Origin of the sequence: Streptosporangium heterodermiicola, assembly GCF_051390675.1 — a bacterium.
Lineage (GTDB): Bacteria > Actinomycetota > Actinomycetes > Streptosporangiales > Streptosporangiaceae > Streptosporangium.
Genome location: NZ_JBPJSR010000004.1, coordinates 171,073 through 226,823, shown reverse-complemented (window position 1 = coordinate 226,823; position 55,751 = coordinate 171,073). Strand labels below are relative to the sequence as shown.

The window sequence follows — 55,751 nt, the reverse complement described above, 5'->3', positions numbered from 1 at the left end:
TTGCTGCTCCCCTGAGGTCCCTGGAGATCCTCGGGGTTCCCTGAGTGAAGGTCCGTCGTGGCGCCCGGCCCGGTCACGCCCGCCGAGGTGACCGTACGCCGGGCGCAGGTGTCCTTCCCGTTCTGAAAAGGCGGGGATCGCGTGCCGGCGGGACAACTCCCGTTCGGCTGAAATCAACGAAGGGAGGTGATATAAGTGCTGATAAATTATTTATATACAGTAAATCTGACATACGGGACATTTGTGGTGGTATGAGAGTCTTTATATGGTCCGTGGCGGCCGTTGGCACCCTGATCGCCGTCATCGGCTGGCTGGGTGCCATCGATGTCCGGGACACCTTCTCCGCCTCGGCCGTGAGCTCCGCCACAGGTCCCACCGCGAGCGCGGACAGGCAGGCGATCGAAAGCCTCCTGGAGGCGAGGAAGGGCGTGAGCGGCGCTTCCGCGCTGGTGGACAAATGGCTGAACGCCACCCCCGCCGCCCCGGCCAAGCGGGTGGTCAGGACCTCCGTGACGAGGGCCGGCGGCAAGTCCTATCTCAGGGTGCAGGTGACGAGCGGATACGGAACCGCCAAGCGGTTCTCCGTGAAACAACGTGTCTGCGTGAGGAAGAAGTGCCGGACGGTGACGACCGCCCTGTCGGTGAACGCCGGGCGGACGGCCTGGCACGAAACGTATCTCGGTACCGGCACCTACAAGAAAAGCGGTAGTTCCTCCGTTGCCATGACGAAGCCGCCGGTGCGGACGACCCCCGCGCCCCGGGTGACCGTCACCGCGACGGTCACCGCCCCGGCCGTGAGCACCACGGTCACGATCACCGAGACCGTGACCACCACCGTGACCGCGACGGCGACCGCGACCGTGACGGCCACCGTGACCGCGACGGTCACCGCCACCCCCACGCCGACTCCCACGCCCACACCGACCCTTTCGGTGGCCCCCTCGGTGACCCCCTCCGTCACCGTGACCGGCCCGCTCTGCGACGCGCCTCCCAACGTCTACGGGTTCACGTTCTGCTCCACGGCGAGCAAGGTGTACGCGCCCGCGGACGGCGCCTGCCAGCTTTTCGCGTGCATCGAGAACTTCCCCAACGGGAGGGGCCACCTGGTCATGTGCATGGACGGCAAGGTGAGCCTGTCGGGTGGGATCCAGGGAGCCTGCTCCTTCCACGGCGGGGTGCTCAGGGACGTGAACCGGAACACCGCGTAGCCGGCCGGGATGACCGCGGGCTCGTGGGCGTGACGTTCGGACGCGGGGCGCGACATGGCCGAAACGGAACATCCGGGCCGGGTCGCAACGGTCCTTGACGCGGCGAGCCCGCGCAGCACCGGCTCGGGCCACGCGCGGCTCGGGCCAGCGCCCGCCCGGCCGACGCGGCTCCGCGACGGCGAGCGGTACGTCAGCCGCCGGGGTCCCGCGGCCTTTCGCCCTGCCGGGGTCAGCCGCGAGCCTTTCCCGTGCCCGCGGAAGGCGCGGCCACCCTCACCGTGGCCGCGCCTCCCGCCGGTACGTGGATGTGTGTATGTGTATGCGTGGACAAGCGCTCCCCGCGCCGGTGTGCCCGTCGGGTTCAGCCGTCCTTGTTCCGTCTGGCGGGGGTTCGTTGATCGGCCTCGTCGGCCAGCTGGTCCTCGACGATGGCGCACCAGCGGTGCCATCGCGCCAGATCCAGATGTTCGTCCACGTCGCCCACACCCGCCTCGGCCATGAGCTGGTGGCTGCTCGCCGCCGCCTCGTGGGCGTTGACCAGCGCGTGGTGGCCGTGATTGGCGAGTGATTCGCTGACCGCCAGATTCACGGCTATCTCTCCCATTGTCTTAGGCCGGCCCGGAAGCTCGTCGCCGAACCCCTTCCCGGTGAAGTCGCGGCTCTCCGAATCGTCGCTCATAGCTGCTGAGTGCCCCGCAGGTCCTAGATCTATCTGTGACTTCCGATCCGATGTGGACGATTTCCCGACGTGAGAGCCACGAGCCGGATCCGGGACGCGTTCCATGCCCGCGTTCCACGTCCTCGTTCCATGCCCAGGGCGCGATTCGCTTACGGGCGTGTTGCGGTTGGCCGGAGAGTGTCATCTCACCAAGATCTTTAAAATAACCTCGGTGCAACCGGCGTAAGGATTGTGGAGGATGACGACGCGGCTTGATCTCTCGGTCCGCAGGCACGAAGGCGCCTCGGTGATCGCGATCGCCGGTGAGCTGGACAAGCTGTCCAGCCCTCGGCTGCGTGACGTCATGGTCACGCAGCTGGACGACGGGTCGTGTCACCTGGTCCTCGATGTCACCCGCCTGAGATTCTGCGATTCCACCGGCCTGTGGACCATGCTGGAGTTCCAGCGGCTCACGGGCGCGGCGGGGGGTTGCCTGCGGCTGGCCGGTGTCCACGGGGTCCTGAAACGGATCCTGACGATCACCGGCCTCGCGGGCGCGTTCTCCCTCGACCCCGACGTCCCCGCGTCGTTGCGGGCCGTCTCCTCCTTCGCCCCGGCCACGAAGCCTCCGGCGGTGTCCCCGTCGGCCCCTTCCCCTCCCGACGCGAAGCCCCCTCCCGACGCGAAGCCCGCTCCGGACGCGGAGCCGCCCTCCGGTACGGGGTGAGGCCCCCGTACCGTCCGCCGTCGTGTCCGGCCCCCTCCGCTCCAAGCTCCGTACGCGTGAGACGGTTCGCGGGCTTTTCCGCCCGCTGGGGCAGACTTGTCCTCCGGTGCCATCGCCCCTCGGGGCGGTGGCACGGCCGCGCGGGCGATACCGGCGTGCGGCGCGGTGTCGAGAGGAGGGTGGGAAGCCAGTGTCGGATGAGGTACCCGGGGTGGATGTCCCGGACGGGCGGGGGCGTACGGGACTGGACAGGGCGGGGCTGGATCTGACCGGCAACCCCCGGGTCCGGGTGCGGGAGGTGCGGCTGCTCTCGTCCAGCTGGTACGTGCTGCGCAAGACGACGTTCGACTACCGGCGCAGGGACGGCGGCTGGAGCACCGAGCAGCGGGAGACCTACGACCGAGGCAACGGCGCGACGGTGCTGCTCTACGACGCCGAGCGGGCGACCGTGCTGCTGACCAGGCAGTTCCGCTACCCGGTCTACGTGAACGGCCACCCCGACGGGCTCCTGCTGGAGACGGCGGCGGGCCTGCTCGACGACGACGACCCGGAGACCGCGATCCGCAGGGAGGCCGCGGAGGAGACCGGCTACGACATCGGGGAGGTGGAGCACGTCTTCGACGTCTACATGAGCCCCGGCTCGGTGACCGAGCGCGTCCACTTCTTCGCCGCCCCGTACAGCGCGGACCGGCGGACCTCCGAGGGCGGGGGGCTGGCCGACGACGGCGAGGACATCGAGGTGGTGGAGACGCCCTTCGCGAAGGCCCTGGACATGATCGCCTCGGGTGAGATCGCCGACGCGAAGACCATCATGCTGCTGCAGTGGGCGGCGCTGTCCGGCCCGTTCTCCGGCCGGGGCAGGTGAGCGGTCCGGTCTCTCCCCTGCCTGATCCGGTCACCGGTGCCTTTCACGGGCCGGTCGCCGGGCATTACCCTGCACGGATGACGGAAGTGGAGTTGCGCGGATGGCTGCCGGACGACATGCCGGTCGTGCTCGACGCGTTCGGCTCCCCGGACATGGCGGAGCAGGCGGCCCGGCCCATCGACACCGCCCAGGCGGCGCTGGAGTGGATGGGGGTCTGGGGGTTCCGCGACGACGCGCGGGCGTTCGCCGTGGTGTCCAACGGCGAGGTCGTGGGAAACGTCGCGGTGAGCAACATCGACGCGCACGGCACCGGCTGGGTCTCCTACTGGACGCTCCCGCGCGCCAGGGGGCGGGGCGTGGCCGTGGCCGCCGTCAGGAAGATGACCGCGTGGGCGTTCGGGGAGCGAGAGCTGTTCCGCCTGGAGCTGGCACACCGGGTCGGCAACGAGGCCTCCTGCGCGGTGGCCACCAGGGCCGGATTCCTGCCCGAGGGGATCGAGCGGGCCAAGCTGAGCTACGAGGGCGTCCGCTACGACGTGGAGCGGCACGCCCGCCTGGCCACCGACTGAGCGGTACGTGCCCGGGAGCCGCCCGGTCTCTCGGCGGCGTTCGTCGACGCTCCCGGGCAAACCGTTCGCGGGTGCTCTCCGAGGAACCGTCCGCCGGTACCTCCGTGGCACCCGCTCGTCGGTGCTCCCGGAGGGACGCCCGGAACCGGCGAACGGTCAGAGGGTTCTGAGGCCGGCGAGCAGGTCGCGGAGCAGGTTCTCGCGGGGGACCGCGGACGGGGGCGTGGGGTCCCGTACGGTGATCAGGCCGCTGTCGCGCAGGTCGCCGAGGAGCACCCGGAGCACCCCGACGGCCAGGGCGGTCCGCGCGGCCAGCTCGACGACCGGGATCGGCGCGCGGCAGGCGGCCAGGATCGACAGGTGCTCGGGCTGCAGTTCCCGGTGCGGGGCCCCGATCGCCACCACCACGGCCATCAGGTCGAAGTGGGCTCCGGCGGGCTTGGTCCGGCCACGGGTCATCGTGTAGGGGCGGACGACCGGACCGGCCTCCTGATCGAACTGATCGAACCGGTCGGATTGATCGGACCGGTTGGACTGGCCGGACTGGCCGAACCGGTCAGATTGGTCGAACCGGTTGGACCGGTCGGATTGGCCGAACCGGCCGGGAGAGCGCTTCGCTGTCACGGTCCACCCTCCTGTCCGGTGCGCCGCCGCCGTCCGTCGCGGAGCGTCCCGGACACGACGCTCTGAACGGAGCCCTCATCCGTCCCGCCCCCGTGGGCCCCCCGGGTTCCCGCGCCCGGGACCCCGGCTGTGGTCCGCTCGGAGGGTACGGTCTGGCGCACCCGTTTGGGCAGGCCATCGGCTTGGGGTAACCGCTGGACCTCGACCGAGTAGGTGAACCGCGGATCGACCGGTTCGACCACCAGCTCGCTCGGGAGCATCACGATCGCCGTGGTGCCGCCGAAGGGGGAGGGCCGCAGGGAGACGCGGATGCCGTGCCGGACGGCGAGCTGCGCGACGACGAACAGGCCGAGCCGGTCGCTGTCGGCCAGGTCGAACTCGGGCGGGTCGGCCAGCAGCGCGTTGAGCCGGGCCGTCTCCTCGGCGGAGACGCCGAGCCCCCTGTCCTCGACCTCGATGGCGTAGCCCCTGGCGACCATGTCGCCGTGGACGCGTACGGAGGTGTGCGGGGGAGAGAACATCGCGGCGTTCTCGACCAGCTCGGCGACCAGGTGGATCACGTCGGTGGCGACCGCGCCGATCACGGACGGGCCGTGCGGGACGCCGATCGTCACGCGCGGGTAGTCCTCGATCTCCTCGACCGCGGCGCGGACCACGTCGTAGATCGTGACCGGGTTGCGCCACCCCCGCCCTGGCGCGGCGCCGGACAGGATGAGCAGGCCCTCGGAGTGGCGGCGCATCCGGGTGGTCAGGTGGTCCAGGCCGAAGAGGTCCTCAAGGGTCGCCGGGTCGCTGGCCCGCCGCTGCATGGTCTCCAGCATGGCCAGCTGCCGGTGCAACAGGGACTGGCTGCGCCTGGCCAGGTTCACGAAGACCTTGTTGACGCCCTTGCGCATCTGGGCCTGGCCGACGGCCGCCTCGACCGCGGTCCGCTGCACGGAGGAGAACGCCTCGGCGACCCCGGCGACCTCGGTGGTGTCGCCGACCTTGATCTCGGGGGCCTCGGAGCAGACGTCCTCGCCCCGGCGGAGCCGCCGGACCACGTCCGGCAGCCGCTTGTCGGCGAGGTCGAGGGCCGCCTGCTGGAGGCCGACGAGCTCGCCGCCGAGCCTCCGGCCGAACCGTACCGAGACGAAGACGGAGAGCCCGACCGCGAGCAGGCCGAGCCCCGCGGCGAGGCCGATCCTGACCATGATGTCCCTGGCGAGGGGCGTGGACCGCTCGCCGATGCGCCTGCTGGCATCCCCGGCGAGCTTGTCGAAGTCGTCGGAGAGCCGCGTGGCGATCCCGGCCCAGGAGAGTTCGGGCATGGCCGAGGCCGAGATGGCGTCCTCGATCCTCTCGAACGAGGCGTAGTCGGAGGAGTCGCGCAGGGGCCTGTAGAGGGACTGGAACTCGGCGTCGAACTGGTCGAAGCCCAGGGAGTAGAGGAGCCTGCGGCCGGTGACCAGCTGGCCGAACCTCGTGCGCTCCGCGGGGCTCATCGCCCCCTCGACGACGGCTCCGGATATCAGCGCGGCCTGCTGGCTGAGCATCTCGCGGCTCCGCCCGACCATGACGATGGCCCGCGTCTGGTCGCTCAGCTCGACGTCGGCGGATATCCGGATCTTCTCGTAGGCGTCGAAGGCGGCCGCGATGATCGCGCTGTAGGCGTCGAGGGTCCGCAGCCTGGTCTCGGTACGGGTGTCGACTCCGCTGCGGATCTCGGTGAGCCGGTCCAGCGAGGCGAGAAGCCTGCTCAGGCGTCCCCAGGTGGCGGGGTCGATGTCGGAGCGGATCGCGGTGGTCAGCCGTTCCAGCTCGGCCCGGGCGGCGTTCGTCCGCAGGCGCTGGGTGTCCAGCTCCGTACGCGAGACGCCGACGTCTCCCAGGACGGACAGCGACAGCATCCGCTCGTGCTGGAGCGCCGTGGTCACCTTCCTGGCGGGCACGACCACCTGTTCGTAACCGCCCCGGATCCTGAGTAACTGCTGCCCATCCTGGACCGTGATGCTGGCCGCAAATACCCAAATCACTACAAGGGATATAATAGGTACCAGGAGTAAGGCAAAAATCTTTACCCTGATTGAGTATTTTCGGCTGGCCATAATACCTCGCACACCTTGAGATGCGTGGTTAACAATGGCCAAACATAGCAATGTGGGTCACTTGGGACTAGACGTGCACGTGAGCCACATCGAGATGATTTATCGCGATGTGTCGGTCTGGAACCATGGGCCCCTCGCGTACGTCTCTCTTAGACAGGAGGGGGGTCGACGATGCAGAAGATCGCGGACCTGATCGGAACCGAGGCCGAGCGCGCCGACCAGGCGGCGCTGGCCCGGGGCGGCGAGCTGGCGAGGGCGGGGGCGGTGCAGCTGGTCCGTTTCAGCCCGCCGCGGGTGACCGCCGAGGTCGACGACGGCGCCGCGTGCGTCGAGTTCCGGATCGTCGACGAGACCCTCCTCTGGCACTGCAGCTGCCCCGAGGGCAGGAACGGCGCCTTCTGCGCCCACTGCGTGGCGACGGCTCAGTCGGTCAGGATCAGGACGGACAGGAAGGACGCTCCCGAGGCGCCGTCGGCGACCGCCTCGGTGAGAACGGTCCGGATGGCGTCGTAGGCCGGGCGGTCCGCGGCCCGGAGCGTCGACGGCTCCGACCAGATCACCAGGTGTTCGCCCGGCGGCAGCCACGACAGGTCGGTGAGCACGTCGTAGAGCGCGTCGAGGTTGTGCCCGAAACGGTCGGGCAGGTCGAGGGCCTCGGCGATCGCGTCCATCGCCTCGGCCGAAGTGGTGATCTTCACACCGTCCAGCCGATGCGGCGTGGCGGACCCGAGCATGGACTCGACCTCGCGGGCCGCCCCCTCGCGGAGCGTTCCCTTGGAGACCGTGGTCATCCTCGCCCCCGGCCGGTGACGGGCACGCCGCTGCCGCCCGCGTGGCCGCTCTCGCGGGCGACACCTTGAATCACCATCAAATGCCCCCTGAGCTGCTGGTTCGTGCTGCCTCCCGGACATCTCACCCCGCCGAACTACCCGCACGCGAACCCGCGAAAACGGATGCCGGGCGTGTCTTCTCGACTCCGATGTCCTCATCGGGTCCCCCCGCTCCCCGCCGCCGGGGCGCCTCCCGCTCCACCCGGTGGACGCCTCGGGCGCGGGTTCCGAGCCGAAATGCAATTGTCTAGTTGTCATACAATCTGCCTACAATCGATCCATGAAAATCGCCGTGATCGGAGCAGCCGTGCTCTGGGGGACCGCGGGAACCGCGGGCCTGCTCGTCACCGGGGTCGATCCCGTCTCCCTGGCCGCCGCCCGACTGGTGATCGGCGGCCTGGTCCTCGCGGCCGTCACCGCTCCCGCGACGCGGCTCCTGCTCTCCCCCGGGGGCACCCCCGCGAGCTTCCCCGGGGGCTCCCCCACAGGCTCTCTCGCAGGTTCTCCCGGGGGCTTTCCCGACGGTCCTCCCGCAGGCTCTCTCGGCGGTCCTCCCGAAGGCTCCACCGAAGGCTCCCCCGGGGGCTCTCTCGCGGGTTCTCCCGGCCGGGACCGGAGGCGCGGTCTCGGGACACGGCCGGGCCCGCTCGTGGCGGCTGCGGTGGCCGTGGCCGCGTACCAGCTGTGCTACTTCGCCGCGGTCGGCAGGACCGGGGTGGCCGTCGGCACGGTGGTCGCCATCGGCAGCGGTCCCGTCTTCACCGGGCTGCTGTCCTGGCTGCTCGACCGCGCGTGGCCCGGCCGCCGCTGGGCGGGGGCGACCGCGGTGGCGATCGCCGGCTGCGCGGTGCTCACCGGCGGGGGCGGCGAGGCGCGGGCCGACGGTGTCCTGCTCGCGCTGCTCGGCGGCCTGCTGTACGCGTTCTACGCGGTCACCGCGGCACGGGCGATCGGCGCGGGGGCACCCTCCGACGCGGTGATGGGGCTGATGTTCGGCGGTGCCGCCGTCGTCATGGCGCCCGTCCTGCTGTGGACGGGCACCGGCTGGCTGGCCGAGCCGCGCGGCCTGCTCACCGCCCTCTACCTGGGCTGCGCGACCACCGCGCTGGCCTACTTCCTGTACGGCAGGGGGCTGCGCACGACCCCGGTCGCGACCGCCGCGACCCTCGCCCTGGCCGAGCCCGCGGTGGCGGCCCTGCTCGGCGTCGTCGTGCTCGGCGAGCGGCTCGCGCCCGCCTCGGTCGCCGGGCTCGTCCTGCTCGGCGCCAGCCTCGTCGCGGTCTCCCCGCCCGAGCGCGCCCACCCGGGAAGTCCGGGAAGCCGGGACCGGGGGGCAATAGGGTCGTCGGCGTGACCCTCCCGCTCCATCCCGTCTCCGCCGTCGGCGCGCTCGCCGACGCCCTGCGCCGGCGGGTGCTGTCCGGCGAGATCCCGCCGGGCACCACGCTGCCGGAGCAGGAGCTCTCGGCCCTGTACGGGGTGGCCCGCCCGACCGTCCGCGAGGCGCTCGCCGTGCTCGTGCACGAGGGGCTGCTCAGGCGCGAGCGGCACCGCAGCGCCCAGGTGGCCGAGGTGACCGCGGCCGACCTGGACGACCTGATGTTCGTCCGGCGCCCGCTGGAGGAGCTGACGGCCACCTCGCTGGCCGGGCGGCGGGTCGGGGAGGCCGACGCGGCGCTGGCGCGGATGGCCGCGCTGCCCGCCGACGCCCCCTGGTCGGAGACGGTGGCCGAGCACATGGCCCTGCACCAGGCGCTGGTCGTCGCGGTGGGCAGCCCCCGCCTGGAGCGGCTCTACGGCATGCTGGCCGCCGAGACCAGGCTCGGCCTGGTCAGGTTGCGCGCCGTCTACTCCGACCGGCACGTGCTGGTCGCCGAGCACCGGGACCTGCTCGACGCGATCGGCCGGGGGCCCGGGGAGGCCGCGAGGGAGGCGGTCGCCGCGCACCTCGACCACCGCTGGGGCGATCATTAGGGACTCGACTTGCATGGCTCTATTGCACGCGGAGCCCTGCAGTCGTCACAATCGCGCCCATGCACGGCAACTCAGTGCCGGACTCCTACGTGTATGTCACCGAAGAAGGCGTGACCCGTCACTACGCGGACGGCAGCGTTGACGCCCTCGCGTGGGAGGACGTCGTCGAGGTGCGGGTAGTGGGCGACACGGACTCGGACATCCTGTACATCCTTCTCGATCGACAGGGGCAGGGGTGCGTGGTGCCCAATTCGGCGACCGACGCGACCTTCCTCACCCGTCTCCGGTATCTCCCGGATTTCGATCTCGACCGGCTCGGTGCGGCGGTGGAGTCCGCGCACGACGATTACGTCGTCGTATGGCGCAGCCCCGAACCGCCTTCGGCGCTGCCGGATTTTGAATACGACTAATTTCCCATTATCGCGCAAATGAGACGGCCAAACTTACACGTTTGGACCGTTCCGTCAAGGTGCCATCTCTGCCTAATTCGGCCAATAGTGGACAGTTGGCGGTATTCCCCTGCTCAATGGTGATCACTAGGATTTCCATGGGTATCCACGCTCCTGATGCATAAGGGAATTCTGTCAACCATTGAATGAGATGTGCGACGCTTTATCCAGTCGCGTCCGGGCATCTTGGGTGGGACGGGGGAGTATGAGAGTGGAAACTGAGGAGCTCGTCGTCGGGCTTCTCAAAGGTCCTGCACGCACTGCTCCAAGCATTTTGACGCGCTCTTATGTCCGTATTCTGCTCGCCGGAGACGTCGCGTGTTCGGTGGTCGCCTGCGAGACCGTTCTGGGGGTCCGGCTCTGGTTCGGTGCCTTTATCCCCGTGACGGAGGCCCTGCTCGGGCTGAGTCTCGCCCTGATCTGGCCGCTCGCCCTGGCGTCCGGAGGCGCCTATCGCAAGCGCACTCACGGCGAGGGAACGGACGAATTCCGAGCGGTTTTCAATGGCGCCGCCGGTCTGACAGCGGCTGTCGCGATCGGTGCGTACATCACGCAAACTCCGATCGCCCGCAGTTTCGTCATGGCGATGTTCCCGCTCGCTTTCGCCCTCACCCTCTTCTTCCGCTACCGGATGCGCAAGCGGCTGCACCGCAGGCGCGCGCGCGGTGACTACATGCGCCACATGGTCGCCGTCGGCCACCGGGAGTCGGTGCTCGACCTGGTGATGCAGCTGCGCAGGCAGCCGCACCACGGCATGACCGTCGTCGCCGCGTGCCTGCCCGCGGGCCCCGACCTGGTGGAGGTCGACGGGGTCCCGGTCCTCGGCAACTTCTCCGACGTCCCCACGGTGGTGGCCGAGGTAAACGCCGACGCCGTCGCCGTTCTGGCCTGCCCGGAGCTGGACGGCGCGGCGCTGCGCAGGCTCGCCTGGGGCCTGGAGGACGCCCGCACCGACCTGTTCGTGGCACCCGCCCTCATGGACGTTGCCGGTCCGCGCATCAGCATCAGCCCGGTCGCCGGCATGCCGCTCCTGCACGTCGAGCACCCCGACTTCCGCGGCGCGCGGCGGCTGGCGAAGAGCCTGTTCGACCGGACGGGGGCGGGCCTCGCCCTCCTGGCGCTGGGCGCGCCCATGCTGGCGATCGCCGCGTTGATCCGCGCGACGAGCCCGGGACCCGCCCTCTTCCACCAGGTCAGGGTAGGTAAGGGGGGCGTGGAGTTCCATGTCGTGAAATTTCGCACGATGGTGGTCGACGCGGAGCAGCTCAAGATCGACCTGGAGCGGGAGAACGAGTTCGACGGCGTCCTCTTCAAAATTAGGAACGATCCAAGGATCACCCGCGTGGGCGCCTTCCTGCGCCGATACTCCCTTGACGAGCTGCCCCAGCTGCTCAACGTGCTGCGCGGCGAGATGTCCCTCGTCGGCCCGCGCCCGCCCCTGCCAGACGAGGTCAGGCAGTACGGCGCGGACGTGCGCCGCCGCCTGGTCGTGAGACCCGGCATGACCGGCCTGTGGCAGGTCAGCGGGCGCTCGGACCTGACCTGGGAGGAGTCGGTCCGCCTGGACCTCCGGTACGTCGAGAACTGGTCGCTCTTCCTGGACCTGCAGATCCTCTGGAAGACCTGGAGCGCCGTGACCGGCGGAGAAGGGGCCTACTAGTGAAAGCGCTCGTGCTCGCCGGAGGGTCGGGCACCCGGCTGCGGCCGATCACCCACACCTCCGCCAAGCAACTCGTACCCGTCGCCAACAAGCCCGTCCTCTTCTACGGCCTGGAGGCCATCGCCGCCGCGGGCGTCCGCGAGATCGGGATCGTCGTGGGCGACACGCACGCCGAGATCGAGGCGGCCGTCGGCGACGGGCGCGCGTTCGGCCTGGAGGTCACCTACATCCGCCAGCGGGCGCCGCTGGGCCTGGCCCACGCGGTGCTCGTCGCCCACGACTACCTCGGCGACGACGACTTCGTCATGTATCTCGGAGACAACTTCATCGTCGGCGGCATCGACGACGTCGTCGAGCGCTTCACCCGCGAGCGGCCCGCCGCCCACATCATGCTCACCAAGGTCGGGGACCCCCGGCAGTTCGGGGTCGCCGAACTCGACGCCACCGGCCGGGTGGTCGGGCTGGAGGAGAAGCCGCCCGTCCCCAAGAGCGACCTCGCCCTCGTCGGCGTCTACCTGTTCACCGCCGCGATCCACGAGGCGGTGGCCGAGCTCAAGCCCTCGTGGCGCGGAGAGCTGGAGATCACCGACGCCGTCCACTGGCTGATCGCCGACGGGCGGAGGGTCGAGTCCTCCGTCATCTCCGGCTACTGGAAGGACACCGGCAACGTCACCGACATGCTGGAGGTCAACCGGCTGGTGCTGGAGTCCCTGGAACCCAGGGTGGACGGCCTGGTCGACGACGCCAGCCAGCTGATCGGCCGGGTGGTCGTCGAGCCGGGCGCCGAGATCGAGCGTTCCCGCGTCGTCGGGCCCGCGATCATCGGCCCCGGGGCCCGGATCCGCGACAGCTACATCGGACCCTTCACCTCGATCGCGGCGGGCTGCGCGGTCAGCGGCAGCGAGATCGAGTACTCGATCGTCCTGCCCAGATCCTCGATCGCCGGAGTCTCGCGGATCGAGGCGTCCCTCATCGGCCACGACGTCGAGGTCACCCCCGCCCCCACCACCCCCCGAGCCCACCGTCTCGTACTGGGCGATCACAGCAAGGTCCAGATAAGTTCATGACAGCAGCCGACAGGGGGGCGACTCCTGCCCCAGCGAAGGTCCTGGTCACCGGGGGTGCCGGATTCATCGGTTCTCACTTCGCCCGCGTGCTCGCCGCGAGCGGGGCCACCGTGACGGTCCTCGACAAGCTCACCTACGCGGGAAACCCGGCCAACCTGGAGGGGACGCCCCACGACTTCGTGCACGGCGACGTCTGCGACAGCGAGCTCCTGGCCGCGCTGGTCCCCGGGCACGACCTCGTCGTCAACTTCGCCGCCGAGTCCCACGTCGACCGGTCGATCGACGGGGCCGCCGACTTCGTACGGACCAACGTCCTCGGCACGCAGGCGCTGATGCAGGCCTGCCTGGACGCGGGCACCCCGCGGGTGGTGCAGGTCTCGACCGACGAGGTGTACGGATCGATCGAGATGGGGTCCTGGGACGAGAGCGCGCCGCTCAGCCCGCGCTCGCCCTACTCCGCGGCCAAGGCGAGCGGTGACATGGTCGCCCAGGCGTACGCGGTCACCCACGGCCTGCCGGTCTCCATCACCCGCTGCGGCAACAACTACGGCCCCCGCCAGCACCCGGAGAAGCTGATCCCGCGCTTCGTCACCCACCTCCTGCGGGGCCGCAGGGTCCCCCTCTACGGCGACGGCGGCAACGTCCGCGACTGGGTCCACGTCGACGACCACTGCGCGGGCATCCGTCTCGTCGCCGAGCGCGGAGAGCGCGGCGAGGTCTACCACATCGGCGGCACGGCGGAGCTGAGCAACCTCGATCTCACCGCCCGGCTCCTTGAGACCTGCGGCGCCGGGTGGGACATGGTCGAGCGCGTCCCCGACCGCAAGGGGCACGACCGCCGTTACTCCCTGGACGACTCCCGGCTCCGCGCGCTCGGCTACCGGCCGTCCGTGTCGTTCGAGCGGGGCCTGACGGAGACGGTCCGCTGGTACGAGGACAACCCCGGCTGGTGGGAGGCCGCGGTGGAGGGGGCGGGCGACGGGTCGCCGCCGGGCTCGCCGGGCTCGGACGGGGTGGCGGGTGCGGTGAACGCGGCCGGTTCGGCGGGTGCGGCCGGTGCGGCGGGCGGGCGGCGGGGAGGGAGGATCGGATGACCCGCTGGATGATCGTCGGTGCCTCCGGCATGCTCGGGAGCGAGCTGACGGCCCGTCTGCGCGCCGAGGGGAAGCCCGTCCTCGCGATCGGCAGGCGGGAGCTGGACCTTCGCGACACCTCCGCCGTGCACAACCTGGTCGCGGACCGCGGGCCCGACGTCGTGGTGAACTGCGCCGCGTGGAACGCCGTCGACGAGGCGGAGACCCGGGAGGACGAGGCGCTCGCGGTCAACGGCACCGGGGTGCGCGCGCTCGCCGAGGCGTGCGGGCGGGCCGGCGCGCGGATGATCCAGCTCTCCAGCGACTACGTCTTCGACGGCACCGCGCTGGACCCCTATCCCGAGGACGCGCGGCCCTGCCCGGTCAACGCGTACGGCAGGACCAAGCTCGCCGGTGAGCGTGCCGTGCTTGAGGCGCTGCCGCGCGGCGGCTACGTGGTGCGCACCGCCTGGCTGTACGCCGCGAACGGCCACAACTTCGTCCGCACGATGGCCCGCCTGGAGAGGGAGGGGGCGTCGCCCGACGTCGTCGGCGACCAGTTCGGCCAGCCCACCTGGGCCGGGGACCTGGCGGCGAGGATCGTCGACCTGGCCGGGAGCGGGGCGCCGCCCGGCGTCTACCACGCGACCAACGCGGGCCACACGAGCTGGTGCGACCTGGCCAGGGAGGTCTTCACGCTGCTCGGCGCCGATCCCGCCCGGGTGACCGAGGTCTCCTCCAAGGACTTCCCGCGTCCCGCGCCCCGGCCCGCGTACAGCGTGCTCGGGCACGACGGCTGGCGCGCGGCCGGGCTGCCGCCGATGCGGCACTGGCGAGAGGCGCTGAGGGAGTCCCGTGTGCTCGCGGCGTGCTGACGGGGACGGGCCGGGTCCCCGTGAGGAGCCGGGTTCGGGGACGGGCCAGGGGAGGTGCCGGGGGGCGGACCCGGGGAGAGGCCGGGCGGCGCGTGGCCCGCTGCCGGCGGCGCGGGGTGCGGAGGGGGCACACCACACCGCCGGCGGCGGGCCCGGCGGGAGCGGGTGGCCGGGGGCGAGAGCGACCCACGGGTGCCGGTGGCCGGATACGAGAGCGGCCCACGGGTGCCGGTGGCCGGGCACGAGAGCGGCCACCGGGTGCCGGTGGCCGGGCACGAGAACGACCCACAGGAGCTGGGGGCCGGGCATGAGAGCGACCCACGGGCATCGGTGGCCGGGCACGAGAGCGATCAAGTCGGAGAACCGTCGGACCGCGTCACGCGGCGAGGGAGCGCATTCATGACAACCTGCAGGCTGTGCGGCTCGACGAGCCTCGCCAGCGTCGTCGACCTCGGGGCGACCCCACCCTGCGAGCGGTTCCTCACCGAGGGGCAGCTGGAGGAGCCCGAGGTCACCTACCCGCTGCACCTGCGGGTCTGCACCGGCTGCTGGCTGGCGCAGATCCCGCCGATGATCACGCCGGAGGAGACCTTCACCGAGTACGCCTACTTCTCCTCCTACTCCACCTCGTGGGTGGAGCACGCGCGGGAGTTCGTGGACGGGGCGGCCGACCGGCTCGGGCTGGGGGCCGGGTCGTTCGTGGTCGAGGTGGCGAGCAACGACGGGTACCTGCTGCGGCACGTCGTCGAGCGGGGCATCCGGTGCCTGGGCATCGAGCCGTCGGAGAACGTCGGCAGGGCGGCCAGGGACGCCGGGGTGACGACCTTCACGGCGTTCCTCGACCCGGAGACCGGCGTCTCGGTGCGCGCGGAGCACGGGCCCGCCGACCTGGTGGTGGCCAACAACGTCTACGCCCACATCCCGGACGTCGTCGGGTTCACCCGGGGGCTGCGCGCCCTGGTGGCCGACGACGGCTGGGTCTCCATCGAGGTCCAGCACCTGCTCACCCTGATGGAGCGTAACCAGTACGACACGATCTACCACGAGCACTTCCAGTACTACACGGTCGCCTCCGCCCAGCGCGCCCTCGCCACCGGCGGGCTCGCCCTCGTGGACGTCGAGTCGCTGCCCACGCACGGGGGTTCGATCCGCCTGTGGGCCAGGCCGCTGGAGGCCGTGACCGGGCGGGCCGAGCCGGGCGAGCGGGTGGCCGCGCTGCTCGCCGCGGAGAAGGCCGCCGGCCTGCACGAGCTGTCCGGGTACGCCGAGTTCGGCGAGCGGGTGGCGCGGGTGCGGCGCGACCTGCTGGGCTTCCTGCTCGACGCGGCCCGCGAGGGCAGGACCGTCGCGGGCTACGGGGCGCCGGGCAAGGGAAACACCCTGCTCAACCACTGCGGCATCCGGCCCGACCTGCTCCCCTTCACGGTCGACCGCAACCCGTACAAGCACGGCAGGTTCACCCCGGGCACGCGGGTGCCGATCCTGCCGCCCGAGCGGCTCGCCGAGGAGCGGCCCGACTACGTGCTGGTCCTGCCGTGGAACCTCCGCGAGGAGCTCGTCGGCCAGCTGTCCTTCGTGCACGCCTGGGGAGGCCGGCTGGTCTTCCCCATCCCCAACCTGGAGATCGTCGAGGTGAACCCGTGAAGGTCGTCCTCTTCTGCGGCGGATACGGCACCAGGATGCGCACCGGCACCCCCGGCGACGCGCCCAAGCCCATGCAGCTCGTGGGACCCCGGCCGCTCATCTGGCATGTGATGCGCTACTACGCGCACTTCGGGCACACGGAGTTCATCCTCTGCCTGGGGTACGGCGCGCACCACATCAAGGACTTCTTCCTGAACTACCAGGAGACGACGTCCAACGACTTCGTGCTGCGCGGGGGCAGGATCGAGCTGCTGTCCACCGACATCTCCGACTGGTCGATCTCGTTCGTGCAGACCGGGATCGCGTCGCCGATCGGCGAGCGGTTGCGCCGGGTCCGCGACCACCTGGACGGCGAGGAGATGTTCCTGGCCAACTACGCCGACGTGCTCACCGACGCGCCGCTGCCGGAGATCGTCGACCGCTTCACCCGGTCGGGCGCGGGCGCGTCGATGATGGTGGTGCCGCCCTCCGACACCTTCCACTGCATCGAGCTGGGGGAGCGCGGCACGGTCGGCGGGATCACCCCGGTCAGCGAGATGCCGCTCTGGGTCAACGGCGGGTACTTCGTGCTCCGCCAGGAGATCTTCGAACACATCCCGGAGGGCGGCGACCTGGTCGCGGACGGCTGCGGCGAGCTGGCCAAGCGCGGCAGGCTGCTCGCGTACCCGCACCGCGGCTACTGGCGGCCGACCGACACGGTCAAGGAGCGGATGGCCCTGGACGAGGCCTACTCGCGCGGCGACCGCCCCTGGGCGCTGTGGGAGCACGAGCGGGCGCCGGTGCCCGTACGCGGACCCGTGACGGTCCCGGAGCGCGAGGCGGCGGCGGCCGGGTACGGGTCCGCGGCGGCGGTGGGGCAGGCGCCCGGGTACGGGTCCGCGGCGGTGTCCGGCGGAGGGCACGCGGCGGTGACGGTCACGTGATCCGGTTCCGGCCGGCCGGGACGGGCCGGATCGCGCTGCTCGCCGCGCACTGCGACGACCTCGCCATCGGGGCGGGCGGCAGCCTGCTCACCCTCTGCTCCGCGCGCCCCGGCGTCCGGGTGGACGCCCTGGTGCTCTCCGGCGGCGGGACCGAGCGGGAGGACGAGGAGCGCGCCGCGCTGGCCGCCTTCTGCCCCGGTGCCGACCTGCGGCTCACCGTGCTCAAGCTGCCCGACGGGCGGCTGCCCGCGCGCTGGGAGGAGGCGAAGGAGGCGGTGGAGGAGCTGCGGGCGCGCACCGACCCCGACCTGCTGTTCGCGCCGAACCCCGCCGACGCCCACCAGGACCACCGGGGCCTGGCCAGGCTGGTGCCCACGGCCTTCCGCGACCACCAGGTGCTCGGCTACGAGATCGTCAAGTGGGACGGCGACCTCGGGCGGCCCACGGCCTACCAGCCGCTCGCGCCCGAGGTGGCCGAGGCGAAGGTGGGCCTGCTGCACCGCCACTACCCCTCCCAGCGTCACCGCTCCTGGTACGACCGCGAGGCGTTCCTGGGGCTGGCCCGCATCCGCGGGATCGAGTGCCACGCCCGCTACGCCGAGGCGTTCCACGTCAACAAGCTGACCTTCGACCTGGCTGGAGGCTGAACCGGATGCGCGTGCTGCTGACCGGGCACCAGGGCTACCTGGGGAGTGTGATGGCCCCGGTGCTCGCCGCCGAGGGCCACGAGGTGACCGGGCTCGACTCCGGGCTCTTCGCCGGACGCGTGCTGGGCCCCGTGCCCGACGACCCGCCCGGATACGCCGTCGACCTGCGGGACGTCACCCCCGGGCTCCTGGCGGGGGTGGACGCGGTGGTGCACCTCGCCGCGCTGTCCAACGACCCGCTGGGCGCGCTGGCGCCCGAGCTGACGTACGACATCAACCACCGCGCCGCGGTGCGGCTGGCCCGGCTGGCCCGCGAGGCGGGCGTGCGCCGGTTCCTGTACGCGTCCACCTGCTCGGTCTACGGCGCCTCAGGCTCCGAACTGGTCGACGAGGACGCGCCGCTGCGCCCGGTCACCCCGTACGCCGACTCCAAGGTCCGTGTGGAGAACGACCTGCTCAAGCTGGCCGACGGCGACTTCAGCCCGGTGTTCCTGCGCAACGCCACCGCGTTCGGGTTCTCGCCCAGGTTGCGCGCGGACATCGTGCTGAACAACCTCGTCGGGCACGCGCTCCTGTCCGGGGAGGTCAGGGTGCTGTCCGACGGTACCCCGTGGCGCCCGCTGGTGCACGCCGCCGACATCGCGAACGCCTTCGCCATGGCGCTGACCGCCCCGTGCGAAGCGATACACGCCAGGGCCTTCAACGTCGGCACCGAGGAGAACAACGTGACGGTGGCGGAGATCGCCGCCGAGGTCGCCGAGGCGGTGCCAGGCTCCCGGGTCGTGATCACCGGGGAGACCGGGGCCGACCCGCGCTCCTACCGGGTCGACTTCTCCCGGATCCGGGACGCGCTCCCCGGCTACCGGCCGATGTGGACGGTGAAGGCGGGCGCGGTCGAGCTGGCCGAGGCGTACGGGCGGCTCGGCCTGACCGAGGACGGTTTCCGGCGCGACTTCACCAGGCTGGCGTGGCTGTCGGCCCGCCGCGAGGCCGGAACCGTCGACGGGTCGCTGCGGCCACGCGGGGCGGTGAACGGTGACGGGTGACACCGGCGGCACAGATGACATCGGCGGTACAGATGACACCGGCGGCCGGGCTCCGGAGGCGGTGAGCGAGGTGCCGGAGGAGGGGGGCGGCGGCGAGGGGCGCGAGATGCATGCCCTGGTGGAGCGGCTCTACCCGCTCTGCAGGAGCATCACCGGCGACGGCGTGCGCCGCACCCTGGAGATCATCGGGGAGTCCCTCGGCCTGCAGGTCCGCGAGGTGCCGACGGGCACCCAGGTCCTCGACTGGACGGTGCCCAGGGAGTGGAACATCCGCGACGCCTACGTCAAGGACGCCTCGGGGAACAGGGTCGTCGACTTCGGCGCCTCGAACCTGCACGTGGTCGGCTACAGCGTCCCGGTGTCGGCCACCATGACCCTGGACGAGCTGCGCGGGCACCTGCACACGCTCCCCGAGCAGCCCGATCTGGTCCCGTACCGCACGAGCTACTACGCGGAGACGTGGGGCTTCTGCCTCGCCCACGACACCCTGGAGGGGCTCCCCGACGGGCCGTACGAGGTCATGATCGACTCCACGCTCGCCGACGGGCACCTGACCTACGGCGAGCACGTGGTGCCCGGCAGGGTCGCCGAGGAGGTGCTCGTCTCCTGCCACGTGTGCCACCCCTCGCTGGCGAACGACAACCTGGCGGGGATCGCGGTGGCGGTCCGGCTCGCCCGGCGGCTGGCCGGGGCCGACCCGTGGTACACCTACCGCTTCCTGTTCGCGCCGGGCACCATCGGCGCGATCGCCTGGCTGGCGCGCAACCGGGAGCGCGCCGGGCGGATCAGGCACGGCCTGGTGCTGGCCTGCGCGGGGGACCGGGGCCCGCTGACGTACAAGCGCAGCAGGCGGGGCGACGCCGGGATCGACAGGGCCGTGCGGCACGTCCTGCGGAGTTCGGGGCGCCCCCACACGGTCGTGGACTTCTCCCCTTACGGCTACGACGAGCGGCAGTTCTGCTCGCCCGGCTTCGACCTGCCCGTCGGCTCGCTCACCAGGACCCCGTACGCGGGCTACCCGGAGTACCACACCTCCGCCGACGACCCGGCCTTCGTCTCCCCCGAGGCGATGGCCGACACCCTGGAGACCTGCTGGGAGGTCACCCGGGTGCTGGAGGACGACCGCGCGTACCTCAACCTCAGCCCGTACGGGGAACCGCAGCTGGGCAGGCGGGGCCTGTACGGGTCGCTGGGCGGGCGCAGCGACACCAAGGAGGCCCAGATGGCGATGTTGTGGGTGCTGAACCTCTCCGACGGGAGGCACAGCCTCCTGGACATCGCGGAACGGTCCGATCTTCCCTTCGGTGCCGTGGCGGAGGCGGCACGGGCCCTTCGTGGTTCGGGACTTCTCAAGGAGTGTTCGCTGTGACGCGGTTCCAGGTCGTGACGGGCTCCCGGGCGGGCTCCGGGGTGGGCGGGGCGCTCGGCCTCCGGGTCGGCGAGACGGTGGAGGTGCTGAGCGAGGCCGAGATCATGGCCACGCTGGACGGGAAGGGGGAGCTGGACGAGCTGCCCTTCATGCCGGAGATGCTCGCCTTCTGCGGGCGGCGGCTCACGGTGCACAAGGTGGCGCACAAGCTCTGCGACACGATCAGCAGCAGCGGCATGCGGCGGATGGAGCGCGCCGTCCACCTGACCGGGGCCCGCTGCGACGGGCAGGCGCACGGCGGCTGCCAGACGGCCTGCCAGTTCTACTGGAAGGAGTCCTGGCTCAAGCGGGTGGATCCGGACTCCCCCGCTCCTCCCGTCACGGCCGTCGGTCTCGCGGCGGGCAGGCCGCTGCTGCCGATCCTCCAGGCCGCCACCAGGAAGGAGCCGGGACCCGACGGGGAGGAGCGCTTCTCCTGCCAGGCGACCGAGCTGCTGCGCGCCGCGCCCACCTGCCTGCCGTTCAAGGACGTCGGGCAGTACGTCGCCGACGTGCGCACCGGGAACGTGGGCGTGACCTGGATGCTGCGCTCGTTCCTCGTCGGGCTGTTCAACCGCTTCCAGCAGGTCAGCAAGCGCGTCCTGCCCAGGCGGCTGTGGATCAGGGGCGGGATGCGCTGGGGGTTCGTCAGGGGCGGAGCCGGGCCGACCACCCCGACGCGGACCCTGGACCTGCAGCCCGGAGAGCTCGTCAGGGTCAGGTCCAAGGAGGAGATCCTCAAGACGCTCAACGACGGCCTGCTCAACCGCGGCATGGGGTTCGAGGAGGAGATGTCGCGCTACTGCGGCCACGTCGCCCGGGTGAGCGCCCGCGTCGAGAGGTGCCTGGACGAGAAGACCGGCCGGATGCTGACGATGAAGAACCCCTGCATCATCCTGGAGGGCGTCATCTGCGCGGGCGCGTACAACGTCAGCTGCCCGCGTGAGTTCGTGCCGTTCTGGCGGGAGATCTGGCTCGAACGCGTCGAGGAGCCCAGGTGAACGGGTCGTCCCCCGAGACAGACGGCGAGACCGGTTCGAGTGATTCGGCCGGTTCGGACGGTTCGGCCGGTTCACCCGGGTCGGCCGGTGAGCAGGTCGGGACGATCGGCAGGAAGGCCGGTCGCGGGCTGCGCTGGAGTCTCCTGGGCAACCTGGGGACGAAGGCGACCACCTTCGTCATGGGACTGGTGCTCGCCCGGCTGCTCGTGCCGGAGGACTTCGGTCTCTACGCCATCGCGCTCGCCGCGACCACCTTCGTCATGCACGTCAACGACGTCGGCATCATCGCCGCCACCGTGCAGTGGCGGGGCCGGGTCGAGGAGATGGCGCCGACGGCGACGGTGATGGCCGTCGCGTTCAGCACCGGGATGTACGGGATCTTCTGGGTGGTGGCCCCGTACTTCGCGGAGCTGGCCGGCAGCGCGGAGGCCACCCCGGTGGTCCGGCTGCTCACCGCGATCATCCTCATCGACGGCGTCACCGCCGTGCGGGCCGGCTCGCTGATGCGCGGGTTCGGGCACGACAGGCTGACCAAGGCCAACATCGCGGGCTCGCTGGTCAACGCCGGGGTGGCCGTCACCCTCGCCGCGAACGGCGCCGGCGCCTACAGCTTCGCCGTCGGCCAGGTGGCGGCCAACACGGTCACCGGCGCGCTGGTGCTCGCCTGGGCCGGGCTGCCGTTCCGCCTCGGCTTCGACCGGGAGGTGGCGGCCAGGCTCCTGCGGTTCGGGGCGCCGCTCGCCCTGGGGCTCGGCATCGAGGCGGTGCTGATGAACGCCGACTACGTCATCGTCGGCGCCGTGCTCGGCCCCGTCGCCCTCGGGTTCTACCTGCTGGCGTTCAACGTCTCCAGCTGGGTGCCCAGCGTGATCGGCACAGCCCTGCGGTACGTCACCGTGCCCAGCTTCTCGCGGCTCGCCGAGCAGCGGCCGGAGTCGCTGTCGCTGGGGGTGCAGCGCTCGGTGCCGTTGCTGGTCGCGTTCGTCCTGCCGGTCGCCGTGGTGACGGCCACGCTGGCCCCGGCGATCGTGGCGTTCCTCTACGGCGAGAAGTGGGCCCCGGCCGCCGGGGTCCTGGCGCTGCTAGCGGTCCTGATGGTCGTTCGGATGCTCACCTCCCTCGCCTTCGACATCCTCACCTCGGCGGGCGCCACCAGGGCCACCGTGTGGATGAACCTCGGCTGGGCCGTGGCGCTGGTGCCCGCGCTGTGGGCGGGCACGCACTGGTACGGCATCCGTGGCGCGGCGATCGGGCACGCGCTCGCCGGTGTCCTGGTCGCCCTGCCGATGGCGGCCCTGGCGCTGAGCCGCGCGGGGGTGCGCCTGGCACCCGTCCTGCCCGCCCTCGTACGCCCGCTGCTGGGCGCCGTGGTCGCGGCGGCCGTCACGATGACGCTCGCCGGTCTGCTGGGGGGGTTGTCGGGCGGACACCCGGGCGGGACGACCGCGGGCTCCGCGCTCGTCCAGCTCTGCGTGGCCGGTGGCGGGGGACTGCTCGCGTACCTCCTGATCGCCGTGCCCGCGGCGCGGCTCAAACAGCTCGGCGCGCGGGCGGTCCCCGCCCGCGCCCGCTGACCGTCCACGGCCCTGCGAGAACCACACGATCCACGAGAGGAGAGACCGGATGGAGAACGCCGACACGCTGGTGTCCATCGTGCTTCCCGTACGCAACGGGGCCGGGCGGATCGAGGGCGCGATCCGTTCGGTGCTCGGCCAGGACCACGAGCGCCTCCAGCTGGTGATCTCCGACAACGCGTCCACGGACGGCACCGAGGAGATCTGCCGCGACCTGGCCGCGGCCGACCGCCGGATCGTCTACCGCAGGCACCCCGAGAACGTGGGCCTGTTCGACAACTTCGTCCGTACGACCGAGCTGGTCGCGGGCACGTTCTTCCGCTGGGTCGGCGACGACGACCGGCTGGAGCCCGCGTGCGTCTCCCGGTCCCTCCAGGCGTTCGCGGAGGACGAGCGGCTCGTCCTGGTCACCACGCAGGTCGCCTACACCGGGCCCGACGGCACCGTCACCACCGCCCCCCTCGACGGCTCGGGGCTGGCCTCGGACGACCCGGTCGAGCGGTTCGCCGAGATGCTGCGGCTGCTCAACGAGAGCCACCTGCTCATCGACCCGCTGTACGGCACGCTGCGGCGCAACCCCCTGGCGGGAATCCCCCGGCGCAACATGCTGCGCGAGGACGAGGTGTTCGCGGCGAAGCTCGCGCTGGCCGGACCGTGGGGGCACGTCCCCGAGGTCCTCGCCCACCGCAACTGGAAGCACGACACCCTGTCCGCGATCGCCCGCCGCCTCGACGTGCCGCCCTGGCGGGCCCGCTGCTCCAGCGTCCTGCAGTGCGGGGAGCTGTTCCGCTGGCTGCGGGAGGCCGACCTCACCCCCGACCAGCGCCGCCGCGCCCGCGCGGCCGTCCTCGGCATGTACGCGCGCCGCCAGCGGCTCACCGCGGCCCGCCGGGGCCGCAGGCTCGCCCTGATCGCCTCGGGGCTCGTCCCCGGCGGGCGGTGAGAGATGCCCCTTCACGAGGCAGGCGCCGAGCCTGCCGGTCCCGTCCGTCCCGGTGATCCCAGATCAGCGATCCCAGACCAGTGATTCCAGAAAGGAGAACCCCGTGACCACCGTCTTCTCCAACAGCGTGGTGGACGACGACACGCGCAGGGAGCAGCTCTACCAAGGGCAGGTCTTCGTCTACTCGGCGACGCCCGCCTCCGCCCGGCTGGCCGCCTTCGCCAGGGAGCTGATCGCCGAGGCGTTCGGCGAGCGCGACCCGGAGACCGCCCAGTTCGACATGCCGGTCGAGGAGTTCGCCGAACTGCTCGCCGGGCTCAAGCCCCGGTTCATCCATCACCCCCGGTGCAAGGAACTGCTGCCCGCGGTGCTTGAGGAACTGGGGTGCGACCTGGACCTCACCTACTTCGACGTGCCCAGGCTGCGCACCTCCACCTCCCACGACTACCTCACCTCCGGCATCTCCTACGCCTTCCACCCGCACCGCGACTGCTGGTACTCGGCCCCGTTCAACCAGCTCAACTGGTGGATCCCCGTCTACGAGGTGGTCCCGGAGAACGTGATGGCCTTCCACCCCCAGTACTTCGGCAGCCCGGTGCGCAACGGCAGCGCCCGCTACGACTACGCGGAGTGGAACAGGACCAGCCGGCTCACCGCCGCCCAGCACGTGCGCGGCGACACCAGGGACCAGCCCCGTCCAGAGGAGGCCGTCGTGCTCGACCCGCAGGTGCGGGTGGTGCCTGAGCCGGGGGGCGTCATGGTGTTCTCCGGCGCCCAGCTGCACTCCACGGTGCCCAACACCTCGGGCAGGACCCGCTTCAGCATCGACTTCCGCACGGTGCACATCGACGACGTACGCACCCGCCGGGGCGCCCGCAACGTGGACGCGGAGTGCACCGGTACCACCCTGCGTGACTTCGTCCGCTCCTCCGACCTCGACCCGATGCCGGAGGAGCTGGCGCTGGAGTACGAGGAGGAGGCCCTGACCAGGGTCGGGTGAGCGGCCGGACCCCCGGCCGCCGCCACACCGCGGCGACGCCATGTGACGTCCATGGCGACGCCCGTCGTGACAACAAGGAGTTCGTGTGCTGCCACCAACACGCATCGTGTCCCGGGCGTCTGGCGCGCTCGGGGGAGCGGGGACGACGTAGTGGAGTTCTGGAAGACCATCCTCGACCTCGCCAGAAGGAAGCGGGTCGGGTTTCCGCTGGCCGGCCTGGCGCTCCTCGCCGCCGTGGTCGTCTTCTCCATGGTGCCCCCGCGCTACGTGTCGAGCGCCTCCATGGTGCTGACCACGCCTCCCGCGGGAGGGACGACGGACCCGGCCAAGCCGCCGGGGCGGAGCAACCCGCTGCTGCAGTTCAGCGACGGCCTCAGGACCACGGCGGGCATTCTCATCCTGTCCATGAACACCGAGGCGGTCGCGACGGAACTGGGCATCGTGAAGGACGGTCCCGTCACGGTCACGATCAACGACGGGCGCACCAACCCCAACATGCTGGGCATCCTCATGAACGGCCCGTTCGTGTACCTGGAGGTGGAGAGCGACTCCGCCGAGGTCACCCGTACCGTCATGGCCAGGACCCAGTTCCGTCTCAGGACCGAGCTGGTCCGCAGGCAGGAGGTGCTCGGCGCCCCCCGTTCCACCTTCATCGGTTTCGTCGAGGTGGTGCCCGCCGCCTACCCCGCGATGGACCGGAGCGGTACGTGGCAGGCCGCGGGCGGGGCGGCGTTCGCCGTCATCCTGCTCGGCCTCGGCACGGTGTACGCCGTGGAGCGCCGGAGGGTGTTCCGGCGGAGGAGGTCCGGTGACGGGCCGCCCGACGAGCCCCGGCCGGTCACGGACGCCACCCCGGCCCCGGCGGGCCGGTCCGGCGAGCCGCGTCCCGGTGACCTCTCCGGTGACCTCCCGGAAAAGGGCCCGGAGCATGAGGGCGACAGGGACGGCAAGGGCGGCGGGATCGGCGGGATCGGCGGGGACGGCAGGAGGCGCGGAGACCGCGACGGCAGGAGTGCCTCCGAGCCGCCGGTCACCGTGTATCCGGCGGAGGCGATGTTCCCTGCGTCCCCGGCGTCCCCGGCGCCCTCGGCGACACCCGGACGAGGACGACAGGTAGACGGAGACACGTAGCCGACGGCAAGCAGGCGACGGCAAGCAGGCGACGGCGACGGGCAGCGGCCGCGACAGGAACGCGACAGGAAGACGAGAGGAAACGCGTGGACTTCTGGGGGACCGTACTCATCGTGTTACGGCGCTGGTACATCGCCCTGCCGGCGTTCCTGCTGTCCATCGGCGCCGCGCTGGCCGTCTACTCGTCGATCCCCACCCTCTACGTCTCGAACGCGGTGCTCGTACTCACCATCCCGCCCACCGGCGGAAGCCTGCCGAGCAACCCCGAGCGCCCCAACGGGCTGACCAACCCCCTGCTGAACTTCGACTGGGGCCTCAGCATGTCCGCCTCGATCCTCATCCAGGTGATCAGCGCGCCGGAGACGGCGGAGGCGCTCGGCGTGCAACCGGAGGGCGACACCACCTTCACGGCCACCAACGGCAGCACCAATCCGGAGGCGCTGGACGGCGGGCCTTTCGTGTACATCGAGGGCACGAGCATGTCGCCGGAGGGGGCGCGGGACATCGTGACGCGGGTCAGGGACCGCGCGAGGATCGAGCTGGCCGGTCGCCAGCGGCAGCTCGACGCGCCCCCGGCGACCTACATCACGATGAACGAGATGGTGCCGCCGACGGAGCCGCAACCCCAGACTGGGGGGAAGACGCGCGGGGCCGCCGCCGCGCTGCTCCTCGGGGTGCTCGCGAGCCTCGCCGCGGTGTTCTCCCTGGAGAGCTTCCTGGACGCGCGGAGGCGGAGACGCAGGGTGCCCGTGGCGGCGTCCGGGGTGCCCGCCGCACCCTCCCTCCTGAGGCGGTGAGGTTCCCGTGGCCCGCACGCTCTCGGCCCCGGCCCCGACCAGAGCCCCGGCTCCCGTGTCCGTCGCCTCCCTGGACCGCCCCGGCCTGCGCAGTGCCGACGGGGCCACCCTCGCCGCCGCGTTCGCGGTGGTCCTGATGCTGTCCCCGGCACGACTGGTCTTCCGCGGCCTGCCCTTCTCGCTCACGCCCGCCGACGCGGTCGGCCTCTTCGCCGCGCTGTGGTGGTTCTGCGCGCAGCTCACCACCACGCTCGGCGCCGCCAAGGGCTCCAACCCCGTACGCACCGCGCTGTTCGTGTACACCGCGGCGATGCTGGCCACCTACGGGTACGCAAGCGCCGCCTACCTCCCGCCCGACGAGCTCGACATGGCCGATCACAGCATCGTCCTCGTCGTGGCGCTGGTGGGCATCGGTCTCGGGGCGTGCGACGGCATCCGGGGGCGGGAGCGGCTGGACTTCGTCCTGAGGTGTCTCGTGATCTCCGGCGCGGCCGTCGGGGTGATCGCGGCACTCCAGTTCGTGCTCGAATTCGACCTGACGAAGTATCTGGCCTTCCCCGGTTTCCGGTTCACCTCGGAGCTGCCGGCGATCCTCGAACGCAACACCCTGCGCCGGGTCGCGGCCACCACGGGACACCCCATCGAGCTCGGCGTCGTCTGCGCGATGATCATCCCTCTCGCGCTGCACTACGCGTTCGGCGCCCGCGACCGGGGTGAGCCCTCCCTGCGGTGGTGGGCCTGCTGCGCGCTGATCGGTACCGGCCTGATGTTCTCCGTGTCGCGGTCGGCGGTCCTCGGGCTCGGCGTCGTCAGCGTGGTGCTCGTCGCCGGGTGGCCCGCGCGCAGGAGGATGTGGGCGGCGATCGGCGGCGTGGGCTTCCTGGCGGGGATGAAGGTGGCCGTACCCGGCCTGATGAGCGTCTTCCTGGGGCTGTTCACCAGCCTGTCCAGCGATTCGAGCATCCAGTACCGGACCCATGACTACGCGGTGGCGGCCACCGAGATCGGGAACCACTTCTGGGTCGGCAGGGGACTGGGCACCTGGTACGCGCCCAAGCATCTGATCTTCGACAACCAGTACATCCTGTCGCTGGTGGAGACAGGGGTCATCGGCATGGCCACCTTCTCCGGGATCTTCCTGACCGGCATCTGGGCGGCGTTGCGCGTCCGCCGCCTCAGCTCCGACCCCGCCGTACGGGACCTGGGGCTGACCCTGGCCGCGTGCCTGGTCGTCCCCCTGGTCGGGGCGGCCACGTTCGACCTGCGCTCGTTCGCGACCGTGACGGGCCTGTCATTCCTGATCATCGGAGCCGCCGGCTCGCTGCTGCGAGCCACCCGGCCGCCGAGGGCTCAGGCCGCCCGGCCGCCGGAGAGGCCCGACGGGGAGTCCGGCGAGGCCGGTGAGTCCCGGGAGCCCAAGCAGGCCCGGGAGTCCGGGGAGGTCCGGGAGTCCGGAGAGGAGACTGATGAGAAGGCCGCCGAGACCGCTGAGACCGCCGAGACCGCCGGGAAGGTCACCCGGCCAGCCGGGCGCGCAGATCCGCCCAGGAGCCCGCGGCCAGGTCCCGCTCGCTGATCGCGGTGACCGGCAGCGGCCACCGGATGCCGAGATCGGGGTCGTCGTAGCGGACGGCGAGGTCCTCGGCGGGATCGTGCTCCCGGTCGATCCGGTAGCAGACGTCGGCCTGGTCGGTCAGTGCCTGATAGCCGTGCAACAAACCAGGAGGAACGTAGAGGTGGACGAACGTCTCATCGTCGAGAATCACCGACATCTGGCGGCCGAAGGTCGGCGAGCCCGGCCGGGCGTCGACGAGCACGTCGTGCACGGCCCCGCGGGCGCACCGGACGAGCTTGGCCTCCCCCCGGCCGCCCCGGCCGTGCAGGGCCCTGATCGTCCCCAGCCGGGACCGCGACTGGCTGTCCTGGACGAACGCCTCGGGCCGCAGCCCGTGGGCGGCGGCGAGCGCCGCGTCGAAGGTGCGGGTGAACAGCCCACGGTCGTCCCTGTACTGGGTGGGGACGAAGAGCAGGACATCGTCGATCTCGGCGCGTTCGACTCTCATGAGCCCATCTTTCCGACTCCCGCCCCTCCCGGCCACGAAGAAGCGGGAAACGGTACCGATCGGCGTACGGAGCTTCCGGGCCGTGCGGAAGCGGGAAACGGTACCGGCCCGCGTACCCCGGAGAACGTCCTTCTCGTGGGCCGGCCGCCCCTGCCGGTGGCGCCTTCGGCGACACCCGAGAGGTTCGGGGCGGGGTTCGCGCGTGTCCGGGTCGGGGCCGTCGAGGTCATGGCGGTCAGCGAGGCGGAGCTTCTCGACCACGTGACGGCCGGGTGGCGCCGGGGGCGCGGCGGCGCGATCGTCACCGCGAACGTCGACATCGTCCGCGCCGCCACGCGTGACCCCGCACTGGCGGACCTCGTCACCCGCTCCGAGATCGTGGTCGCCGACGGCATGCCGGTGGTCTGGGCGTCGAGGCTCGCCGGGTCGGCGGTTCCCCGCGGGATCAGCAGGATCACCGGTGCCTCGCTCGTACACTCCCTGACCACACGGGCCGCACGCGAGAACCGCTCGGTCTACCTGCTCGGCGGGGAGCCCGGCGTCCCTGAGGACGCGGCGCGGGTGCTCACCGGAGGCCGCCCGGGACTGCGCGTGGCGGGAACCTGCTCGCCCCCCTTCGGGTTCGAGAGCACACCGGAAGGGATGCGCGAGGTGGTCGAGGGGGTGGTCGCAGCCGCCCCCGACCTCGTCCTCGTCGGGCTGGGCTTCCCCAAGCAGGAAAGGGTCATCGAGGCCCTGCGGGCGGAGCTGCCCGACGCCTGGTACCTCGGCTGCGGAGCCGGGATTCCCATGGCGGCCGGACGGTTCAGCCGCGCCCCGGGGCCGGTCCAGCGGGTGGGAGCGGAGTGGCTGTACCGGCTCGCCCTGGAACCGCGCCGCCTGGCCCGCCGCTACCTGCGCGACGACGCCCCGTTCGCGATCGCCCTCCTCGCGGGCGCCCTGCGCACCCGCCTGACACCAAGGCGTCGCACATGACCCCCGACATCAAGGCGCCGCACATGACCCCCGACACCGAGGCGTCGCACATTACCCCCGACCCCGCGTCCGAGACATCTCACGCCGTGTCCGGAATCGAAGCGATGAGCGCCGATTCCCCGCCCTCCCCGCCCTCCCCGTCCCCCGGGCCCTCAGGCGCGACCACCATCCCCCCACGGTCCTCTCTCACGAGAAACGGCTCCGACATGGCTGTTCCAGACCGGCTCCCGCTGGCCGTAGTGATCGTCACGTATTCGAGCGGCAAGGTCGTCGAGGGCTGCCTGCGCTCGCTCGACGCGGCCCTGGCCGATGCCGGTCCGGCACGCGTCGTGGTGGTGGACAACGCCTCGGCCGACGACACCGTCGAGCGGGTGCGCGCGGTCGCGCCCGAGGCCGAGGTGATCCAGACCGGGCGCAACGCCGGTTTCGCCGCCGGAGTGAACGCGGGCATCGCCGCCGCGGACGGCTGCGACGTACTGGTGCTGAACCCCGACATCAGGCTCGCCCCCGGCTCGGTGCTCCTGCTCCGGCAGGCGCTCGCCCTGCCGGGGACCGGGATCGCCGCCCCCCGCCTCACCGGTGAGACGGGAACGCTCCACCTTTCCATGCGCAGGCGCCCCACCGTGCCGAGGGCACTCGGGGAGGCGCTGCTGGGCGGGAACCGGGCCGGGCGGATCCCGGCGCTCGGCGAGCTGGTCGTGGATCCGGCCGCGTACGACAGCCCGCAGGTGGTCGACTGGGTGGCCGGTGCGGCCTGGATGATCTCCCGCGCGTGCCTGGACGCCCTGGACCCGCTCGACGAGCGCTACTTCCTGTACTCGGAGGAGACCGAGTACATGCTCAGGGCGGGGGAGGCGGGGTTCGCCGTCCGGTACGAGCCCCGTGCCGTGGCCGTTCACCTCGGTGGCGAGCAGTCCACGTCGAGCAGGCTGTGGGCGCTGTCGTCGGCGAATCGGGTCCGGATGCACCGGGAGCGGTACGGCCGCCCGCGCGGGCAGCTGATGCGACTGGCCGTCGGGCTCAACGAGCTGGTCCGCGCGGTCGCCAGGGGCGGGGAGGGCGGGACACGGCACCGGGCCGCCCTGCGCCAGCTGGTCCCCCTGCGCGAATGGCCCCTCCTGCCCGAAGACTCCACGCCCCGGCCCCCGACGGCCTCTCCCGCTCGTACGGACGGAGCCCTCCGGACGGCGGAGAACCCCGTTCACACGACACCCTCCCCCGGCTACGTCTGCTTCTCGGCGCAGGACTGGTGGTACCACAACCGGGCGCACTCGGACTTCCAGCTCATGCGCTCGGTCGCCGCGCACCGGAAGGTCCTCGTGGTCAACAGCATCGGGATGCGCATGCCGATGCCGGGCAGGTCCACGCAGGTGCTGCGGCGCGTCGGGCGCAAGCTGCGCAGCGTCGCGATGCTCGTCAGGAGGCCGCTGCGGGAGCTGCCCGGCTTCTACGTGATGTCCCCGCTGCCGCTGCCCTTCTACGGGTCGCCGCTGGCCAGGCGGGTGAACGCGCTGCTGGTCAGGGCACAGGTGCTGGCCGTCTCGCGGGCACTGGGACTGCGCCACCCCGTGATCATGGTGACCATCCCCACGGCCTGGGACGTGGTACGGCCGATGCGCAGGCGCGCACTGGTGTTCAACCGCTCCGACCGGCACTCGTCGTTCCCCGAGTCCGACCGGCCGACCATCGAGGCGCTGGAACGCGGCCTGCTGGAGCGCTCTGACCACGTGGTCTACGTCAGCAACGCGCTGATGGGCGAGGAGAGCGGCGTGACCGGGGATCGCGCGCACTTCCTCGACCACGGCGTGGACACCGACCACTTCAGGCGGCGCCCGGAGAGCGAGCAGCCCGCCGACCTCCGCGCGATCCCCGGGCCGAGGGTGGGTTTCTTCGGCGCGCTGGACGGCTATCTCGTCGACTTCGACCTGCTGGAGCGGATCGCCGTCGAGATCCCCGGCGTCTCGCTGGTCCTGATCGGCGACGCGACCGTCCCGATGGACCGGCTCACCCGCCATCCGAACGTGCACTGGCTCGGATTCAGGCCGTACGAGCGGATCCCCGCGTACGGATCGGGATTCGACGTCGCGATCATGCCGTGGCTGGACAACCCGTGGATCAGGCATTCGAACCCGATCAAGCTCAAGGAATACCTCGCGCTGGGCCTTCCGGTGGTGAGCACCGATTTCCAGGAACTCGCGAACTATGCCGATCGCGTGCGGATCGCCGCGGACGCCGACCTCTTCCTCGACGCTGTTCGTGCGACGTTGCGCGACGGAGGCCTGCAGCCCGCGGACACCATACGAGGATCCGTACTCGGTGCCTCCTGGTCGTCGCGCGCCGCGCAGCTGATGGCGCTCGCCGAGTTGTCACCGGGTCCGCGATGAGGAGGACGAGACCATGAGCTCCGAGGACCACGAGCAGCCGACGGACCACGCGCAGACGGTGGACCCTGGACGGACGACGGACCCTGGACGGACGACGGAACGCCGGGCCAGGCGGTCGTTGCCGATGCTCGTCGGGGCGGGGGCAGTCTCGGTGTCGGTGGCGGTGCTCGGCCTCTCCTGGATCGACGTACCCGGTAACCAGGACCGAGGCCCGCTCGCCGGAGCGTCGGCCGGTGTGTGGTCGGCCGCGGGTCCGCCCGCGACGGCCGCACGGGTGCCGTGGGAGGGCGGCCCCGCCTACTACGGGCGGTTCGCCGCACCGGCGGCGGCGGGCTGGACGAACCCGTGGTTCTTCCCGGTGGGCGTCTGGTTCGAGTCCGTGATCACCCAGGACGACGCGAACAAGGACCGGGCCGCCGGGCTCAACACCTACGTGGAGCTGACCGAGACCAGCGACATGACGCTGGTGCGGAAGAACGGCATGTCGGCGCTGACGAGCGCCCCGCTGCCCGGCTACGGCAAGGAGACGGTGGGCTGGCTGCTCAACGACGAGGTCGACATGTGGGCGAAAGCTGGAGACGCGGAGTGGACCGGCAACCACCCCGGCGAGGGCCCCCTGTGCGTCCCCGAGGACAAGGGGTGCGGTTTCACCGTGTTGCGCACCCGCAAGGAGAAGGTCCCCAAGGGCGACGGCAGGATGCACTACGCCAACTACGGCAAGGGCGTGATGATGTGGGAGCGGGACACGGACGCCGCCACGTTCGTCAACCGCTTCACCGACGTCGTCTCGTCCGACCTCTACTGGTACACCAGCGCGAGCGTCTGCCTGGACGGGCAGAACTTCCTGTCCCTGCCGACCTCCCGCTGCCGCAGGGCCGCCAACTACGGCGCCGTCCTCGACCGCCAGCGCGAGCTGGACGCGCTGGACGGACGCCGCCAGCCGATCTACGCCTTCGTCGAGGTCGGCTGGCCCGCCGAGAACGACACCCGGGCCATCCAGCCGCGGCAGGTGGCGGGCGCGGTCATGAGCTCGCTGATCCACGAGGCCCGGGGCATCATCTACTTCAACCACAACTTCGGCGGGCCGTGCCACTCCCAGCACGTCCTGCGCGAGGAGTGCGGGAAGAAGGTCAGGCCCGCGGTGACCGAGATCAACCGGCGCATCGCGCAGCTGGCCCCGGTGCTGAACACCCAGTCGTACGCGCACCGCTTCGGCACCGGCCTCGACACCATGCTGAAGCACCACCAGGGCTCGTACTACGTCTTCGCGATGCCCAGCGCGAACACGGCCACCGGCATTCGCACGTTCACCCTGCCGCGCGGGATGCGCGCCACACGCGCCGAGGTCCTCTTCGAGAACCGGACACTCCCCGTCGACGCCACAGGCAGGTTCACCGACTCCTTCGCCGCCGAGTACTCCCACCACATCTACCGGATCACGCCTTAGGGAAGATGCCAGCGGGCCCAGACGGTCTTGCCGAGACGGTCGGGAAGGGGCGTGACGCCGTGGTCGTGGGCAAGAGCTTTGACAATGGCCAGGCCACGACCATGGATCGCCTCGGCGTCGAGAGCGAGGAGACGAGGCTGCCCGCTTCCCCGGCCGGTGACCTGGACCTGAAATTCATCCTCGCTCGCCCGCAGGGAGAGCCTCACCACAGGCTCACCGTGGACGATCGCGTTGGCGAGCAACCCGCCGACCACCAGGACGGCGTCATCGACGAGGTGCCGTAGCTCCCAGGCGACAAGCGTCTCGCCCACCATGGCGCGAGCCTTGCCGGCGATCGGCAGATCATGCGGCAGATCCCAGTGGACGGTCCAAAGGTCGTCCGGAGCCGGTGGGGTGTCCGGGATGTCGAGCATGGTCTCTCCTCGGGGTGGCGGTGTGCCGTGCTCGGCCACGTGCATCAGGTCGCGTAGCTCGTCGGCGGTGTCGGCCCGCACGATCAGGGGCTCGGCGGCGGTCCAGGCGGCAGCGGCATGGAAGCGCCGGGTGCCGTCCCGTACCAGACGGTCCAGGCGGGCTCGATCCGGTCGAGCCCCTCGGCGGCGGCTCGTTCGGCCAGGTCCCAGAGCCGTGAGCCGACCTGCGCGGTGGCCGCTCCCCGCCGATGCCGCCCGCCCCGCCGGGGCCGGGACGCGCGTTCGTTCATGCCGTCGCCCCCTGCCGGTACGGGGTGTGCCTGCCGAAGGGAGTACGGGTGCTCGGCGGTCGTCCACGCCGGTACGGCACAGCGGCCGTGGTCACGGCCTGCTCCGGCCGCCGATGCCGTCCCGGGGAAACCTCCGGAGACCGTACGGGGAAGGCGACGGAGGCCGTGGGGCCGGGGATCGGGCGGATGGGCGTTACGACGGCTGGGCGTCCGGAGAGGTTGAGGCGGCGGGTGCTCATCCGGGCGTGAACCTGGGCGGGAGTGGGCTGCTCCCAATGATGGTGCGCGCGGTGCGGGAGGCTGGCGGCCTCGTGCGCGTATGGGGGATGGCCGCACCACCGGCAGCCGAGCGGCGTCGGCGGCCGGTTCGCGTGCCAACGCACCCGGATCGGCCTGGGGTTTCCTCTAGAATCGCGCATCAGATCGGACCTCCAGAGTCCGGTCGAGGGGCTTGTCATGGCGTTCCGTGCCGTGGCAGGCCCCGTTTGGTTTGGCGGGTTCGCCTTGCGAGGAGGGACCTCGCGGGACTTACTCAGCGGTGACAGGTGCGTGTCCGGCAGAAGCATGAAGTACGACCGGGAGTGCGTTTTTCGCTGAATCGATGGACATTTCCCCTTCTCTTATCCAGACGTATATGTTGATTTTTTAGGCGACCTTAGAGGGATGCCTACCTAGCGCAGGAAAGGGCTGCTCCGGCGGTGTCCTACGCTCCCGAACCTCTTCGCAGGGTGCTCTCGGATGGCTACTTTAGGTACCGAAAGTCGAGGCACATCAGTGTGACAGTTTGTGAAAACCTGTGTCCCCTGTGCCGCGATGTGGAATGCCCCGCTGGACGGAGCCAAAATGTCCACGAGCCCCAAGCCCAACTCGAAAAACGAAAAATGGGCCCTCTTCGGCGCGGAACTCCGCAAGCATCGAAAAAAGGAAAAAATGATCCAGGACGACCTGGCCGAGGCGACCCAATTCAGCAGGAGCCTGCTGAGCTTCACCGAGCGGGGTGAGCGCAACCCCAGTCACAACCTGGCACAACGCTGTGACGCTGCTCTGGGGGCGAACGGGGAACTCGTCCGGTACTGGACGTACATGACCCACGCTGCGAGCCCTCGATGGTTTCGGGATTGGCTAGAGATCGAACCGGCGGCGCACACATTGCACACCTGGCAACCGCTTCTCGTTCCCGGCCTTCTTCAGACCGAGGAATACGCGCGAGCAGTGCTGCGTGGCAAACCCGGTGTAACGGATGACGAGGTGGAGAGACTCGTAGCGGCTCGCATGGCACGGCAAGCCATCTTCGCTCGGGTCGGTCCACCGATGCTGCGGGTGGTGTTGGATGAGGGCGTCCTGTATCGCCCGATCGGCGGTAAGGAAGTCATGCACGATCAGATCGAACGCATGCTCATCGGCTTCGCGTCGCCCAAGATAGCCATCCAGGTGCTTCCGCTCGCGCTCGGGGTGACCACAGGGGTTCTTGGTGGTTTTGTCATTGCCCAGATTCAAGGGAGTGCGGATATCGTGTATCTCGAATCTGCGCTAAACGGTCAAGTCACCAATAGATCAGAGGATGTCGAAGCCATCCAGGCTACGTACGACACCATCCGAGCTGAGGCACAATCTCAGCATGTCTCGATCGATGTGATCAGGGAGGCAGCGAAAACATGGATCTGAGCGACGAGCTGAGGACCGCTGACTGGCGCAAGGCCACCAAGAGCGGGCCCAATGGTGGGGACTGCCTTGAAGTGGCTCCGCTGTCCGGTGGCCGGGTGGGCCTGCGTGACACCGAGGCTCCCGAGCGGGCGCCCTTCGTGGTGAGCGCGAGCGTCTGGGACGCCTTCATCGACAGCGCCAAGAAGGGCGAGTTCGACTTCTGAGCCACTTTCCGAACCCTTGGTCAACCTGGCCAGGGGTTCCGTCGACCTATCCGCACTCGATGACCGAGGCTCCCGAGTCGGAAACTTCCACAGTGGTGTCCATGTCGCGTCGGGCCGGCTCTTGCTCATGCCTGATCTCCGCGACGAGCCGTTCCATCGCGGCAGACTTCTCGACATCTGACTGCACGGGCAGTCCCGCAGCCCGGCGCTGCTCCCGCGCCCGCTGCCTCACCTTGTCCCAGTTGACCGCGTTCATTCTCACGCCCCTTCTGCTCCCAGGCGACATGATCGTGGAGAGCGTCATGGCTGCCCCTGCGGTCCCGGTCGGCCCGGTCGAGGACGAACAGCGCGTTGTGGCCTGCCGTACCGGGTAGGACACGAATCACCTCCTGGACGCGTCGACCCATCGATGAGCGTGCCCGCTCTCTCGGACAGATTCGCGGCACCGCTTCAAATCCAGATTTTCCATGCTTTGCCAGACCGGCGCGGGGAAAGACAGCTCTGAGGATCCTTAATTCTGGGCGTTGCGGAGAAAATTGACGACGATATGGTGTATTAATAATCACGTCGGTGTTCGTGGACTTAGTAGGCTCGCCTGAGCGGAGGGAATGACCAATGGCTGACCGAAGCCGGATCGAATGGACCGAGGTCACTTGGAACCCGACGACCGGGTGTGATCGCGTTTCGGCCGGTTGTGATAATTGTTATGCGCTTACACTTGCGAAGCGACTTAAAGCCATGGGGGCCGCGAAGTACCAGTGTGACGGCGATCCTCGCACCAGCGGGCCCGGTTTCGGGGTGACCCTGCACGAGGACACGCTGGCGGCGCCGCTACGCTGGCGCGAACCGCGAATCGTTTTCGTGAACTCGATGAGCGATCTATTCCATGCGCGGGTCCCCGTCGCCTTCGTCCGCCGAGTCTTCGACGTCATGGCGGCGACGCCTCAGCACACCTACCAGGTGCTGACAAAGCGTGCCACCCGGCTCGCGCGTATCGCCCACCAACTCCCATGGCCGGACAACGTCTGGATGGGGGTCAGTGTTGAGAATCGGGAGGTGGCGGCCCGGGTCGACTCTCTGCGGCAGGTGCCGGCCGCCGTGCGATTCATCTCCGCGGAGCCCCTTCTGGGTTCATTGAGCGGTCTCGACCTCGCTGACGTTCACTGGTTGATCGCCGGTGGGGAGAGCGGGACAGGCGCCAGGCCTGTCGATCCCCGCTGGGTACGTGAGCTTCGTGACCAGTGCCTTCGAGATGGGATCGACTTCTTCTTCAAGCAATGGGGGGGCAGGACTCCCAAGGCCGGCGGACGCCTGCTCGACGGGCGCACCTGGGACGAAATGCCGGTGCGCCGTCCAGACGTCTCACGCTCGGCTCGTCCTATGACGGCCTAGCCCGACTGATCGCCTCCAGGTGAAATTTTCCTTTGCTGTCTTTGTCGATCATTCCAGCCCTGTTAAGACGTTTTACCGCCTCTCTGATATGTGGTATCCATGCTGATCCGAGTGTGGTCCCGTAGACATCTGCCAGGTGGTCGGCGATGCGGAACGTTCCATGGGCGTCCAGCAGTCTCTGAAGATTCTTCTCGATCTCCGCAACCCATTTCGGCCCCTCCTCCTCCTGATACCTCTTGCTGTCGAAGACCGGTGGGTCTTCGTCGAAGAGCGATGCTTGCCCGCCTGTCTCGTGCTTCCGACGGCTCCTGGTCACCCGGTCGTTTCGCCATGCTTCATGCCAGTCCATGCCAGCCTTCCCCAGGGCATCGGCGAACTGCCACTTACCTTCTACATGGCGGGTGAACAGGACGAGGACGTACCTCGGCTGGTTGTCCGGATGTGGCCGGACAGGCATGCTCACGGAGTCGAAGCCGGTCTTGTTCCTGATGATCTCGCGATACCTGTCACTCACGGTAAGAGCCGCAGAGGTGGCGCTGCCAAGGTCATCGGCACCCGCGACGCGCGCGAAATGCTGTTGCCACCAGTCCCCGCCGAGAAAACGGTTCAGCCGTTCGATCTTCTTCATGTCTTCCGGCGGAGGGCTTTCGTGGTCACGCACCTGCCTGACAGCGGGCCCGAGTCGGGCGACCCCGCTCACGCTGAAATGGAGGAGAACCTCTGTCGGAGCGGGATCGTCCCTGAGCAGGATCTGTCCGAGCTGATCATGATGGAGTGCCGTTCCGAACGGGTCGAGGAACACGAAGAGCGCCGCTCCTCGTGACTCGGAGAGAACCTCCGGCAGACGCTCTCCCAGGTCGCCGTGAAGGGTCACATGCTTGAGCCCGCGCCCCTCCTCGGCAAGCAGACGTGTCAGGTGGGCGTAGTGGCGGGGATTTTTCTCCACGAAGAGTCCGGTGACGTTCCGATAATCCTTGACGAACTCTGCGGCCCGCACCAAGAGCAACGGCGATCCTGGGGAACCGTCCTCATACCGCCCTCGACCGGCGTAGCCGTCCACGAAGACCACTCGATGATCTTTTACTCTGAATCCGGCCTTCGCCGCGAACACCGGCGGATATCGCTTCAAGATCCCATGCTTGAACACCGCTGCAGCACGCTTTTCGCGAAAGAAGTCCTCATTTGCTGTCATTTCCGATAATCCTGCCGACGCGAGGGGAAAGGTATCTCGTGCCACGACAAACACGTGACACGCTAAAGCTTCGACAAGAATGACATACGAAGGACGTTCCCTCCTCAATTTTAGACGGGAAAACGGTCAACCGATATTCGATTAGAGTGCATAATTTATTGCAGATTGTCCTTTTTGAAACCGGAAGGATCTTCGTTGCGACGCCTCAGTGCAGGATCGCCAAGGTTCGTATGCCTTCGTGAGTCATGATCCGTGAGGTGCGTGATCGGGGTCCGATCTCTTCCGCTCCTTCATTCGTTGCGAAGACCCCTCTGGCGGGGCATGGTCACCAGGATGCACAATCGGGGCCCATGAAGACGTACGTCGGGGTGACCGATGGCGAGTGGCATCGTTTTCTCGCGGCGCGTCCCGCGCTGACCGAGGCCAATTTCTGGCGGCCTTCCGGTGGCGGGTTCCAGGCTCTGCGTCCCGGTGAGCCGTTCTTCTTCAAGACCCATCATCCGCACAACCGGGTGGTGGGCGGCGGGTTCTTCAACGGGTTCGAGAGGCTCCGCATCTCCGAGGCGTGGGACATCTTCCGGGAGGCGAACGGTGCCACGAGTCTCCAGCGGATGCGCGAGAGGGTGAGCCGGTACCGCAAACAGCCGATCGCCGCGGGGGAGGATCCGATCATCGGGTGCATTCTGCTGCGTGACACCTGCTTCTTTCCTCTTGACGCACCCGCGGACCAGCCGCCGGACTTCGCTCCGAACCTCGTGCAGGGTAAGAGCTACGACCTCGCGTCCCACCCCCAGGCGGATTACTTCCACGAGTTGTTCCCGAGGTTGCTCGGGACCGTCGTCGAACTCACCCTGTCCAGGCCGTGGCACCGGGACGGGCCGACCTACGGCGACCCCCGGCTGACCCCGCAACGGCTCGGCCAGCAGGCGTTCCAGGCCGTCGTGCTCAATGCCTACGATCGGCGCTGCGCCATCAGCGGTGACAAGATCCGTCCCGTCCTGCAGGCCGCTCACATCCGTCCCGTCTCCGCCGGGGGCGAGCACCGTCTGGACAACGGCCTGCTGCTGCGTTCGGACGTCCACACCCTCTTCGACCGCGGTTACCTGGCGGTCGATCCCACGTACCGGCTGCGGGTCAGCCCACGGCTTCGCGAGGAGTTCGGGAACGGTGAGCAGTTCTACAGACGCGCCGGAAGTCAGATAGCCCTTCCCCAGCACCGCCATGACCGCCCCGACCCCGAGATTCTCGAATGGCATCTCGACGAGGTGTTTCTGGCGTCCTGACTCACGCCTGATCTCCGGCCTGTCAGGGAAGCACCGGAAGCCCCCGCCTGAAAGCGGTGTTGTCCGGCTCACGTCCACCTACCAGTCATCGAGTGAACCGAGCAGCATCCAGGCGGGGACGCCGACGAAGAGGGCGCACAGGACGATGTCCAGGACGAGGGCCCATCCGGTGTTCAGGTCGTAGGCCAGGGTACGCGTCGCCATGTTCACCGGCATGATGCTCATGAACATCCAGGCGAAGGCGCGCCAGACGAGCATGAAGAACCCGTCCCACCAGCCGAACAGCAGGCCCCACAGCAGGATTCCGAGGCCGAGGAAGGCCAGGCGCAGCCAGTTGCCGAGCGTCCCGCCCACCTCCGGCAGGAACCACTGCGTCCTGTCCGCCACCTCCACACCGACGACCTCCTCGTGCCAGGACCGCAGTGTGACCGGCTGCCCCTCCCGCGCCTTCTCGTAGAGGCTCGATGACACCTCACGGGTCTGCCGGTAGCCTTCGGCCCGCTGCCAGGTGATCTCGTGGTGTGTGGTCGTACTCGTGTGGCCTTCGGAGTCGGTGTGCGTCGTGGTGTAGGTGCGTCGGCCGGCGATGGAGGCCCGCTCCCTGACGAAGCAGTCGCCGGTTCTCCGCTCGCATGTCACGATCTCGTGGAACTCGCGAGTCTGCCGGTACGGGTCGGCGGCGGCGATGAGCGCCACCACGACCACGCCCAGGCCGAGCGCGACCACGATCAACCGTCCGACGGAAAATCCGGGCGCCGACCTGGAGAATGACGGTCGGCGATATCGACGGAGCATCGAGAACTCCCACGGCCATTATTCGTCAATGGCGTTCAATCGCTGTCTCCATGATGCTTCCTCTCGGCTCGTGACGAGCGCTTCCCGCTCATACGGATGTTCCGGCCCGGACCTGTGTGGATCACGCCTTCACGAGATCCGGGACGGTCGCCGGGCGCGGTATCCGGCCGTAAGGACGGCGTGACACGAGAGCGGTCCGACGGGAAAAGGTCATATCCGGTGCAGACGGCTCCCCGTTCTCGGATGAATAGATGTCATTTCCGCAAAAGAGCCGCCGAGGCTCTCCTGGCCACCCCAGGAATGCCTATGTAAAATGTCGATCATGCGCCTGGCGAGGGCACGGTTTCTGGCGGGGATCGCATTCTTGGCGATTCCGGTCATCGGAGTGACGGGGTCCGCCGCGACGGCGGCCCCGGCGGCGTCGAAGACGCGGACGGCCGATCCGTGTCCGCCCGGATACGTGCCGCCCCGTCTCGCCCAGCCCGGCGCCCCGGCCGCGCACATCCCCTACAGCAACCCCATCGCCCAGGTCGGCTTCTCCTACCGCGACATCATGGACCGCGACCCGGATCTCGGCCGTGACGTCGAAGGATCGTGCCGGGCCCGGCCACCGTGCACGAGCGCGGCGACGAGCTGTACATCCTCGACGCGCCGCTGCGGGTCAAGCTGGAGAACGAGTATCTCGCGGGCCGCGACCCCGGCCTGGCCCTCCCGGAGGGCTGCGAGGGGCAGTCCGAGCGGCAGAGCAGGCAGTCGGAGCGGGTCTTCCGCGAGATGATCCTGTCCCGAGTGGAGAAGGCGGTCAACACCGCTCCCGAGTACGCGGCGCTGCGGCGCGTCTACCTCAGCCGCGTGGCCGCCGAGTGGTACCGCGAGCGCAGCCGTACGGCGAGCACGACCTTCACGCCCCTGATCGACAGCGGCGACATCGGCCCCCGGACTTCCCGCCAGGCGTGGAAACCGGTCGACGTCTTCGACGCCTACGTGCGCTCCTACAAGAAGGGTGAGTTCAAGGTCACCCGTGAGGTCGGTAGCTTCCGCTACTCCTACTTCTACGGCGGCATCGACTTCACCACCGTCTCCTACGGCACCGCGACCGAGGCGGACCTGCGCCGGAGGTGGGGCACGTTGCCCGGCGCCCAGGGCGCCCGGTCGGCGTGGCTGACCGGAGCGTCCCGGAGCGCGGAGAACCCGGCACGGGAGATGACACCGCTACGCGCGCTGACCGTCATCGCCACGTGGGTGGTCCCGTTCGGCCTGGCCGTGGTCGTGGTGCTGGCCTACCATCGGCACCGCCACCGCCCACGCCCGCCCGTGCCCTACGGCACACCGAGAGGCGGATGACACGGGAGCACCCGCGCTGCGGGCCGTCTTCGGGGGCGCGGCCCGGCCGCCCCCTCAGCCGTTCTCGCGGGCGAACCAGTCGACGGTCCGCCGCAGGCCCTCCTCAAGTCCCACGGTCGGCCGCCAGCCGAGGATCTCGGCGGCGGCGGTCGTGTCGGCGATCCTGGCGCTGTCCAGCGGGCGGTCGGCGAGGACGCCGTAGCGGGGGCGAGCCCGGCCACCGACGATCTTGGAGAGCAGGTCCGCGGTGTCGCTGATGGAGGTGCCCGTCCCCGTGCCGATGTCGAAGGCGCGGCCCGCCGCCTCCGGGGTCTCGCCCGCGGCGAGGAAGGCGTCGACCACGTCGTCGACGTAGACCCAGTCGAGGTGGCGCGTTCCACTGCCGAGCTCGGGGGTCCGGCCGCGCAGCAGCGACAGCGCCACGTAGGGGACCAGTTTGCGGGTGTCCTGGCGGCCGGGCCCGTAGACCATGCCGATCCGCAGGTTGCTCACCTGGACGCCCCACAGGTGGTGGAACATCCGCGCGTAGCCGTCGGCGGCCCACTTGGACACCGCGTACGGCGAGGACGGCGCCCGGTCGCCCTCCTCGGGCCGGGGCTCCTCCAGCGAGCCCGCGAGCACCACCCTGGTCTCGGGGACCTCGGCGACCGCCGTCAGCAGGTTGACCACGCTGGTGAGGTTGCTGCGCAGCATGGGCAGCACGAGCCGCGGATCCCTCGCCCCGGCGACCTCGCTGGCCAGGTGGAACACGACGGCCGGGCGGGTCGAGCCGATGAGCCACTCGATCGCGCCCGCGTCGGCGACGTCCGCGACGTGCCACGTCTCGCCGTCCGAGCTCTCCCTGGACCGGCGGCTGACCGCGTGCACCCGCGCGCCGAGGGCGCTCAGACGCCGCACCAGGTGGGCCCCGATGAAGCCACCGGCCCCCGTCACCAGCACGGGCCTCGTACACCAGTGGTCCTCACTCGCCGGGCTCGGCATGGGCGCTCTCCTCGGTCTTTCCGTACGTGACGAGTTTCGCCGGATGGCTTCCGCGTGAAGGGCCGGACCTCCCGCCGGCGGGAACGGCGAAGCGCGACGCCACGCGGACCAGGGGACCAGGCGGACCGAACGGACCACGCGAACCAGGCGGAACCGGACGGAGCCGTGCCGAGCCGTGCCGAGCCGTGCGGCCCAAGGAAATTCATACCTTGCCGTACGGGGCGCCGTGGCGACGACGGAGATAATCCCCCGAAAAGGCGATTCACCGTGAAGGGGACTGCGGAAAGGGGCTGGAAACGACCAGGGCCCGCTCCGAGGAGCGGGCCCTGGGTTCTAGCGCTGTTCCACGCGGTGCGGCGTCAGCCGATGCGCCAGGTGTCCCCGCCGAGCAACAGGTCGTTCAGGTCGCCGGGGCCACGCTCGCCGATGGCCTCCTGGAGCTGCTCGGCCATGAGCTCGTCGTAGGAGGGCCGGTCGACGCTGCGGAAGACGCCGATCGGGACGTGCTCGAAGGCGGGCTCGTCCAGCCGGGAGAGCGCGAAGGCGAGCGACGGGTCGGCGCGGTGGGCGTCGTGCACGAGGATCTCGTCCTCGCTCACCGACGACCTCGGGACGACCTCGATGCCGCCGTCGGCCGCCCTGCGCACCGCCTTGGACGCCGAGGCGATGGGCTGCCCGTGCTCCAGGCGCAGCGTGATGTCGTCGCGCCGCTCCGGGTCCTTCAGCTGCTCGAAGGCGTTGTCGTTGAAGATGTTGCAGTTCTGGTAGATCTCGACCAGGGAGGTGCCCCGGTGCTCGGCGGCCTCGCGCAGCACCGACTGCAGGTGCTTGCGGTCGGAGTCGATGGTCCTGGCCACGAAGGAGGCCTCGGCCCCGATGGCGAGCGAGATCGGGTTGAACGGCTTGTCCAGCGAGCCCATCGGGGTCGACTTCGTGATCTTGCCGATCTCGGAGGTCGGGGAGTACTGGCCCTTGGTCAGGCCGTAGATCCTGTTGTTGAACAGCAGGATGTTCAGGTTGACGTTGCGGCGCAGCGCGTGGATCAGGTGGTTGCCGCCGATGGACAGCGCGTCGCCGTCACCGGTGATCACCCACACCGACAGGTCGGGGCGCGAGGCCGCGAGGCCGGTCGCGATCGCCGGGGCGCGGCCGTGGATCGAGTGGAACCCGTAGGTGTCCATGTAGTACGGGAACCGGGAGGAGCAGCCGATGCCCGAGACGAACACCATGTTCTCGCGCTTGAGCCCGAGCTCCGGCACGAACGACTGGACCGCGGCCAGGATCGCGTAGTCACCGCACCCGGGGCACCAGCGCACCTCCTGGTCGGACTTGAAGTCCTTCATCCCGAGCTTGACCTCGGACTTCGGGACCAGCGAAAGCGCCCCGCCCCTTCCGGGGACGGACACCGCGGGCGACTCGGTACCACTACTCACTGTCGATCACGTCCTGGATCACGCCGGCAAGTTCCTCGGCCTTGAACGGAAGCCCGCGCACTCGGTTGTAGCTGATGATGTCGACCAGGAAGCGGGCGCGGAGCAGCAGCGCGAGCTGGCCGAGGTTGATCTCCGGCAGCAGGACCCTGTCGTACGAGCGCAGGACCTCGCCGGTGTTGACGGGAAGCGGGTTGACGTGCCGCAGGTGGGCCTGGGCGACCTTGCCGCCTGACCTCCTGATGCGCCGCACGGCCGCCGCGATCGGCCCGTACGTGGACCCCCAGCCGAGCACCAGCACGCGGGCGTCGCCGTCGGGGTCGTCCACGGTGAGCGGCGGGATGTCGTTCGCGATCCCGTCGATCTTGGCCTGCCGGACCCGGACCATCCGGTCGTGGTTGCCGGGGTCGTAGGAGATGTTGCCGGTGTTCTCGGCCTTCTCGATGCCGCCGATCCGGTGCTCCAGGCCCGCGGTGCCGGGGATCGCCCAGGGGCGGGCGAGGGTCTCGGGGTCGCGCTTGAACGGCAGGAAGGTCGTGCCGTCCTCGCCGTTCGGCCCGGAGGCGAACTCGGTGGAGATGTCGGGCAGGTCGGCGGCGTCGGGCAGCTTCCACGGCTCGGAGCCGTTGGCGAGGTAGCCGTCGGAGAGCAGCATGACCGGGGTGCGGTATTTGACCGCGATCCTGACCGCCTCCACCGCCGCGTCGAAGCAGTCGGAGGGGGTCGAGGGCGCCACGATCGGCAGCGGAGACTCGCCGTTGCGGCCGAACATCGCCATCAGCAGGTCGGTCTGCTCGGTCTTGGTGGGCATGCCGGTGCTGGGGCCCGCGCGCTGCACGTCGACGATGATGAGCGGCAGCTCGGTGGTGACCGCGAGGCCGACGGTCTCGGCCTTCAGCGCGACACCCGGCCCGGAGGTCGTCGTGACGCCCAGCGCCCCGCCGAAGGCGGCGCCGAGCGCCGCCCCGACGCCCGCGATCTCGTCCTCGGCCTGGAAGGTACGGATGCCGAACCGCTTGTGCCTGGACAGCTCGTGCAGGATGTCGCTGGCCGGGGTGATCGGGTACGAGCCGAGGAACAGCGGCAGTCTCGACTGCACCGACGCGGCGATCAGGCCGTAGGCGAGCGCCTGGTTGCCGGAGATGTTGCGGTACACCCCGGGGGCGAGCTTGGCCGGCTTGATCTCGTACGAGACCGAGAAGGACTCGGTGGTCTCGCCGTAGTTCCAGCCCGCCTGGAAGGCGGCGATGTTGGCCTTGGCGATGTCGGGCTTCTTGGCGAACTTGGTTTCGAGGAACTGGATCGTCGCCTCGGTGGGCCGGTGGTAGAGCCAGCTCAGCAGCCCGAGGGCGAACATGTTCTTCGAGCGCTCGGCGTCCTTCTTGGACAGCGCGAAGCCTTCGAGGGCCTTGACCGTCAGCGAGGTCAGCGGCACCGCGTGGACCCGCCACTCGGCGAGCGAGTCGTCGTCGAGAGGGCTGCCGTCGTAGCCCACCTTCTGCAGGTTGCGCTTGGTGAACTCGTCGGTGTTGACGATGAGGTCGGCGCCGCGCGGCAGGTCGGAGAGGTTGGCCTTCAGCGCGGCCGGGTTCATCGCGACCAGGACGTTGGGGGCGTCGCCCGGCGTGAGGATGTCGTGGTCGGCGAAGTGCAGCTGGAAGCTCGACACGCCCGGCAGGGTGCCCGCGGGGGCGCGGATCTCGGCCGGGAAGTTGGGAAGCGTCGACAGGTCGTTGCCGAACTCCGCGGTCCCGGCCGTGAAGCGGTCACCGGTCAGCTGCATGCCGTCGCCGGAGTCGCCGGCGAACCGGATGATCACGCGGTCGAGTTGCTGAACCTGCTTGGTCACAGCTCAGTCCTCCTCGACGCGACAGGGCGCCGTTGCTCGTGGCACATTCTTTTTTCCATGCTAGATCCTCGGGGTCACGCGTAGTCTTTTCGCGTTCCACTCGGCGAAGGAAAGTGACCTTTGTCGCATATCCTTGACGGCCGCTGAGTCGAAACTGAGTCGAAGCTGGGCGCGGACATCGCGCGCCGTGGCCGTCGGACGGCCTACGGGGGAGTCACGATCGCAGACGGTCGGCCCGACACAGCCCGGCCGCGAGCCGACACAGGTCGACGTGCAGGCGGCCGAAGAGGACGGTTGGGATCACGATGCCCAACTATATGTCCCGTCGCGAAGACGCTCTCATCGCCTCCGGCTATGGCCCCATAGCCTCAGGTTATGACAGGGCCTGCTTGTCCAGCACCGCCGACACGGCTCCGGAGTCGTAGGTCCGGCCCGGCTCCATCGCGCGCGGGCCGTACAGCTCCGGGACAGTGACAAAGGTATAACCCCTCGCGCCGAGATCGCGCAGGATGGCGGGGGCCGCGTCGACGGTGGCGTGGTGGAAGTCGCGCATGAGGACGATCGACCCGGGCTTGACCTGGGCGACGGTCCGGCGGGCGATCGCCCGGGGGTCGGAGTCGTGCTGGTCCGCGGCGTCCACGTTCCAGCGCACCACGGACATGCCCAGCCGGCGCGCGACGGAGGCCACCTGCTCGTCGGTCCCGCCGTACGGCGGGCGCATCAGCGTGGGCACCTGGCCGATCGCCTGGACGATCGCGTGCTGCGCGCGGGAGAGCTGGTCGGCGAGCATGGCGGAGGGCAGCGCGGTGAGGTCGCGGTGGGACCAGCTGTGGTTGGCCACCAGGTGTCCCTCGTCACGCATCCGCCGCAGCAGCTCGGGTCGCGCGGAGGCGTTGGAACCGAGGGCGAAGAAGGTCGCCCTCGCCCGGTGGGCGCCGAGGATGTTGAGCAGCCGCCCGGTCTCGGGGCCAGGCCCGTCCTCGAAGGTCAGCGCCACGCACTTGACCTTCGCGCAGTCCACGGTGCCCGCCATGGAACTGCGCGCCGCGGGCTTGTCCCCGCTCGCCGCGAGCATGTCCTCCTGCGAGGTGAGGGTCGCGGTCCCCACGGAGGCCCGCCGCGCCCGCAGCCCGGTCGCCGACAGCAGCGGCGTCGCGGTCGCGGACGGTACGGCGACCGCGACCCGGCCCGCGACGCCCAGGCCCACCTGCTTGTCGTCGAACTCCACGACGAGGTCGCCGCGCGGGTTGAAGCCGATGGAGTCGAACATCGAGGGGTCCGGCCTGAGCGCGTTGGGGTTCACCAGCGGCCCCCGCAGCGCCAGCTCGCTCCTGACGATCCCGGCCAGCGTGGTCAGCGCCGCGTCGTCCTTGAGGAGATCGCGGGAGTCCAGGGCGTGCCGGCTCGCCCGGTCGTACCAGACGGTGGTCCGTGACTCGCTCCAGCCGGAGCCCATGGACTGGCCGATGCGCAGCCGTACCCCCAGGACCTCGGGGGACGCGGCGGCGAGCTGCCAGTCCACGTTGAACTCGGGGGTGGGCAGGGCGCCCGCGGGGACGGCCTGCCGGGTGAACCGGCCCAGACTCCCGGTCACCGTCTTGAGGAGCTTCTCGGTGAGCCGGGGGGCCTCGGCGATGGCCGGGTAGGTGGCGTGCACGCGACGGCCTCTGCTCTCTCCCGAGTTCAGGCTTCTCGTGCTCAGGCCCTGGACCATGGAGGGGTCCACGTAGTTGATCAGTGTCGGCTCCGAGGGAACCGGGGGATCCACGTGGGGGGAGGCGGTGGCTACGCCGCAACCGGTCATCATTGCGGCCATCAACGCGATTCCTCCGCCGAATCGCACTTTAGGCATAAAATAACGCTATATGGGCCAATAGGGTATTTGCCCTATCTTGATGTTAAGAGGACGGAGGCTTTAGCGTTCCGCGCCCGCCGGTTTCCCCGCGTGAGGGGAGGCTTTCCCCGCGTGGTGGGAGATGTTTCCGCGCGTGACGGGAGACGCGGATACTGCTATAGGTAGGACTGCTGTAGGCAGGACTCCGTAGGAGGGCTCTCTGTGGATAGGGGTTCTCTGTAGGTAGGGCGGAGGGCCTCGTACGGCGGGTCCTGGAGCGTTCGGGGCGGCGGTCCTGGAGCGTTCGGGCGACGATCCCGAGAGGTTCGGGGCGGCGGTCCTGAGGCGTTCGGGGTGGCGTCCTGAGGAGGAGAGGCCATGAGCGGATATTTCGGCTCTTATGTGGTGGTCCTCGCGCTGTTCGCGATCGGCCTGCTCATCGTCGCCGGGGCACTGCTCGTCAACCGGGGGCTCCGGCCGAACCGTCCCACCCCGGAGAAGCTGCTCACCTACGAGTGCGGCGTCGACCCGGTCGGCGACGGCTGGGCCCAGTCCCAGATCCGCTACTACGTGTTCACCTACCTGTACGTGGTCTTCGCGGTGGACGCGGTCTTCCTGTTCCCCTGGGCGACGGTCTTCGCCGCCCCCGGCTTCGGGGCGACCACCCTGGTCGAGATGTTCGTCTTCCTCGGCTTCATCGCGCTCGGCATCCTCTACGCCTGGCGCAAGCGCGCGCTCACCTGGACCTGAGAGCCCGGCAGGCCGGGCCCGGGGCTCGAAGGGCCGGGCGAGCGCGAGTACCGACTCTGAAGGAGAATGCGTGCCATGGCGGATCTCCCGATGCCCACCGTGGGGCCAGTCTCGCGTCTGGCTCCCAAACCCATGCGCTTCATCCTCAACTGGGGGCGCCGTTACTCGCTGTGGGCGTTCAACTTCGGTCTGGCCTGCTGCGCGATCGAGTTCATCGCGACCTCGATGAGCAGGCACGACTTCATGAGGTTCGGGGTCATCCCGTTCGCCAACGGTCCTCGGCAGGCGGATCTGATGATCGTCTCTGGCACGGTGACCGACAAGATGGCGCCCGCGGTGAAGCGGCTCTACGAGCAGATGCCCGACCCGAAGTACGTGATCTCCTTCGGAGCCTGCTCCAACTCCGGCGGCCCGTACTGGGACTCCTACTGCGTGACCAAGGGCGTCGACCAGATCATCCCGGTCGACGTCTACGTCCCCGGCTGCCCTCCTCGCCCCGAGGCGCTGCTCCACGGCATCATGATGCTCCAGGAGAAGATCGCCGCGGAGAACCTGGGTGACCGCTATGCCTGACCTGCCCGAACCCCCTCACCCCGCCACGCCCGGCTCCGTACCCGAACCCACGCCCGAACCCGCGTCCGGTTCCACGCCCGAACCCGCGCCCGGTTCCGCGAGCGGTTTCGCGTACGGTGAGGGCGCCCGGGTGTCGGAGTCCTTCGGCCAGACCACGGTCGACGTGGATCCCGGCGGCTGGATCGGCCTGCTGGAGTCCGCCAGGGCCGGGGGCTACGAGTTCTTCGACTGGCTGACCGCGGTGGACGAGCCGCCGGAGGCGTTCGCGGTGGTCGCGCACCTCTTCGCCCCCGGCTCGCACGCCCACCTGCTGCTGCGCACCCGGGTCTCGCGCGCCGACCCCCGGCTGCCCAGCGCGGTCGGTGTCTTCCGCGGAGCCGACTGGCACGAGCGCGAGACCTTCGAGATGTTCGGTGTCGTCTTCGAGGGCCACCCGAACCTGGTGCCGCTGCTGCTCCCCGAGGGCTTCGAGGGCCACCCGCTGCGCAAGGACTTCGTGCTCGCCGCCCGGGTCGCCAAGGCCTGGCCGGGGGCGAAGGAGCCCGGGGAGTCCGGCGGCGGCTCGCCGAGCCGCCGCAAGACGCTCCCGCCGGGGGTGCCCGCCGACTGGGGGCGCGAACGTGGCACCTGAGACCCTCCGGCGGCCGCCCCGCCGCGATGCCCGTGAAACCCGCGCGATCCGTGATACCCGTGACGGCCGGGGGCTTCCCCCGGAGGACCGGAGGTGCCCGTGATCGCCGAGGTGCTCGACGTCGCGGTACGGCTCGTCGTGATCGTCGCGGTCTTCCTGGTGCTGCCGCTGGTCGCCGGGCAGATGGAGCACAAGGTCATGGCGCACATGCAGTCGCGCCTCGGTCCCATGTACGCCGGGGGCTTCCACGGCTGGGCCCAGCTGATCGCCGACGGGGTCAAGTTCATGCAGAAGGAGCAGGTGATCCCGACCGCCGCCGACCGCCGGGTCTTCAGCCTGGCCCCCGGCGTGGCGCTGGTCCCCTATCTCCTGGTGATGGTCGTCATCCCCGTCGGACCCGGGCTGGTCGGGGTCGACCTGGACGCCGGGCTGTTCTTCGTCCTCGCCGTGATGGGGGTCGGCGTGCTCGGCTCGATCATGGCCGGGTGGTCGTCGGGCAACAAGTACTCCGTCCTGGGCGGGATGCGCTCGGCGGCCCAGCTCATGTCGTACGAGCTGCCGCTGGTCCTCGCGGCCTCCAGCGTCGCGATGGCGGCGGGCACGCTCTCCCTGCCGGGCATCGTGGAGGCCTGGCAGTGGTGGTGGCTGCCCTGGCAGGCGATCGGCGGCGTGGTCTTCTTCGTCGCCGGGCTCGCCGAGCTCCGCCGCCCGCCGTTCGACATGCCGATCGCCGACTCCGAGATCATCATGGGCCCGATGACCGAGTACACCGGCATGCGGTTCGCCCTGTTCATGCTGGCCGAGTACGCCGGGATCGTCGTGGTGTCCGCGCTCACCAGCGTGCTCTTCCTCGGCGGCTGGCACGGCCCGTTCCTGCCGGGGCCGGTGTGGATGCTCCTCAAGGTCTTCCTGCTGGTCTTCTTGATCATCTGGCTCCGGGTGAGCTACCCCCGTCTCCGCGAGGACCAGCTGCAGCGGCTCGCCTGGGTCGGGCTGGTACCGCTGGCCCTCGTCCAGCTGGCACTGACGGGAATCGTCAGGGTCGCCGCGGGATGAACTCCTTCCTCCCGGCCCTTCCCGCATCGTCCGGGCCGCCGTACCGGACGATCAGACGTTCGAAGTGCCCACGCAGGGCAGGGAGTAAATACACTCTGTGACACCACCTGCCAAGGACGGAACGCATGACCCTCGCGCTTGCCGTGGAAAAGGATGAACTGGTCGTCGACGTGCCGGAACATCCGCCGGTGCGGCTGCCGCTCGCCGGAGAGGGCCGGGCGAGCACGCTGCTGATCTTCGGCTATCCCGGCAGGGGGAGGACGAGATACGGCCTGGCGGTGCTCGACGAGTCCGGGCTGGTCATGCTGGAGGCCCCGGGGTCCCGGTCGAAGAGGGCGGTGAAGGCGTTCGCCGCCGACAACGGGCTGGAGTTCGAGTTCCGGGCGTTCGACACCCCGCAGCGGGCCAGGGTCGCCCTCGCCCGCAGGTCGCCGAGGTGGCGCGCGGTGACCTGGCGCCGGGCGCCCGCGCCCCTGCCGCGCCTGCGCGTGCCCGGCGTGAGAAGCCTCAGACCTCCTCTGAGCTCGCCGAAGGTGTGGTGGCGCGAGCAGCTGCTGTACGTGCTCATGTGGGCGGTGCTCGCCTACGGGGCGGTCTTCGTGGCGCTCGTACTCCTCAACCTGACCGAGACCCGCGCCGACGTCACCCGGGGGATGGGCGCGCTCGGGATCGCCGCCCTGGTGCTGGCCGCGCTGACGGTCGCCGGGGCCGTCGTCGTGGTCGGGGTCGGCCGCCGCCGGTCCCGCAACCAGACGGTCCAGGGACGCGTGCTCAGGCGCGAGGGCCAGCCGCACTGCCGCCTGGTGGTCGTCCACGGCCGCCTGCTGCTGGAGACCGCGCGCAGGACCCGCGAGCTGGACGCGTCCGAGCTGCTGCTGTACTCGGCGGAGTCCGGGGTGACCGGCCTGGTGGTGGGCGGGGATCTGTTCCACCTGCCGGGACGGTGGGACGCCGAGGACGTCGAGCGCTTCGCCACCGGGAACGATCTGGGGCTGGCGATCCGCGCGCTGACCCGTGACGAGTACCTGGACCTGACGACACGGGCGAAGGACGCGGTTCCCTAGAGGTCCCTGAGGTCCCTGAGGTCCCTGAGGTCCCTGAGGGTCCCTGAGGCCGGGTCTCGGTGTGGCCGGCGGTGATCGCGACCCCCTACTGCACGATCCGCAGCATGATGTCGGAGGCCGTGGGCCGGTTGCCCGGTCGCTTGTCCAGGCAGGCGGCGGCCAGCGGGCGCAACGACTGGGGCAGGGCCGCCAGGTCCGGCTGGTGGTTGATCACCCGGTTCAGGATCGCGGGGATGGTGTCCTCCCCGAAGGCCACCTTCCCCGAGGCGGCGAAGATCATGGTCGCGGCCCAGCTGAACACGTCGGTCTCCGGGCCGATCGCCTCGCCGGCGAGCTGCTCGGGGGACATGTAGGCGGGGGTGCCCATGATGTTGCCCGACGTCGCGGTGACCTGGTCGAGGGCTCGGGCGATACCGAAGTCGATCACGCGGGGGCCGTCGGCGCCGATCAGCACGTTGGCCGGTTTGAAATCCCGGTGCACCACGCCGGCCCGGTGGATCGCGGCCAGCGCGCCCGCCGTGGCCAGGGCCAGCCGGGTCAGGCCGTCCCCGTCGCGCGGGCCCCTGTCGCGGACCAGCTGCTCCAGGGAGTCGCCCTCCACGTACTCGCTGACGACGTACGCCTGGTCCTCGTTGATGTTCACGTCGAGCACCCGTGCCGTGGAGAACGTCGCCACCCTGCGGGTCGCCTCCACCTCGCGCAGGAACCGCTCCCTGACCACCTGGTTGCCGTTGAAGTGCTCGTGCAGGACCTTGATCGCGACCTTCTGCCCCTGCGGGTTGAGCGCGAGGTGAACCGTTCCCTGGCCGCCCTTCCCCAGGCTGCCGATCAGCCGGTACGGCCCGAGCCAGCCCTGCGAGGCCGGGGCGTTGTGGACCTGCGAGGTGTGGCCGGGCCGGCCCTGCGTGAAGGGGGCCTGGGGACCGTGTGAGGTGTGGGTGGGCTGACCCTGAACGAAGGGGGGACCCTGCGAAGGATGCGTGGGCGGGCCCTGCGCGAAGCGGCCCTGGGTGTACTGGGGCGCGTACTGCGGCTGCCGGCCGTCATGGTGGGGCTGTGGCGGACGCTGGTACCCGCCGTGGTGCGGGTGCTCCTGGTAGTGCGGCTGTGCCCCTTGCGCGGCCGGGCGCATGATCGAGGTCGCGGTGGGACCCGTCTGGTACGGCGGCATCTGGGACGGGCCCTGGACGTGGCCGTACCCGGGAGGCGGCCCGGGTTGGAACTCGCGGGAGGGGTCCTGCCGGAAGACCGACCCCCTGAGGATCAGCGCGTGGCCCAGCCCGCCGATCCAGCTGCCGAACAGGCCGATCGTCCCGATGACGTCCAGCGTGACCGGGGTGTGGCCGGAGTCCCCGTAGATCGCCGCGACGACCACGAAGACGCCGACGCCGAGACCGTAGACGGCGGCGGCGACGGCCAGCAACGGGCTCCGCAACCGGCGGGCGGCGTGGCCGATGACGAACGGCGTCCCCACGCCGCAGGTCAGCAGGGGTACCAATGCCCACACGACGCTCAACGCCATATTGGATCGCGCCGGTGGTTGTGATTGCCAGGCCGGCCCGTACTGGTGGGACATGTGGCGAACAATACGATTTTTTCAGGAGGTCCGCAGTCGCTTCGATGGCGAGCCTGTGGGTGGTGGACGATTATCGAACACACAGTCTGTGGATAACTTCTGTGGATAACTTGGCTCCCCGGCCGATCCCCCTTACCGCGGCGGTCTCCGGGGCCCACGCATTCCCGAGCGCCCCGCTGTGCGCCATGATGTTGAGTTGTGGCACGGATACCAGGAGTGGGACTGGCGAAGGGGCTTTCCATCACCCTTCGCCACATGCTGCGCAGGTCGGTGACCCAGCAGTATCCCGAAGTCCGGCCGGAGTTGCCCCCGAGGAGCAGGGGGGTGATCGCGCTGGTCGAGGAGAACTGCACGGTGTGCATGCTCTGTGCCCGCGAGTGCCCCGACTGGTGCATCTACATCGACTCCCACAAGGAGACCCTCCCCGCCCCGGAAGGCGGCCGTCCCCGGGCCCGCAACATGCTCGACCGCTTCGCGATCGACTTCTCCCTGTGCATGTACTGCGGGATCTGCATCGAGGTCTGCCCGTTCGACGCGCTGTTCTGGTCTCCGGAGTTCGAGTACGCCGAAGGCGACATCCGCAATCTTCTTCATGAGAAGGACAAGCTGGCCGCCTGGGCCCAGACCGTCCCGCCGCCCCCGGCCCACGAGCCCAACGCCGATCCGCCGAAGGAACTGGCGGCCACCTCCAGGCCGGTCCGCCCCCGTCCCGCTCCCGCTGCCGCCGCTCCTGCGGCCGGGGCCGCTTCCGGAGCCAGGACCGGCCCCGCGGTCGGTCCTGGTCCCACGGCAGGTTCCGGCTCCGCGGTCGGCCCTGGCCCCGGCTCTGGTCCCGATCCCGGTCCCACGGCCGGTTCGGGTCCCGCGGCCTCCGCGCCTGGCGCGCCGGCTTCCCCACCCGGAACGTCCGGAGCAGCCCGAACGCCTGGAGCAGCCGGAAGGCCCAGAGCGGCCGGAACACCCGGAGAAGCAGGAACGCCCGGAACGGCAGGAACGCCCGGAGTGGTCGGAACACCCGGAGAAGCAGGAACGCCTGGAACAGCAGGAACGCCCGGAGCAGCCGGAACCCCGGCTTCCTCCGCCGGCCCCCGCTCCGGCTCCGGTCCCGGCCTCCCGCCGGGTCCTGGAACGTCCGCTTCCGGCTCCGAAGCGCCCGCACCCGGTGCCCCGTCTTCGCCATCAGGGCCTTCGCCATCCGAGGCTTCGCCGTCCTCGCCCTCCGCCTCACCCGCTCCCGGCACCCCCAGCACCCCCGAGGCGCCGCCCGCCCGGCGAGGTCCGTCCCCGGGCAGGCCGTCCAGACCGGCCACCTCGGCGGGGCACGCGAGCGTCCGGGCCATCCGGCCACCGGGGGCCCTCCCGAAGAAAAGCGATCCGTCCACAGGCGGGTCATCCGTCGAGAAGTTATCCACAGGCGGAGGTGAAGCACCTCCGGCGACGGCCACACCGGAGCAGACTCCTCCCACGGATCCGAGCGGAGAGCCCGAGGAGGAGAAGTGACCGAGGTGCCGTCCTACCTGTCGCCGACCGGGCAGGAGATCGTCTTCCTCCTGCTGGGCGCGGTGGCCGTCGGGTCGGCGCTGCTCGTCGTGACCACCAGGCAGCTCGTCCACGCTGCCCTGTGGCTGGTCGTCTGCTTCGGCGCGCTGGCCGGGTGCTATCTGGTGCTCACCGCCGAGTTCGTCGCCTGGGTCCAGGTGCTGATCTACGTCGGCGCGATCGTGGTCCTGCTCCTGTTCGGCATCATGCTCACCCGCGCCCCGATCGGCAGGAGCGCCGAC

The 55,751-nt window shown here is 70.1% G+C and carries 56 protein-coding genes (2 of these 56 only partly in view); 40 read left to right on the top strand and 16 right to left on the bottom strand.

Annotated elements, in window-relative coordinates; translation table 11 throughout:
• On the top strand, window positions 1-15 hold the 3' portion of the coding sequence (locus tag ACSC1Q_RS10955; RefSeq protein WP_436758553.1) for an alpha/beta hydrolase family protein. The gene continues 1,581 nt to the left of window position 1, outside the view; the window shows 15 of its 1,596 coding nt (coding positions 1,582-1,596); its start codon lies beyond the left edge, outside the window; it ends in the stop codon at window positions 13-15.
• 257 nt (window positions 16-272) lie between these two features.
• A complete protein-coding gene (locus ACSC1Q_RS10950) occupies window positions 273-1,208 on the top strand; it encodes a hypothetical protein (RefSeq protein ID WP_436758552.1) in 936 nt (311 codons plus the stop codon).
• Between the two features lie 361 nt (window positions 1,209-1,569).
• Here ACSC1Q_RS10950 and ACSC1Q_RS10945 read toward each other — a convergent pair whose 3' ends face one another.
• A complete protein-coding gene (locus ACSC1Q_RS10945; RefSeq protein ID WP_436758551.1) occupies window positions 1,570-1,887 on the bottom strand; it encodes a hypothetical protein in 318 nt (105 codons plus the stop codon).
• Between the two features lie 238 nt (window positions 1,888-2,125).
• Between ACSC1Q_RS10945 and ACSC1Q_RS10940 the strand changes: the two genes are divergently transcribed.
• The 3 genes from ACSC1Q_RS10940 to ACSC1Q_RS10930 all read left to right on the top strand — a co-directional run bounded on the left by ACSC1Q_RS10940 (window position 2,126) and on the right by ACSC1Q_RS10930 (window position 4,027).
• Window positions 2,126-2,593, top strand: a complete 468-nt coding sequence (locus tag ACSC1Q_RS10940; protein ID WP_436758550.1) for an STAS domain-containing protein — start codon at window positions 2,126-2,128, stop codon at window positions 2,591-2,593.
• 211 nt (window positions 2,594-2,804) lie between these two features.
• Window positions 2,805-3,458: an NUDIX domain-containing protein gene (locus tag ACSC1Q_RS10935; RefSeq protein WP_436758549.1), complete on the top strand. Its 654-nt coding sequence runs from the start codon at window positions 2,805-2,807 to the stop codon at window positions 3,456-3,458.
• 77 nt (window positions 3,459-3,535) lie between these two features.
• Window positions 3,536-4,027, top strand: a complete 492-nt coding sequence (locus ACSC1Q_RS10930) for a GNAT family N-acetyltransferase (RefSeq protein ID WP_436758548.1) — start codon at window positions 3,536-3,538, stop codon at window positions 4,025-4,027.
• A 156-nt stretch (window positions 4,028-4,183) separates the two neighbouring features.
• On the opposite strand, the gene ACSC1Q_RS10925 is transcribed toward ACSC1Q_RS10930, so the two are convergent.
• Both ACSC1Q_RS10925 and ACSC1Q_RS10920 read right to left on the bottom strand, forming a co-directional pair.
• On the bottom strand, window positions 4,184-4,651 hold the full coding sequence (locus ACSC1Q_RS10925) for a DUF742 domain-containing protein (protein WP_436758547.1): 468 nt from the start codon (window positions 4,649-4,651) through the stop codon (window positions 4,184-4,186).
• Window positions 4,648-6,666 carry a sensor histidine kinase gene (locus ACSC1Q_RS10920; RefSeq protein ID WP_436758546.1) on the bottom strand — a complete coding sequence of 673 codons (2,019 nt, stop codon included), beginning with the start codon at window positions 6,664-6,666 and terminating at the stop codon, window positions 4,648-4,650. The genes ACSC1Q_RS10925 and ACSC1Q_RS10920 overlap by 4 nt, the downstream gene beginning before the upstream one ends.
• 243 nt (window positions 6,667-6,909) lie before the next feature.
• Here ACSC1Q_RS10920 and ACSC1Q_RS10915 point away from each other — a divergent pair, with 243 nt between their 5' ends.
• Window positions 6,910-7,251 carry a hypothetical protein gene (locus ACSC1Q_RS10915; protein WP_436758545.1) on the top strand — a complete coding sequence of 114 codons (342 nt, stop codon included), beginning with the start codon at window positions 6,910-6,912 and terminating at the stop codon, window positions 7,249-7,251.
• Here the strand turns inward: ACSC1Q_RS10915 and ACSC1Q_RS10910 are convergent.
• A complete protein-coding gene (locus ACSC1Q_RS10910; RefSeq protein WP_436758544.1) occupies window positions 7,161-7,529 on the bottom strand; it encodes a barstar family protein in 369 nt (122 codons plus the stop codon). The two genes, ACSC1Q_RS10915 and ACSC1Q_RS10910, sit on opposite strands and share 91 nt — an antisense overlap.
• A 319-nt stretch (window positions 7,530-7,848) precedes the next feature.
• Here ACSC1Q_RS10910 and ACSC1Q_RS10905 point away from each other — a divergent pair, with 319 nt between their 5' ends.
• The 19 genes from ACSC1Q_RS10905 (at window position 7,849) to ACSC1Q_RS10815 (ending at window position 28,356) form a co-directional block, all read left to right on the top strand.
• Window positions 7,849-8,922 carry a DMT family transporter gene (locus ACSC1Q_RS10905; RefSeq protein ID WP_436758543.1) on the top strand — a complete coding sequence of 358 codons (1,074 nt, stop codon included), beginning with the start codon at window positions 7,849-7,851 and terminating at the stop codon, window positions 8,920-8,922.
• Window positions 8,919-9,542, top strand: a complete 624-nt coding sequence (locus tag ACSC1Q_RS10900; protein ID WP_436758542.1) for a GntR family transcriptional regulator — start codon at window positions 8,919-8,921, stop codon at window positions 9,540-9,542. Before ACSC1Q_RS10905 ends, ACSC1Q_RS10900 begins: the two co-directional genes overlap by 4 nt.
• 59 nt (window positions 9,543-9,601) lie before the next feature.
• Window positions 9,602-9,952, top strand: coding sequence for a hypothetical protein (locus tag ACSC1Q_RS10895; protein WP_436758541.1), 351 nt, complete (start codon window positions 9,602-9,604; stop codon window positions 9,950-9,952).
• A 244-nt stretch (window positions 9,953-10,196) separates the two neighbouring features.
• Window positions 10,197-11,651 carry a sugar transferase gene (locus tag ACSC1Q_RS10890; RefSeq protein ID WP_436758540.1) on the top strand — a complete coding sequence of 485 codons (1,455 nt, stop codon included), beginning with the start codon at window positions 10,197-10,199 and terminating at the stop codon, window positions 11,649-11,651.
• Complete coding sequence (locus tag ACSC1Q_RS10885; protein ID WP_436758539.1) at window positions 11,651-12,718, top strand: glucose-1-phosphate thymidylyltransferase; 1,068 nt, start codon at window positions 11,651-11,653, stop codon at window positions 12,716-12,718. Before ACSC1Q_RS10890 ends, ACSC1Q_RS10885 begins: the two co-directional genes overlap by 1 nt.
• Window positions 12,715-13,812, top strand: a complete 1,098-nt coding sequence (rfbB, locus tag ACSC1Q_RS10880) for a dTDP-glucose 4,6-dehydratase (RefSeq protein ID WP_436758538.1) — start codon at window positions 12,715-12,717, stop codon at window positions 13,810-13,812. Before ACSC1Q_RS10885 ends, rfbB begins: the two co-directional genes overlap by 4 nt.
• Window positions 13,809-14,666 carry a dTDP-4-dehydrorhamnose reductase gene (gene rfbD, locus ACSC1Q_RS10875; protein WP_436758537.1) on the top strand — a complete coding sequence of 286 codons (858 nt, stop codon included), beginning with the start codon at window positions 13,809-13,811 and terminating at the stop codon, window positions 14,664-14,666. The genes rfbB and rfbD overlap by 4 nt, the downstream gene beginning before the upstream one ends.
• A 399-nt stretch (window positions 14,667-15,065) precedes the next feature.
• Window positions 15,066-16,310 (top strand): methyltransferase domain-containing protein, encoded by a 1,245-nt coding sequence (locus ACSC1Q_RS10870; RefSeq protein ID WP_436758536.1) that lies wholly within the window; start codon window positions 15,066-15,068, stop codon window positions 16,308-16,310.
• Complete coding sequence (locus ACSC1Q_RS10865; RefSeq protein ID WP_436758535.1) at window positions 16,307-17,233, top strand: sugar phosphate nucleotidyltransferase; 927 nt, start codon at window positions 16,307-16,309, stop codon at window positions 17,231-17,233. The genes ACSC1Q_RS10870 and ACSC1Q_RS10865 overlap by 4 nt, the downstream gene beginning before the upstream one ends.
• Window positions 17,230-17,880, top strand: a complete 651-nt coding sequence (locus tag ACSC1Q_RS10860) for a PIG-L deacetylase family protein (protein ID WP_436758534.1) — start codon at window positions 17,230-17,232, stop codon at window positions 17,878-17,880. The genes ACSC1Q_RS10865 and ACSC1Q_RS10860 overlap by 4 nt, the downstream gene beginning before the upstream one ends.
• Before the next feature lie 5 nt (window positions 17,881-17,885).
• The gene (locus ACSC1Q_RS10855; protein WP_436758533.1) at window positions 17,886-18,926 is read left to right on the top strand and encodes an NAD-dependent epimerase/dehydratase family protein; all 1,041 of its coding nucleotides are present in this window, start codon (window positions 17,886-17,888) and stop codon (window positions 18,924-18,926) included.
• Window positions 18,916-20,295, top strand: coding sequence for a DUF4910 domain-containing protein (locus ACSC1Q_RS10850; RefSeq protein ID WP_436758532.1), 1,380 nt, complete (start codon window positions 18,916-18,918; stop codon window positions 20,293-20,295). Before ACSC1Q_RS10855 ends, ACSC1Q_RS10850 begins: the two co-directional genes overlap by 11 nt.
• Entirely contained in the window at window positions 20,292-21,335 is a 1,044-nt protein-coding gene (locus ACSC1Q_RS10845) for a hypothetical protein (protein ID WP_436758531.1), read from the top strand. Before ACSC1Q_RS10850 ends, ACSC1Q_RS10845 begins: the two co-directional genes overlap by 4 nt.
• Window positions 21,332-22,909 (top strand): lipopolysaccharide biosynthesis protein, encoded by a 1,578-nt coding sequence (locus ACSC1Q_RS10840; protein ID WP_436758530.1) that lies wholly within the window; start codon window positions 21,332-21,334, stop codon window positions 22,907-22,909. The genes ACSC1Q_RS10845 and ACSC1Q_RS10840 overlap by 4 nt, the downstream gene beginning before the upstream one ends.
• A gap of 49 nt (window positions 22,910-22,958) precedes the next feature.
• The gene (locus tag ACSC1Q_RS10835; RefSeq protein WP_436758529.1) at window positions 22,959-23,852 is read left to right on the top strand and encodes a glycosyltransferase family 2 protein; all 894 of its coding nucleotides are present in this window, start codon (window positions 22,959-22,961) and stop codon (window positions 23,850-23,852) included.
• A gap of 103 nt (window positions 23,853-23,955) precedes the next feature.
• The gene (locus ACSC1Q_RS10830) at window positions 23,956-24,852 is read left to right on the top strand and encodes a phytanoyl-CoA dioxygenase family protein (RefSeq protein ID WP_436758528.1); all 897 of its coding nucleotides are present in this window, start codon (window positions 23,956-23,958) and stop codon (window positions 24,850-24,852) included.
• Window positions 24,853-25,002: 150 nt separating this feature from the next.
• Window positions 25,003-25,983 carry a hypothetical protein gene (locus tag ACSC1Q_RS10825; protein WP_436758527.1) on the top strand — a complete coding sequence of 327 codons (981 nt, stop codon included), beginning with the start codon at window positions 25,003-25,005 and terminating at the stop codon, window positions 25,981-25,983.
• Between the two features lie 86 nt (window positions 25,984-26,069).
• Complete coding sequence (locus tag ACSC1Q_RS10820) at window positions 26,070-26,780, top strand: hypothetical protein (RefSeq protein ID WP_436758526.1); 711 nt, start codon at window positions 26,070-26,072, stop codon at window positions 26,778-26,780.
• A 7-nt stretch (window positions 26,781-26,787) separates the two neighbouring features.
• A complete protein-coding gene (locus tag ACSC1Q_RS10815) occupies window positions 26,788-28,356 on the top strand; it encodes an O-antigen ligase family protein (RefSeq protein WP_436758525.1) in 1,569 nt (522 codons plus the stop codon).
• Here ACSC1Q_RS10815 and ACSC1Q_RS10810 read toward each other — a convergent pair.
• Window positions 28,295-28,843 (bottom strand): dTDP-4-dehydrorhamnose 3,5-epimerase family protein, encoded by a 549-nt coding sequence (locus tag ACSC1Q_RS10810; RefSeq protein ID WP_436758524.1) that lies wholly within the window; start codon window positions 28,841-28,843, stop codon window positions 28,295-28,297. The two genes, ACSC1Q_RS10815 and ACSC1Q_RS10810, sit on opposite strands and share 62 nt — an antisense overlap.
• A 135-nt stretch (window positions 28,844-28,978) precedes the next feature.
• Between ACSC1Q_RS10810 and ACSC1Q_RS10805 the strand changes: the two genes are divergently transcribed.
• The 3 genes from ACSC1Q_RS10805 to ACSC1Q_RS10795 all read left to right on the top strand — a co-directional run bounded on the left by ACSC1Q_RS10805 (window position 28,979) and on the right by ACSC1Q_RS10795 (window position 33,649).
• Window positions 28,979-29,818: a WecB/TagA/CpsF family glycosyltransferase gene (locus tag ACSC1Q_RS10805; protein ID WP_436758523.1), complete on the top strand. Its 840-nt coding sequence runs from the start codon at window positions 28,979-28,981 to the stop codon at window positions 29,816-29,818.
• A gap of 206 nt (window positions 29,819-30,024) precedes the next feature.
• Window positions 30,025-32,202, top strand: a complete 2,178-nt coding sequence (locus ACSC1Q_RS10800; protein ID WP_436758522.1) for a glycosyltransferase — start codon at window positions 30,025-30,027, stop codon at window positions 32,200-32,202.
• A gap of 13 nt (window positions 32,203-32,215) precedes the next feature.
• A complete protein-coding gene (locus tag ACSC1Q_RS10795; protein WP_436758521.1) occupies window positions 32,216-33,649 on the top strand; it encodes a hypothetical protein in 1,434 nt (477 codons plus the stop codon).
• Here ACSC1Q_RS10795 and ACSC1Q_RS10790 read toward each other — a convergent pair.
• Window positions 33,646-34,143: an ATP-binding protein gene (locus tag ACSC1Q_RS10790; protein WP_436758520.1), complete on the bottom strand. Its 498-nt coding sequence runs from the start codon at window positions 34,141-34,143 to the stop codon at window positions 33,646-33,648. The two genes, ACSC1Q_RS10795 and ACSC1Q_RS10790, sit on opposite strands and share 4 nt — an antisense overlap.
• 2 nt (window positions 34,144-34,145) lie before the next feature.
• Window positions 34,146-34,352 (bottom strand): hypothetical protein, encoded by a 207-nt coding sequence (locus ACSC1Q_RS10785; RefSeq protein ID WP_436758519.1) that lies wholly within the window; start codon window positions 34,350-34,352, stop codon window positions 34,146-34,148.
• A gap of 843 nt (window positions 34,353-35,195) precedes the next feature.
• On the opposite strand from ACSC1Q_RS10785, the gene ACSC1Q_RS10780 reads away from it, so the two are divergent.
• The gene (locus ACSC1Q_RS10780; protein WP_436758518.1) at window positions 35,196-36,017 is read left to right on the top strand and encodes a helix-turn-helix domain-containing protein; all 822 of its coding nucleotides are present in this window, start codon (window positions 35,196-35,198) and stop codon (window positions 36,015-36,017) included.
• Entirely contained in the window at window positions 36,008-36,220 is a 213-nt protein-coding gene (locus ACSC1Q_RS10775; RefSeq protein WP_436758517.1) for a DUF397 domain-containing protein, read from the top strand. Before ACSC1Q_RS10780 ends, ACSC1Q_RS10775 begins: the two co-directional genes overlap by 10 nt.
• A gap of 46 nt (window positions 36,221-36,266) precedes the next feature.
• Here ACSC1Q_RS10775 and ACSC1Q_RS10770 read toward each other — a convergent pair whose 3' ends face one another.
• The gene (locus ACSC1Q_RS10770) at window positions 36,267-36,476 is read right to left on the bottom strand and encodes a hypothetical protein (protein ID WP_436758516.1); all 210 of its coding nucleotides are present in this window, start codon (window positions 36,474-36,476) and stop codon (window positions 36,267-36,269) included.
• 359 nt (window positions 36,477-36,835) lie between these two features.
• Between ACSC1Q_RS10770 and ACSC1Q_RS10765 the strand changes: the two genes are divergently transcribed.
• The gene (locus tag ACSC1Q_RS10765) at window positions 36,836-37,612 is read left to right on the top strand and encodes a DUF5131 family protein (RefSeq protein ID WP_436758515.1); all 777 of its coding nucleotides are present in this window, start codon (window positions 36,836-36,838) and stop codon (window positions 37,610-37,612) included.
• Here the strand turns inward: ACSC1Q_RS10765 and tcmP are convergent.
• Window positions 37,599-38,804: a three-Cys-motif partner protein TcmP gene (gene tcmP / locus ACSC1Q_RS10760; protein ID WP_436758514.1), complete on the bottom strand. Its 1,206-nt coding sequence runs from the start codon at window positions 38,802-38,804 to the stop codon at window positions 37,599-37,601. The genes ACSC1Q_RS10765 and tcmP overlap by 14 nt on opposite strands.
• A 350-nt stretch (window positions 38,805-39,154) precedes the next feature.
• Here tcmP and ACSC1Q_RS10755 point away from each other — a divergent pair, with 350 nt between their 5' ends.
• The gene (locus ACSC1Q_RS10755) at window positions 39,155-40,087 is read left to right on the top strand and encodes an HNH endonuclease (protein ID WP_436758513.1); all 933 of its coding nucleotides are present in this window, start codon (window positions 39,155-39,157) and stop codon (window positions 40,085-40,087) included.
• 78 nt (window positions 40,088-40,165) lie between these two features.
• Here ACSC1Q_RS10755 and ACSC1Q_RS10750 read toward each other — a convergent pair whose 3' ends face one another.
• Window positions 40,166-40,819: a hypothetical protein gene (locus ACSC1Q_RS10750; RefSeq protein ID WP_436758512.1), complete on the bottom strand. Its 654-nt coding sequence runs from the start codon at window positions 40,817-40,819 to the stop codon at window positions 40,166-40,168.
• 657 nt (window positions 40,820-41,476) lie between these two features.
• Here ACSC1Q_RS10750 and ACSC1Q_RS10745 point away from each other — a divergent pair.
• Window positions 41,477-42,226, top strand: coding sequence for a hypothetical protein (locus ACSC1Q_RS10745; RefSeq protein ID WP_436758511.1), 750 nt, complete (start codon window positions 41,477-41,479; stop codon window positions 42,224-42,226).
• Window positions 42,227-42,280: 54 nt separating this feature from the next.
• Here ACSC1Q_RS10745 and ACSC1Q_RS10740 read toward each other — a convergent pair whose 3' ends face one another.
• The 5 genes from ACSC1Q_RS10740 to ACSC1Q_RS10720 form a co-directional block, all read right to left on the bottom strand.
• Complete coding sequence (locus ACSC1Q_RS10740; RefSeq protein ID WP_436758510.1) at window positions 42,281-43,207, bottom strand: NAD-dependent epimerase/dehydratase family protein; 927 nt, start codon at window positions 43,205-43,207, stop codon at window positions 42,281-42,283.
• Between the two features lie 359 nt (window positions 43,208-43,566).
• Window positions 43,567-44,640, bottom strand: coding sequence for a 2-oxoacid:ferredoxin oxidoreductase subunit beta (locus ACSC1Q_RS10735; RefSeq protein WP_436758509.1), 1,074 nt, complete (start codon window positions 44,638-44,640; stop codon window positions 43,567-43,569).
• The gene (locus tag ACSC1Q_RS10730; RefSeq protein WP_436758508.1) at window positions 44,633-46,486 is read right to left on the bottom strand and encodes a 2-oxoacid:acceptor oxidoreductase subunit alpha; all 1,854 of its coding nucleotides are present in this window, start codon (window positions 46,484-46,486) and stop codon (window positions 44,633-44,635) included. Before ACSC1Q_RS10730 ends, ACSC1Q_RS10735 begins: the two co-directional genes overlap by 8 nt.
• Window positions 46,487-46,700: 214 nt before the next feature.
• Entirely contained in the window at window positions 46,701-46,790 is a 90-nt protein-coding gene (locus ACSC1Q_RS10725; RefSeq protein ID WP_362698292.1) for a putative leader peptide, read from the bottom strand.
• 69 nt (window positions 46,791-46,859) lie between these two features.
• Window positions 46,860-48,302, bottom strand: a complete 1,443-nt coding sequence (locus ACSC1Q_RS10720; RefSeq protein WP_436758507.1) for a polysaccharide deacetylase family protein — start codon at window positions 48,300-48,302, stop codon at window positions 46,860-46,862.
• Between the two features lie 396 nt (window positions 48,303-48,698).
• Here ACSC1Q_RS10720 and ACSC1Q_RS10715 point away from each other — a divergent pair, with 396 nt between their 5' ends.
• From ACSC1Q_RS10715 to ACSC1Q_RS10695, 5 genes are all read left to right on the top strand, one after another.
• On the top strand, window positions 48,699-49,070 hold the full coding sequence (locus ACSC1Q_RS10715; protein ID WP_436758506.1) for an NADH-quinone oxidoreductase subunit A: 372 nt from the start codon (window positions 48,699-48,701) through the stop codon (window positions 49,068-49,070).
• Between the two features lie 75 nt (window positions 49,071-49,145).
• The gene (locus tag ACSC1Q_RS10710; protein ID WP_436758505.1) at window positions 49,146-49,643 is read left to right on the top strand and encodes an NADH-quinone oxidoreductase subunit B; all 498 of its coding nucleotides are present in this window, start codon (window positions 49,146-49,148) and stop codon (window positions 49,641-49,643) included.
• Entirely contained in the window at window positions 49,636-50,274 is a 639-nt protein-coding gene (locus ACSC1Q_RS10705; protein ID WP_436758819.1) for an NADH-quinone oxidoreductase subunit C, read from the top strand. The genes ACSC1Q_RS10710 and ACSC1Q_RS10705 overlap by 8 nt, the downstream gene beginning before the upstream one ends.
• A gap of 93 nt (window positions 50,275-50,367) precedes the next feature.
• Complete coding sequence (gene nuoH, locus ACSC1Q_RS10700; RefSeq protein WP_495573943.1) at window positions 50,368-51,330, top strand: NADH-quinone oxidoreductase subunit NuoH; 963 nt, start codon at window positions 50,368-50,370, stop codon at window positions 51,328-51,330.
• Window positions 51,331-51,455: 125 nt separating this feature from the next.
• On the top strand, window positions 51,456-52,394 hold the full coding sequence (locus ACSC1Q_RS10695) for a hypothetical protein (protein ID WP_436758504.1): 939 nt from the start codon (window positions 51,456-51,458) through the stop codon (window positions 52,392-52,394).
• Window positions 52,395-52,479: 85 nt separating this feature from the next.
• Here ACSC1Q_RS10695 and ACSC1Q_RS10690 read toward each other — a convergent pair whose 3' ends face one another.
• Window positions 52,480-53,901, bottom strand: coding sequence for a serine/threonine-protein kinase (locus ACSC1Q_RS10690; RefSeq protein ID WP_436758817.1), 1,422 nt, complete (start codon window positions 53,899-53,901; stop codon window positions 52,480-52,482).
• 324 nt (window positions 53,902-54,225) lie between these two features.
• On the opposite strand from ACSC1Q_RS10690, the gene ACSC1Q_RS10685 reads away from it, so the two are divergent.
• Window positions 54,226-55,470 (top strand): NuoI/complex I 23 kDa subunit family protein, encoded by a 1,245-nt coding sequence (locus tag ACSC1Q_RS10685; protein ID WP_436758503.1) that lies wholly within the window; start codon window positions 54,226-54,228, stop codon window positions 55,468-55,470.
• Window positions 55,467-55,751, top strand: partial view of an NADH-quinone oxidoreductase subunit J family protein gene (locus ACSC1Q_RS10680; RefSeq protein ID WP_350969080.1) — the 5' portion only. It continues 252 nt past the right edge of the window; the window shows 285 of its 537 coding nt (coding positions 1-285); its start codon is at window positions 55,467-55,469; the stop codon falls past the right edge of the window. Before ACSC1Q_RS10685 ends, ACSC1Q_RS10680 begins: the two co-directional genes overlap by 4 nt.

What these genes read in the sequence shown, in the direction of transcription:
- ACSC1Q_RS10945 (WP_436758551.1), bottom strand. Translation starts at nt 1,887, where the DNA reads ATGAGCGACGATTCGGAGAGCCGCGACTTCACCGGGAAGGGGTTCGGC.
- ACSC1Q_RS10905 (WP_436758543.1), top strand. Translation starts at nt 7,849, where the DNA reads ATGAAAATCGCCGTGATCGGAGCAGCCGTGCTCTGGGGGACCGCGGGA.
- ACSC1Q_RS10705 (WP_436758819.1), top strand. Translation starts at nt 49,636, where the DNA reads ATGCCTGACCTGCCCGAACCCCCTCACCCCGCCACGCCCGGCTCCGTA.
- ACSC1Q_RS10685 (WP_436758503.1), top strand. Translation starts at nt 54,226, where the DNA reads ATGCTGCGCAGGTCGGTGACCCAGCAGTATCCCGAAGTCCGGCCGGAG.
- ACSC1Q_RS10855 (WP_436758533.1), top strand. Translation starts at nt 17,886, where the DNA reads ATGCGCGTGCTGCTGACCGGGCACCAGGGCTACCTGGGGAGTGTGATG.
- ACSC1Q_RS10765 (WP_436758515.1), top strand. Translation starts at nt 36,836, where the DNA reads ATGGCTGACCGAAGCCGGATCGAATGGACCGAGGTCACTTGGAACCCG.
- ACSC1Q_RS10890 (WP_436758540.1), top strand. Translation starts at nt 10,197, where the DNA reads ATGAGAGTGGAAACTGAGGAGCTCGTCGTCGGGCTTCTCAAAGGTCCT.
- ACSC1Q_RS10755 (WP_436758513.1), top strand. Translation starts at nt 39,155, where the DNA reads ATGAAGACGTACGTCGGGGTGACCGATGGCGAGTGGCATCGTTTTCTC.
- ACSC1Q_RS10785 (WP_436758519.1), bottom strand. Translation starts at nt 34,352, where the DNA reads ATGAACGAACGCGCGTCCCGGCCCCGGCGGGGCGGGCGGCATCGGCGG.
- ACSC1Q_RS10910 (WP_436758544.1), bottom strand. Translation starts at nt 7,529, where the DNA reads ATGACCACGGTCTCCAAGGGAACGCTCCGCGAGGGGGCGGCCCGCGAG.
- ACSC1Q_RS10870 (WP_436758536.1), top strand. Translation starts at nt 15,066, where the DNA reads ATGACAACCTGCAGGCTGTGCGGCTCGACGAGCCTCGCCAGCGTCGTC.
- ACSC1Q_RS10720 (WP_436758507.1), bottom strand. Translation starts at nt 48,302, where the DNA reads ATGGCCGCAATGATGACCGGTTGCGGCGTAGCCACCGCCTCCCCCCAC.
- rfbB (WP_436758538.1), top strand. Translation starts at nt 12,715, where the DNA reads ATGACAGCAGCCGACAGGGGGGCGACTCCTGCCCCAGCGAAGGTCCTG.
- ACSC1Q_RS10710 (WP_436758505.1), top strand. Translation starts at nt 49,146, where the DNA reads ATGGCGGATCTCCCGATGCCCACCGTGGGGCCAGTCTCGCGTCTGGCT.
- ACSC1Q_RS10715 (WP_436758506.1), top strand. Translation starts at nt 48,699, where the DNA reads ATGAGCGGATATTTCGGCTCTTATGTGGTGGTCCTCGCGCTGTTCGCG.
- ACSC1Q_RS10695 (WP_436758504.1), top strand. Translation starts at nt 51,456, where the DNA reads ATGACCCTCGCGCTTGCCGTGGAAAAGGATGAACTGGTCGTCGACGTG.
- ACSC1Q_RS10780 (WP_436758518.1), top strand. Translation starts at nt 35,196, where the DNA reads ATGTCCACGAGCCCCAAGCCCAACTCGAAAAACGAAAAATGGGCCCTC.
- ACSC1Q_RS10930 (WP_436758548.1), top strand. Translation starts at nt 3,536, where the DNA reads ATGACGGAAGTGGAGTTGCGCGGATGGCTGCCGGACGACATGCCGGTC.
- ACSC1Q_RS10940 (WP_436758550.1), top strand. Translation starts at nt 2,126, where the DNA reads ATGACGACGCGGCTTGATCTCTCGGTCCGCAGGCACGAAGGCGCCTCG.
- ACSC1Q_RS10770 (WP_436758516.1), bottom strand. Translation starts at nt 36,476, where the DNA reads ATGAACGCGGTCAACTGGGACAAGGTGAGGCAGCGGGCGCGGGAGCAG.
- ACSC1Q_RS10835 (WP_436758529.1), top strand. Translation starts at nt 22,959, where the DNA reads ATGGAGAACGCCGACACGCTGGTGTCCATCGTGCTTCCCGTACGCAAC.
- ACSC1Q_RS10915 (WP_436758545.1), top strand. Translation starts at nt 6,910, where the DNA reads ATGCAGAAGATCGCGGACCTGATCGGAACCGAGGCCGAGCGCGCCGAC.
- ACSC1Q_RS10810 (WP_436758524.1), bottom strand. Translation starts at nt 28,843, where the DNA reads ATGAGAGTCGAACGCGCCGAGATCGACGATGTCCTGCTCTTCGTCCCC.
- tcmP (WP_436758514.1), bottom strand. Translation starts at nt 38,804, where the DNA reads ATGACAGCAAATGAGGACTTCTTTCGCGAAAAGCGTGCTGCAGCGGTG.
- rfbD (WP_436758537.1), top strand. Translation starts at nt 13,809, where the DNA reads ATGACCCGCTGGATGATCGTCGGTGCCTCCGGCATGCTCGGGAGCGAG.
- ACSC1Q_RS10895 (WP_436758541.1), top strand. Translation starts at nt 9,602, where the DNA reads ATGCACGGCAACTCAGTGCCGGACTCCTACGTGTATGTCACCGAAGAA.
- ACSC1Q_RS10795 (WP_436758521.1), top strand. Translation starts at nt 32,216, where the DNA reads ATGAGCTCCGAGGACCACGAGCAGCCGACGGACCACGCGCAGACGGTG.
- ACSC1Q_RS10800 (WP_436758522.1), top strand. Translation starts at nt 30,025, where the DNA reads ATGGCTGTTCCAGACCGGCTCCCGCTGGCCGTAGTGATCGTCACGTAT.
- ACSC1Q_RS10775 (WP_436758517.1), top strand. Translation starts at nt 36,008, where the DNA reads ATGGATCTGAGCGACGAGCTGAGGACCGCTGACTGGCGCAAGGCCACC.
- ACSC1Q_RS10740 (WP_436758510.1), bottom strand. Translation starts at nt 43,207, where the DNA reads ATGCCGAGCCCGGCGAGTGAGGACCACTGGTGTACGAGGCCCGTGCTG.